Origin of the sequence: Paenibacillus puerhi, assembly GCF_009846885.1 — a bacterium.
Taxonomy (GTDB): Bacteria; Bacillota; Bacilli; order Paenibacillales; family NBRC-103111; genus Paenibacillus_G; species Paenibacillus_G puerhi.
Genome location: NZ_WUWM01000039.1, coordinates 1 through 52,949, shown reverse-complemented (window position 1 = coordinate 52,949; position 52,949 = coordinate 1). Strand labels below are relative to the sequence as shown.

The window sequence follows — 52,949 nt, the reverse complement described above, 5'->3', positions numbered from 1 at the left end:
AGTTGCTTGATGAGCACCTTCCATGGAGTCCAGCAGTTAGGCAACATTGTACATAACGCAAAGCCTATGGATTCTCATGAACCATGGGCTTTTCTTTTTCAATACACCTGGTTATTAGACGCTTACATCATGACTCGGTCGACGCGGGATAACCAGTCAATTGCATTTGCCATGACGCCGGGAATGGTTGAATTATACTCCGGAGTGACCCATAACACCGCGTCGGCAGCAGCGACTTTGCTTTTAAAATGGATAACCGGCTGCGGCGGAACAGACTCGATATCCTGATCGTAAAAAGGGAGATCCCGAATGTTCAACATATCCAACTGGAAAAGATGCTGATAACGGTTCTGAATATAACGGGCTAACTTCAAGTTGTACGAATCTTTACGAATGCTCCCGACAATTGCAGCTACTTTCATTTTCATCACCTCAATGATTATTTTTCGAATGGAATTAAACAGGTTCAACCGATCCACCTCATCCATTCTATTCTTGCTATTCTTCCTAAGGAGGACATAGACTAGTGTACATGGGCCTAACGAGGCTAGGGAGAGATCTGGATATCGTAGGATTGGGAATCCTACGTTCATGAATGGATAGGAGGCATGGTGATCATGGCGAACAGATTGGACCGTTATGAGGAATTAGCTCGTTTTTTGCGTTCACGCCGTGAACGAATGACCCCAAGGCAAGCAGGATTGCCGGAATCCGGACGCAGACGCACACCCGGACTTCGTCGTAGCGAGGTGGCTCTGCTGGCAGATATAGGATTGGATTGGTACACCTACTTGGAACAAGGGCGTCATATCAACGTATCCGCCGAGGTTCTTGATCGAATAGCAGAAGTGCTTCGGTTAGATGAATCGGAACGCAGGCATCTATACCATCTTGCCCGTAAGCAATTTCCCTTGATCGATACGAAGCAACCCTCTAAGGTAACTCCGGAACTTCAACGTTTTTTGGATAGCCAAAATTTGTCCCCTTCAAATGTCATGGATGCGCGCATGAACATCATTGCCTGGAATGAAGCCTACTGCGCATTGAATGGGGACCTCGCGGTGATGTCGGATAGGGAACGAAATTTTGTCTGGATGACGTTTACTTCTCCCCGTTTCCGCTATGTTAAGGGAGACCAATGGGAATTGCATGCGCGACGGATCGCCGCTCATTTCCATGCCGGGTATGCGCGTCACGGCGACGACCCTTGGTGGTCCGAGCAGTTCGAGGCGCTGTCCCAGGCTAGCGGGGAGTTTCGGGAATTTTGGGACTCCCATGAGGTTCTCGATGCCATTGATGCTCCCAAGACACTGCATTGTCCGAATCTCGGGATATTGAATTTTGACCTTGTGTCGTTTCAGTATTCGAACGATTCGAATTTGACCATTTCCATCCATGTTCCCCAACGAGACGGCACAGAGGAGAAGATGCAGCGGCTGTTGATCGATTATCGGAGCCGGCATTCAGAGCCGCTTGAATCTTCTCAAAGAGTTTAGTATGGAGGCAATCAGAACTTTTTTAGACATGAATCAAGGCACCCAAGCGGGTGCCTTTTGAATTCGCTCTATAAGTGATACGGAGAACCGTATCATAAGTGACGGCAAGTTTTTGGGATAAGATTAGAGGGCAGTTGCTGCGTCAAGCAACCGCCTTATTATATTTTTATGGTAATATTGAAGTTATCGCAGCGTCAAGTGCTAGAGTATACTTAGAGCTCAGGCAGATCTGTCGCAATAATTGGTATACAAGAGGATTTACAAACTGATAACGAATACGCCAACCAAGACTGTTCCCGTGGGGCAGTCTTATATTTATTAGGATTGAGGAGTTCTAATTCCAATTGGCAGGGTAACGTATCACCTGTTATAATGGGTGTTACTTAAAGGATATTCAACGAAGAGCAGGGATGGTATGATATCTAATCAGCATGACATGGGCAGTGTGAAATGGAAGCGGAAAATCCTCCGCATTTATCGCATATTCATCTTGTTCTACCTGTTGGGGGAAGCTGCTTCGTTCGTGGCAGACTGGGGGTCGGGCCTGAATTACGTCATCACGTATCTATACGATAGTACCTTACTCCCTGTTTCCACCATGCTGATTACGCTGTTTGTGTTGGAATTGTTATGCCGTTATACCAATAGGAATTTGGATTATATCTTTATTTGGGCCGCGGTGATCTTGTCCGGCTCGCTTATCATTACCAATCGGCACATTCCTGTCATGCAGGCGATTATCTTGGTGCCTATCGTGTTATCGGTTCTTTACTTTAATAAGGTAAAAATCCTCGTCACCACAGTGATCTGTTTGGCTTTCATCCTCATTTTCTATAGCTTTGCCAGTCCGGAAGTTGCGGCAGGATTCGGACCGGCGCCTTTCTCGTTGATCGTAATCTGTACAATCATTCTGGCCTGCTGCGCCGCAGGGTTGATCGTCATTAACCGGGGGATGGAGCTATTGGAGGACCTTCGAGAGAAAGTGGTCAGTGAGATCAAGCTCCGGGAAGAGAAGACGTGGATTGAAGAAATGTCTAAGGCGGATGCCTTAACCGGACTTGCGAATCATAAATCGTTTCACGATCATCTCGACCTCATACTCGATTCAGAGGAGCACATTCCTGAGCTTGAGCTGCACCTGGCCCTTGCGGATATTGATAATTTCAAGGCGATCAACGATACGTACGGACATTGGGCCGGCGATATTGTACTGAAGCAAACAGCGGCCATATTAAAGGAAACGCTGCAGCCCTGCTCGTTGATCTCCAGGTACGGCGGCGAGGAGTTCGGTATCCTGTTCCTAGGGATGACCGATGAAGAAGCAAGGGATAGGCTGGAGGCAGCTCGCATGGCTGTAGCCTCCATTCGTCTATCGGAGATCCACTTTCAAGCGGTCACGATCAGCATCGGGCTGTATCGAAAGCGCGAAACGGACTCGAAGGAAACCCTGTTTAAGCGAGCCGATACGGCGTTATATGAAGCGAAACGTACCGGTAGAAATAAGATGTGCGTGAGTGATGAAACAGTAGCCTAGAAAGCTAAAAAGCCGGAAATCCTTTGTGTATCAAGGGTTTTCGGCTTTTGTCATGAGTGGTGCTCAATTTGGTTGTGTTGAATGTTCCCGAAGCCATGTAACGGCGAAATCGAGAACTGCGTCTTCTCTGTCAAGAAGGGCTTTTGCGAACCCTGTACAGAGGGGACTTTTGCCTAGAAACAGCAAAAGCCCCTCCGACTCGTTATCGGATGGGGGCTAACCCTAAAAAATGCTTTTGGGTGTTTTCGTCAAAGTTCAGTTCGATCGTTACGATCTTTCGGTTCTCAACGCAGATTTTCTTGATGATGAGGTGTAGCAAGGACTTGATCTGCTCGGTAGGAGCACTGCCAAGAATTTGGTCCAACTGGCCCAGGGTGGCCCGAACGTAGTCGTAGTCGATTATCTGGCTGCTATCGTTTCCGAGTTCCGATTCGATCCCGGACTTTCTGGCGAGAAGCCGCTCCCTTTCCGCCTTCAGCTCGTACAAGCGGTTCACCAATGTTTCGGGGGCGATAAGGTGGATTCGATCGAGGGGAAGCGGCAAAAGCATCTCAGCCAGTTCGAGGGTTATCTGGGAACTTTAGTTATTTCAACATTTTTATTACTTAAAATAGCCTGATGTTTGGCAGTTGGCGGTTCTTCCCAAATCATCAGGACATGGTCGGTGTCAAATAGGGTGCTTTTGGAAAATGCTTGCGGATGTCCTAAAAACTCAAATTTACAAAATGTAATCATCCGTTTAATACAGGGTTAACATTGAATTATTATGATAAAGGCAAGCAATGAGCCCTAACTGCTGGCAGGTATGAAGGAATGAAAGGAAAATATTCCCCAATGTCTTTACTTTACAGGATTGGGAACAACCCCATTATTGCCGCGGTACGTAAACCGGAGGATGTAGAGGCAGCACTAGATAGCCGGGTGGAAAACATTTTCTTCATGGGGGGCAAAGTTAAAGAAATTATTCATGCCGTCCGCCTGACGAAGGAGAGGAAAAAAGGCGCTTTTGTCCACCTCGATCTGATTCGCGGACTATCCAGCACCGACAAGGAAAGTGTTGATTTCGTCTCGGATTACATTGGCGCTGATGGGATCGTTACACCGAAAAGCCATTTGATCAAGGAGGCGAAACGGGTTGGTCTTTACGGGATTCTTCACCTTTTCGTGCTCGATTCATTGGCACTTAAGAATGGCCTGAAGGTGGCTGAAAATGTCCAGCCGGATGCCATCGAGCTTATGCCGGGCGTAATCACGAAGACGATTCATTCGTTATCCGAAATGATAACCGATATTCCAATTGTCGCCAGCGGACTGATACAAACGAAGGAGGAAGCCGCCGAAAGCTTGCATGCCGGCGCAACCAGCCTGTCTGTCAGCGAAGCAGCGCTCTGGAATCTTACATTTCAAGATTTTCAATCCTAGCGGTTGAATTTTTTGAAATTCCATTTTCATAGTTTAGAGTGAGGAATAAGAGAAAGCTCTGGACAATGAACAATCGGGACTTTTAGGTCCTTTGTTTATTGTCGGCGGTTTTCTCTTTTTATTATTTATAACTACTTGGAGGTATATTATGGCGCACTCTACTCAACCAAAAAGCGATAACTATGTACTTATCATCAGCATCGACGGCATGGCCCATTACTATCTGCAGGACCAGCATGTCCATATGCCCAACGTTCGGCGACTCATCCGAGAAGGCGTCTCTGCTGCCGGCATGGAAAGCGTCTTTCCGACGGCGACATGGGCGATCCATTCCAGCATGGTCACCGGAACGTATCCGCGTAAGCATGGCGTTCTTGGGAATTGGGTGATTGATCGTCCGAACCGCCGGGTTGGTGAGCATTTCGGAGACCGCATGTGGAGCAAAACGGAAGTGCTGCGGAGAGAAACATGGTACGATGCCGCGAAGCGCATGGGCTTGACGACCGCCTCCATCTGTTGGCCGGTCACAAGGGGAGCGGAAACGATCGATTTCAATATCCCTGAATTTTATGAGCAGGATCTGTTCGATACCTGCTGCACATCCTCACTCTGGGAAGAACTCAAAGCGACCGGCCTGCCGATGGAATGCTATGGAGCTTGGAGCAAGGATCATGCCCGCGGGCCCATGCAGGATTGGCTGACGACTAAGGTCGCCAAATACCTAATTGATCGGTACAGCCCTAACCTCCTGCAGCTTCACTACCTGCTGCCGGACAGCTTCCAGCATGACTACGGCGCTCGCTCCAAGGAGGCTTATTGGTCGCTGGAGTATGTGGATGAACGAATAGGGGAGCTATTGAAGGCGCTTGAGGAGAAGGGCATTTTACACAAAACGAATGTGTTTGTTGTATCCGACCACGGCTTCGTCAACACGACCAAGACGTTCTATCCGAACGTGCTGTTTAAGCAGAAGGGATGGCTAAACAGCGAGAATTTGAAGGAAAGCCGGGTGATGGCTGTGTCCAACGGAGGCTCGGGATACGTATACGTTCTCGAAGATGACCCCGAGGAAAAGGTGCGGATGATAGGCGAAGTCCGCCGCGTGCTTGCCGATAGCGAAGGCGTCGGGCGTCTGTTCGAGAAAGAAGAACACCCGGCTCTTGGTCTGCCGGCAGAAGGTGAGTTGGAGCATTTATGTCCGGACATTGTCTTCGAGGCTGAAATGGACTGCTTTGTTTATTTCGACCATAGCGGGGATGAAGTGATCGGACATTTAGCCAAATTTAAAGGAATGCACGGCTATCTGCCACAGCGCGAAGAATTGAAGGCCGTGTTTGTGGCGGCGGGCCCTTCGATCCGGTCCGGTCTGACCCTGCCGGAAATCCGCATCGTTGATCTAGCGCCGACTATCGTACGACTTCTCGGCACGGAACTTGAAGATACGGACGGCAGTGCCTTGGACGAAATATTGAAGGAGGAGATAAGGCTTGGAAACCTCGATCCCATTAAGTGTTAAACGGAGCAGAGCTCCAGCCCGGTCCCGCAGCAGGCTGCTGAAGATGCTCATTCCGCTAGCCTTCCTGCTGCCTGCGCTTGCCTTGTATGCTGTATTTTTCATTTACCCGTTTATCTTCGCCTTCAGTCTCAGCTTTCAAAAGTGGAACCTGATCAGCCCGAAGAAGGCATTTGTCGGACTGGCCAATTACAGACACCTGCTGCAGGATGAAGTATTTTGGATCTCACTGAAAAATTCCGGGCTGTATGTGCTGATGACCGTACCTTTTGCCATCGGAATCGGTTTACTGCTTGCGATATTGGTTGAAAGCCTATGGAGAGGCAAAAGACTGTACCGGCTCATCTTTTTCCTACCGGTCGTCTCCTCCATCGGTATCATCAGTATTGTATGGAGCTTGATGTACAATCCTCAGGTTGGAGCGCTAAACGTATTACTTCGTACCTTCGGCATTCAAGGGCCTAACTGGATGAACAACCCGGCAACTGCCCTGTGGGCACTGGCTATTGTGGGGATTTGGAAGGGCTTCGGTTACAATATGGTGCTCTACATATCGGGACTGAAGTCCATCGACCGCGGTCTTTACGAAGCTGCTGCCATGGACGGCGGCGGACGCTGGCAGCAGCTAAGGCATGTGACGCTGCCGATGCTTTCCCCTGTAACCTTTTTTATCCTCGTCATGAGTATTATTTCGTCGTTCCAGGTTTTTGCAACCATTCAAATTATGACACGAGGCGGACCTAACAATTCAACTAACGTGTTGGTGTATCAGATTTACCAGGAAGCCTTCCAGTTTTTCAATATTGGGGTGGCCACGGCTTCTTCGACCATTTTACTGCTGATAGTCGGTTTACTGACGGTCATCCAGCTTCGCATGTCGCAAAAAATGGTTCATTACCAATAAACAAGCACTTTGGAGATAGGGGAGTTTCCATTGTACCGTACTTTACGATTTGTTGAAGAAGGAACGAAGCATATTGTTCTGATTGCCGTCGCTTTAACCTGTCTCATTCCGATCCTTTGGATGCTGGCTACCTCATTTAAAGAGCCGCAGGAGGTATTTGCCGGTCATCTATTCTGGGCCGATCATTTCAATTTGGAAGGTTATCTGCGGGTTTTCCGGGATATTCCCTTTTTGCTCTGGGCTTGGAACAGTACGCTTACCGCAGGACTGCAAACACTCGGACAGCTAATTGTCGGTGTGGCCGCCGCCTTTGCGTTCGCCCATTACCGTTTCCCGGGCCGGGACGCCTTATTCTTCTTCGTTCTGATGACTATGATGATTCCACACCAAGTCACTATGGTACCTACGTATATGATCGTTAACAAGCTCGATTGGCTGAATACCTTTTCCGGCGTAATCGTGCCTCACTTGGCCAGCGGATATGCGATTTTTCTGCTCCGCCAAGGCTTCATGACAGTTCCTCGCGAGCTTGGGGAAGCGGCCGTCATTGATGGCTGCAGTCCTTTCGGCACGATGTGGCATGTATATCTTCGTTTGTCCAGCACGGTCATAAGCGCCCTAGCTGTAATTCTCTTCGTCGGAAACTGGAACGATTATCACTGGCCGCTGCTCGTGCTTTCCGATAAGAGCATGCAGACGCTGCCGGTTGCATTCGTGCAATTTCGCGAAGAAGAGGCCCTCGAATGGATGCCGACGATGGCAGTCGCAACCCTATCCATGCTGCCGATTCTGCTTTTGTACCTTGCGGCGCAGAAAAACTTTATCGAGGGCTTTATGAACAGCGGTTTGAAAGGCTAGCTTACATCATTTTTCCAAAATAGGGAGGAAGTATGATTATGAAAAAACAATGGGGTATTAGAATGCTGGCAGCCGTTATGTCGATGTCGGTTATCCTTTCTGCCTGTGGTAAAACGGAATCAGTCGGATCCGCAGATGGAAAAGGTGCTGCAAAAGCATCGAACGAAGTAATAGAAATCGAATTTATGCATATGCATGCCGGTGGCACGATCGATAAGCTGGTTGAGGAATATCATAATACTCAAAATAAAGTTAGGGTTAAGCCGGTATTTGTGCAGGGCTCTTATGAAGGAATTATCGAAAAAATCCAGACACAGGCGGCGGCTAAGCAATTTCCGGACGTATTTACTAACGGATTTGTATACACCCGTTTCGCTATCGATACGCTTCCGATCGTTCCGGTTCAACAGTTTGTAGACAAGGAAAAGACAGATTTATCCGATTTCTTCCCAACCATGCTAAATCTGGGCAAAGGCGATGACGGCAAACAGTATGCCCTGCCTTTCGCCGTGAGCACACCTATTCTTTATTACAATGCCGACCACTATAAAGAAGTCGGATTGGATCCGTCAAATCCGCCGAAAACATGGCAGGAGGTCCGCGATGCAGCGAAAAAATTAACTGTAAATGGACGAAGCGGTATTTTCTTCGACTACCAGATTACTGGTAACTGGTTGTATCAAGCGATGACGGAAACAGCAGGCGGCCAAATGATGTCCAAGGATTTGAAAACGGTCGGCTTCAATAACGAAGCAGGACGTAAGGCGATGCAATACTGGGTCGATTTGGTGAATGCGGACAAGTCGATGCCAAATATGGACAGCAAGCAGGCTGCACAAAGCTTCCAATCGGGCAACATTTCCATGTATGTAACCACCACGGCAAGCCTTTCCGGTTTCCGCAAACAGTCGACATTCGACCTGCGTACGGCTGCTTTTCCTACCCTGGATGGAAAACGCGTTGTGCCTGCAGGCGGGAACAATCTTGTTATTATGGCCAAGGATCCGAAGAAGCAAGAAGCTGCTTGGGATTTCGTGAAGTTCGCAACCTCAGCGAAGGCTACCTCTAATATCGCTCAAAGCATCGGGTATATGGTCACCCGCAAAAGCGCTCTCGAGGATCCTCAACTGATGGGCAATTTCCTTAAGGAAAACCTTACGGCAAAGGTAACCTATGATCAAGTCGGCAACATGGTGCCATGGTATAACTTCCCGGGGGCAGCCGGTTCGAAGGTATATAAGATCGTGCAAGATAACATACAAGCGGCGCTGTTACTGCAAAAACCGGTGGACCAAGCTGTAAAAGACGCAGCGGACCAGGCTAATGCCTTGCTGAAGTAGAAGCGGAGGTTTATGTTTTGGAGCATCAAGAATTTTTTCCTCACACAAAGGTTTACTTTTTTGATCTGGACGGATGCGTTTATCATGGAAACCGGTTATCTCCCGGTATAATCCCGCTTCTTGAGCAGCTGCAGCAAAGGGGAATCCGCTATGCATTTCTCACGAACAATTCTCGGCAGAGCGGCGAAGAAATAGGAGAAAAACTCGCGGCTATGGGTCTAATTGTGCCGGAGGGTACCATTCTTCCGGTAACGGATTTCGCCGGTACCTTCATTCGAAATAAATTCGGAACCGTTACGGTGAAAACAATCGGCAGCGAAAGTCTCGAACGCAGCATCGGGGAAGCAGGTCACCGGACGGTAGCTTGGAACCACCCGGCTCCTGATGTCGTTATCGTCGGCCGGGATACGGAGTTTCATTATGGTAAGCTGCAACAAATTACGGCAGATATTCGCGCAGGGTCGTATCTGATTGCCACCAATCCGGATATTTATCATCCGGGGGCATCCGGGGAACCGATTCCCGAAACAGGAGCACTCTTGGCTGCCATCGAGGCCATGACAGGGACCTCAGGGGAATGTATCGGAAAGCCGGAGCCCTATATATTTCTTCATGGAATGAAGCTGTTCGGCGCAATTCCCGAAAACTGTGTGATGGTCGGGGATAATCCGGAAACGGATATATTGGGAAGTAAACGTGCGGGATTAAAATCCGTATGGATTACTAACAGGACATCTGCTGATCCTATCGTCTGGCCGGGGGGAGAAAAGCAAGAGCATTCACGCCCAGATGTCGTTGTAAATAGCATAGAGGAGCTTTACCGTCTCTTTACCGCAGGAACATTAGTAAAATTGGATTGAATTTTTTATCCTATGGGTACGGTGTTGTTTAGGATTTTGCATGATCGACGTGACTATCTTCGTGAATTGTTCGATTCATTACAATAATGTTCTCTAGCCTGTGTAGGAACACAGGCAATTTTTTTCGCTGATAACGCCGTTACGGGGAACCGTACCATAAGTAAGCACAAACTCATCGTTAAGGGAAGCGTCAAAGAACAATACAATATCCTTGACGCTTCTTTTTGCTGGATGGTTGCCAGTATTCACAGTTCTTTTACTGATGATCGATTGTAATAAGTCTTTCTGTTTCTCTGGTTCAATCTTCATTATGATCTTAGAGAAGCCATTCAGAACATAATATACCCGCTCGAAAGACACCTCTTTTATTGTCGGTATGTTTAGTTCTTGCTCAATCTCTGATCTACGAGACCTGCCCTAGGGTTATTGGGTTTGCCAGCGAGCCTTGTGAGTGGCTTCTAGACCATCTAGTGATGGGGGGAGTTTATATCTAAGTGGTTACTGTTCTCTACGGTAGAAAATGATGCGATAAGGAATACATGTATACCAACATATGGTATAGTAATTTATGACTGAAAAGTTAAAAAGATGGAGGGGAATTAGGTTTGTTTCCTGTAGCATATACACTCTTGTTAAAAGAAGCGATATTAGCACATATTAAAGAAAATTATGAAATTGATGAACCAGTTAGTTTTGAGTATTTCCTTAGAGGAATGAATGACACTTATGTCTTAGTAACTGAACAAGCAAAGTATATCTTCAGAGTTTATCGTGCTGATAGGAGAAATAATTCAGAAATTGCATTTGAATTAGATTTATTGAATTATCTCAGTATGAAAGGTGTATGCGTTTCAATACCTATCAGAAAAAAAGATGGAACTTTTATTAACGAATTTTTTGTCCCTGAGGGTGTAAAGTGTGGCGTTATGTTTAGTTTTGCTGAAGGAAATGAAAAACCTATTCATGCTATAGAAGATAGTTATCTGTTTGGAAAAGCAGTAGGACAAATTCACAATGTTACCGACAATTTTAATAGTGAACACATAAGAGGTAATTTGGATTTAGAGCATCTGATTGAGAATCCGCTTAACACAATTAGGTTACATATGGAACATCGTCAAGCTGATTATGATTTTCTTTATGAAATTGCTATGGGACTAAAGGAACAGTTATCAAAACATCTGGAAGAAGGGTTAGATTGGGGAGTATGTCATGGAGATTTACATGGCAATACAAATGTAGCCTTTACGGACGATGGGAAACTGACACATTATGATTTCGATATATGTGGATATGGGTGGAGAGCCTACGATATTGCAGAGTTCAGATTAGCGAGAGAAATTCATAGTAGGCACGATAAAGATGAAGTCGATAAGCTTTGGGAAGCATTTCTAAATGGATATAGGGACATAAGATATATCAGTGAAAACGATCTTAAAGTCGTCCCTATATTCGTTGCACTTAGACAACTTTGGCTCTTTGGTTTATGTTTTAGTGAATCAGAACTTATAGGAAAAGCTGACTTTGATAATGGATTTATTGATAGTAAAATGGATTATTTCAGGAATTTAGACCTATCATTTTCTCATAACGTTTAACACAAAACCACCCCATTGTTGTCAGGAGTGGTTTTGTCTTTATATATTGATGTATATTTTATGGTCAAACTTTACTTTGGACTTAGATACATTACGGGGAACCATACCACAAGTGACAGCGAAAAATAGGTCTAGGATTGAGGGTAACATGTGGAATAGTGGATGTTTGGAGCCTCTGAGACTGTTGGTCTCAGGGGCTTATTAATTCTTTGTGACTAGAAATTTTCCTGATATTTTCCATGGGTGTGGAGGGTCGCTAAAATGAAGCTGATAAGGCTCGACCGTTCTTTTCGTCGCAGTGTCATTTTTATCTATATAATCAAATGAAACTAATCTACTCTTTAATATGGCTTCTAGACATGTCTTCAAGGTTTGACGAATCTCAGACCGACCCTCCCAATCATAAAAAGACAGTTGAATTGAGCCTTTCGGAGCCAACGGGCTAACCATGGCTTCTATTTTTCTGATCGTCACTTCAACTTCTTCGCTAATTAAAATTTCTTCCAAACCACTGAGCGCAGTCAATATATTCTCCAAGTCGGAGCTGCTTAAAAGACGTTTATCAACCTTGTATTCATCCATAATGCCATAGCCGCCATTAATTCCGATGATAGAATAGATCGGGATGTTCGATAAACTCAGTGTTTCCATATCACGAAGAATCGTTCTTTTGGAAACGTTAAATAATTGTGCGAATTCTTTTGTTGAAACGATATCTTTTTTCAGCAATATCATGATGATCGATATTAATCTCCCAACCTTTTCCATCGGTCCCCTCTTTTTTCTACTTCAGTATGAAACGGTGACATGCGGCTGTCACCTCTTATGAATTATACTACATTTATAACAAGAAGGAGGTTATGTTTTATGTCAGCTATTGCATATTTAAACTTTGATGGAAATACAGAACAAGTGATTGAATTTTATTCGGAGGCTTTAAACGCGACTGAAGTAAAAAAAGTGAGATTTGGGGATATCCCGCAAGATCCAAACTACCCAATGCCAGATAATGAGTTAAATATGATCATGGAGTCTTCCATCGAATTCGCAGGCGGGAAAATTATGATGTCTGACATTTTGCCTTCAATGAAGGCGGTGACAGGCGAGCTGGTGAAAGGGAATAATATTCTGATCAGTCTAGTCATCGATGATAAGCAAAAACTGGAACAATACTTTAATGGTTTGTCCCTTGGCGGGCATGTCACCATGCCGTTATCGAATTATCCTTGGTCTTCGTGCTTTGGAACGCTAATTGATAAATTCGGTGTTAATTGGAAGTTTAATAGCGACGCAGATCAATTTCTTGATAGCGTAATATCGAACAAACAGTAACTTATTCTAAAAAATGGTCTTCCAACCGAAGGCCATTTTTTTATATACCGATGGAGGTACGATTTATGAAAAATAGCTATTCTTCGCTTATCTTTTTTATGGCTTTAGGTATATTTGGCATCATAACAACTGAAATGGGCATGATCGGAGTTCTTCCTCAAATCACTCAAAAATTTCATATAACAACCTCGGAGGCCGGCTACCTAGTGAGTGCATTTGCTTTAATCGTCGCCATTTCAGGCCCATTCCTAACCATACTCGCTTCCGGCATGAATCGAAAAACAATCTTACTTTCCTCTATCCTGATGTTTGCCATTTCTAATTTGGTGTATGCTTATACTACCAGCTTCGAAGTTATGCTGGCTTTCCGGATTGTTCCTGCTTTTTTTCATCCTGTCTTTTTTTCGATTGCGCTTGCGACCGCAGCTTGCCTTGTTTCTCCCGAAAAGAGCGGCAAAGCGATCACCCAGGTAATGGCCGGAGTAAGCGTTGGATTCGCTTTTGGCGTGCCGATCACATCCTATCTCTCCACAAAAATTTCGCTGGAAGCTGCTTTCCTGTTTGGAGCTATTGTGAGCGTCATTGCCTTTATAGGCATACTGGTCTTGCTTCCTTCAATGCCTGTTAAGGAAAGGATGTCTTTCGGCAAGCAGCTCGGCATATTGCGCAAACCTCAATTGTGGTTAACGATCTTGATCGTGGTGATGATTTTTACAGCGATGAGTTCGGTTTATAGTTACTTTGCCGAATATCTCGGAGAAGTCACCCATATGAACGGTACCTGGATCAGCATGATGTTGATGATCTTTGGGATCACTATGATTGCAGGGAACTTCTTGTTCGGGTTCTTTCTGAACAAAAGCATGACCAAAACGGTTATCCTGTTTCCTCTCGTGTATGCGGTCATTTACTTATTTACTTATTATTGGGGTTCTCATTTTTGGCCGATGGCGGTCATCGTATTTGTGTGGGGTGCTGTGCATTCCGGGGGGCTTATTCTAAGTCAAGCCTTGTTGATGACTGATGCGAAAGAAGCTCCCGAATTCGGTAACAGTTTATTTGTTTCCTTTTCTAATGTTGGCATTACGGTAGGGACATGGATCGGCGGCTTGTTTATTTCTCAATTGGGCGCGCATCAGCTCGTCTGGAGTGGTATCATACTTTTGTTGCTTGCTTTCTTACTAATCATGATAAAAATAGTAATTTTCAAATCAAATGTTGAAAAAGTAAGCATGAAAGAACGGATATCATAAATATGGAAAGGAAATTCTTTTAAATATGAAAATGGATAATTTAATTTCTGTAAAATCGAGAGAAGAGTTGAGGTTCTGGCTACAGGAAAATAGTAAGACTGAAAAATCTTGTTGGATCTTGGTCAGTATGGCGCCCCAATCGGATACACTCTTATATTTAGACGCGGTCGAGGAAGCTTTGTGCTTTGGATGGATCGATGGAGTCAAGAAGAAGATATCTGAAACGGAGCTGGCTCAGAGACTGTCCCCCCGAAGCAAAAAAAGCTCATGGACTGAATTGAATAAAGAACGTGTCCGCCGTCTCGAAAAGATGGCGTTGATGACAGACGAAGGAAGAAACGTTCTTCCTGATATGAATTGTGATTCTTTCAGAATAGACGGAGTTATAGAGGAAAGGCTAAATGAGGAAAGGAAAGTATACGAAAATTTCATGGCATTTCCAGATCTTTATAAAAGAGTTCGGATCGACACGATACAAAGCAATAAGCATCAGCCAGAATTATTTAAGAGCAGATTAGACAAATTCATAACCAACACGAGAGAAGACAAAATGTACGGTCAATGGAATGATAATGGACGTCTACTAGATTATTAAGATGCCCTGTTAGCGTTATTATCTAGGTAGGTCTACGAGTAACCGCAGGCCTCGTGGGGCGAGCAGCGGATATCCGAATCAAAAAATCGCCTCTGAGCAGGCCCCCGAAATAATAGTAGACGGGCCCGGGATTCTACCGTTACAAAGAAGCATCGTTGTTGGACGATGGCTAAGAGGACGTTTTTGTAAACGTCAATCAGGGTGGTAACGCGGGTAACTCCGTCCCTTATGGGATGGGTTTTTTTTGCGTTCTAATAATTAAATAATTGGAGGCTATCCTGAATTATTTAATAGAAATAGAAACAATTGGGTAAAATATTAGAGTTTATGGGTAAATATTAGAGTGAACTCTAATTACAGGAGGACTTGGATATGTCTACAATTAAAGAAATTTCGGAGCAAACTGGTATTTCGGCTTACACGCTTCGGTATTACGAGCGGGAAGGTTTATTGCCGTACGTGAAGCGCGATCAAAGCGGAAATAGGTTGTATGACGAAGAAAGTCTAGAATGGTTGAGTTTTACTATGGGCCTGCGGGCGACGGGCATGCCGCTGGCCCAGATCAAGCGATATGTGGATTTGTACCAAGAAGGCGAGAACACGCTTAAGTTACGAAAACAAATGATGCTCAAGCATAAGGAAAAAGTGGAGAGGGATCTCTCGGAAACCGTTAAATGTTTGGAGCGAATCAATTACAAGTTGGCATTATACGATATGCAGGAAAAAGGATTGACTAAGATGCTGCCCTAGATCGGCCGTATGCAGCACTTCTCTCTAAGTGATGCGCGCCTCCGGATGGAGGGCGTATTTTTTTTATTTTCTCAGGCTTGACTTAGAGTTAACTTCATTTGATAACCTTGAATCAAGCCAACGATGACTGGCTAAAACCGGACAAAGGGGAAATGCACATGGATAAAGTAGCAATTATCACAGGCGCTAGCAGCGGAATGGGAGCGGCTACTGCCAGACTTCTCGCCCAACACGGTATTAAAGTCATGCTCGCCGCTCGTCGGGAAAATCGTTTGCAGCAACTGCAGGAAGAAATTCGTGATGCCGGAGGCGAAGCCAGCTATAAAGTGACTGATGTCACTTCTCGTGCCGACGTGGAAGCATTGGCAGATGAAACCATTAAAACCTACGGACAAATCGACATTATGATCAATAACGCGGGGATTATGCCACTTTCATTCTTTAAGAATTTAAAGGTTGATGAATGGGATCGAATGATAGACGTAAACATTAAAGGCGTCCTCTATGGGATGGCAGCTGTCTACAAGCATATGGAAGAACGCAATGAGGGACACATTATTAATTTCTCGTCCATTGCGGGGCATATCATTTTCCCTACAAGCTCCATTTATAGTGCAACCAAACATGCTGTACGGATTTTAACGGAAGGTATGCGAACCGAACTGAGAGCCAAGCAAAATATTCGCACAACTCTTATCTCCCCCGGCGCCGTGGAAACCGAGTTGTATGATACTATTACTGACAACTCGATTTACCCGGAATTGGAGAAATTGGGCAGCCAGGAATGGAACCAACTTGACCCTAACGACATTGCGAGAACCATACTGTTTGCAATCCAGCAGCCGGCTAACGTGACGATAAACGAACTTATTGTTCGTCCCACATCGCAAAGCTTGTAAGATCAGATCATTCAGTAGTTGGCACAAAAAACCATGTCCCAAGGCGTGGATTTTCCAATTCATTTAAGTATCGCCCAGATTCGCTTCTGGCTCGATGTACTGATAAATTTTTAATTTGGGACTGGGAATTCTCCGTCACGGGAAAAGTAAGGATTCCTAACGGGAAACGATAGTTTAACAAAGCGAAAGGGCCATCCTGCAAAGGATGGCCCTAAAACTTGCCATTACAGACAGCGGGGTGAACCGTACCATAAGTGACGGCGAAAAATTATTCCTAGGCCAAGTTCCTCTCTTTAGCGGCCCGTCAGGCAAGCTGGGCTGTAGGTCGGACGACCAGCTCGTTCACGTCAACGTCTGCCGGCTGCTCTATCGCATAAGCAATGGCACGGGCTATAGCGGAAGCCGGGAGGGCGTCGCGCCGGTACGTCTTCATCATTTCCTTAGCCTCGACGTCTGAAATGCTCTCAGCAAGTTCGGACTCCGTCACACCGGGAGAAACAAGCGTTACCCGGATATTGCTACCAACCTCCTGCCGTAAACCTTCCGTGATAGCTCGAACGGCGTACTTGGTCGCACAATATACCGCTGCCGTCGGCGTGACCGCGTAGGCACCGATGGAAGCCACGTTAATCATGTGACCGGATTGCTGCTCTTTCATAATAGGGAGACCGGCAGCAATGCCGTGCAGAACCCCGCGAATATTGACGTCGATCATTCGGTTCCATTCGTCGATTTTCAAGGCTTCCAAAGGAGAGAGAGGCATCACACCGGCGTTGTTCACTACCACATCAACACGGCCAAACCGGCTCTGCGCCAAGCGGATGATCGCCTGCATCTGATCGATATTCGTAACGTCCAACTTTTGATAAGCGACGGAACCTCCTTCGGCTTCAATGAGGGATGCCAGAACTTCCAGTCTTTCCACGCGTCTGGCCCCAATGACGACATGGGCCCCCCGGCTGGCGAGAAACTTCGCCGTTGCTTCACCGATCCCGCTGCTTGCTCCTGTAATCACAACTACTTTTCCATTGATTTCGGACATTGCACATTTCTCCTTTTAAATTGGTTAATTACAATTTATTCCATTAAATTAATCCATGATGAGATTACTATTTTCAGCTATTTAACACGGTAGAGAACCATGCCGGCATGATAGAGCACCGAATCACGGAAATCACCGTCCGCTGTAAAGCCTGTATCATCCACATATTCGATATGGTCGCCTACGATGGTATATCGGCCCTGATAAGCGCTCTTCCGGTTTCCTCGCGCTTCGTCATACCGGCCGTTCAGCAGCAGTTCATGCCGAATATAACCATCTTTTGTCACCCACATTCCTACATAGGGATGGGGGTTTACGTTTGGAGTACTCATTTAGGATCTTCTCCTTCCATTTACGAGTCGAGGATTATGTCTGCCTAGTCATTGGTTTCACAGTTACGAACTTCGTATTATGCAACGCATTTGTTACATTTCCATTATCGTACCAGCGGAAAGCTAGGCGGTAGCAGCATCACACGAAAAGATTGCCTAATCCTCCAGGAAAAGATAAAATTAAGTAGTTCGTGAGGATAAAGGGGGACGAAGAGTATGGATGAATGGTTCGAGAAACAAAGGAGAGAACTGCTGCGAATCATCGATAAATTCACCCCGGAAGACGGGACGCATGACACGCAAGTTCCCGGTTTACGATTGATTCGTGCTTCCCGGTTATCCGAGCCGGTTTACTCTGTCTATGAACCCTCCCTTTGCATCGTGGCGCAGGGTTCCAAGGTGGTTATGTTAGGGCAAGAGGTGTACCAGTATGATCCAAGCAGCTATTTAACCGCTTCGATACATTTGCCGATTACTGGACAAGTGATGGAAGCTTCGAGAGAAACGCCATATTTAAGCCTCCAGATCCTATTCGATATGAACCAGATTCTTGATATCATTCAGGTATTTGGAGAGACTATACGATCAAAAGGTGAGGCCAGCCGGGGGTTGAAGGTGAGCAGGATGAACGATACACTCTTGGATGCGGTGCTTCGGCTTGTAAAAATGGTCGAAACGCCGCAGGATATCCCGGTACTTGCGCCTTATGTCATTCGGGAGATCATTTACCGGGTGCTTCAGAACGAAAACAACGCGTCTTTGAAGCAATTTGCTGTCATCGGAAGCCATGCGCAGCGAATCGCGGGGGTCATTAAGAAGCTTAGTCGCGACTTTGCCCAGCCCCTGCGCGTAGACGAATTGGCAGCAGAGGCCCATATGAGCACCTCGTCTTTGTACGATTACTTTAAGGAAGTCACGGGGATGAGCCCGATCCAGTTTCAAAAGCATATCCGATTACAAGAGGCGCGTCGCCTGCTCTTCTCCGAATCGATTGATGCGGCGGAAGCCGCGTTTCAGGTCGGATACGAGAGCCCATCCTATTTTAACCGGGAATATGCGCGGATGTTTGGGCTGCCGCCAGTCCGGGACGTTCGCCGTTTACGCAGCTCTCTTGTTGACGAAATGACGATTTCCGAGGAGATTAATGAAGGGTAGCCGGATCATCATGTTGACATATATCATAAATAACGGCAAGCTTTTTGTGGAATTGCTTACGTGGCACGAACTTGTATCGGAGCAGTTGTCGAACACGTGAACGCTTCGGCATACAGTTGTCCGAGGAAGTACTTGGGCGTATCGAGATATTTTTAGCATAGGATTGGCATACAGTAGATGAAAGCCGGACCGATAACCGGTCCGGCTTTCTCTGTCTAATGGGGAATGCAAATTCCTACTAGCGCCAAAAGGTAATTGGTTCACTATGCAAGCGCACAGATTCATGGCCCTCGTCTTTCACTTTTCCGATTGAGAAGATCATGACCGGTACATACCTTTCGTCGTCCAGTTCAAATGTGCAACAACCTTATCACGTTCAAAGCCTGCCAGAGGATTGGTGTCATCAAGCTAACTATAATCCCAAATTGTTTTCCGCCGCACTCTCAACCAGGGAGTAGGCATATTCATCATCGGAGCCTGTCGGCTTCTCGGACCACTCGAAGCTATAAGTAGAGAAGCGGGATCAGGCGGACAAAGACCTAACCACGATGCTTCACGGAAGCTTGTTGCCTATCAAGCGCCTCACCTTCGCCCGCATGACCTATCCGCACCAATTGGGTTAATGCTCTGCTGGGGCAGGTGCATTGGGCGATTAGATTAATCGGGGGAACAGTGTCATAAGTGACGGCGAAATTTTTCATGTGATACAGAGAGTACTGATGGAAATGTCGTAAGTCCATTACTGTGTAGGCTTATTACCTCTCGGTAGGGGATAATTTCAGTTTATCGTCTTGAGTTTTCCTTGTTCTCTGTCCCTGCACAGTGGCTAGAACTACACCGGAAATGATGAGAACAGATCCTGCCACTTGCGTTAAGGAAATCGGGGTGCCGAGCGTGATATAGCCTAAAATCATGGCGACAAACGGTTGTAAATTCAGAAACAGGGAAGCTTTAGCCGCCCCTACCTTGCGGATCTGCGCATTCCAGATAACCGCGCATAAGCCCTGAATAAGCAGCGCCGATCCGACCAAGAGAACCCACCACCAGAATTGAGGTTGTACCTGTACGCGAGGCTCACTCCAGACCGCCACCGGGTATACCGAGATGCAGCCTAGCACGGTGGTATACACCGTTGCGACAAACGCATCCATACGTTCCGTCAGCTTTTTCATGAGGATCATAGATCCCGACAATGCCAGCATACAGATAAACATGATCCAGACGCCTTCGGTAATGGCTGTGCCCATGCTTCCGCCAGTTCCAACCACGAAAAAGACACCGGCGAGGGCGACAATTGAGCCTGCAGCCATGCGTATCGTTAACGGCTCTTTCAAAAATAAGCGGGCAAACAGCGCCGTAAAAATTGGAGCTAACGATAAGATGAGCGAAGCCGTGGTTGCGTCCGTTGTCCGGAGACCCGTAAAGAAAGAAACTTGGTGAAGCAGCATCCCGATTAGAACGAAGGGGACCAAATAAACGGAGTCGCGGAACGTAATCTTCGTTAAGCCACGGGTTACAACCAAATAAATAAGCAGGAACGCCGATGAAACCATAAGCCGGTATGCTGACAGATGCAAGGCAGGAAATGCTTCCAGCAGCAGCGAGCCTAAGACGAAGTTGCTCCCGTAAAGGACTGCGCAGAACAAGAGAAGCAAATAAGTTCGCAAGCAGATGCGCCTTCTTTCACAGAAATAGGGATAATGGAGCGGATTTAAATGCGTTTGACTGCGATAAGCTCTATTTCAATCTTGGCGTCTCTTGGAAGTTTAGACACTTCTACGGTTGTTCTGGCAGGGTGGTGATCGCTGAAAACGTATAGACGGCATTTCCTAAAGCGATGGCCTGCGAATAAGGGCCGATAGCTGCGGGTGCTTTTGTTGTTGTAATAGCGGTATGGCTCATCGTATTTAATTCCTCTCCGTCTCTTTTGATAAATGGGTGAAGAAAAAGGCCCGAGGCGACAATGCCCGGGCCTCTCATTAGGCAAGCAATATAATCTTAAAGATCCGCTCGTGCAGTGGCAGCTTTACTTCGCCGGCGCGTATGCTTCATCCAAGAAACCGCGGATGGCTTGAAAAGCCTGAAGTCTGTTTTTCTCCAGTAATACCATGTGCGTCCCTTCACCGATTTCCACCCAGCGGCGATAAGCGGCCCCTGTCAGGGAAGTGAAGAAATTCTGGGCCAATTCAAGAGGGACATCGATATCCCACTCGGCATGGACAAGAAGGACAGGAACCGTGATATCCTTAGGATCATAGAAAGCTTTGCCAGCCGTCCAGTATTCGCGGATATCCAGAATAGGGCCGTTGGTCGCCCGGATATGCTCAGGATGATCGGTTAAGCTCCCCGGATCCGAAGCAAGAGTGGCTTTGACCCATTGTTCAAACCAACCGTCCGGAATCAGATCACCGCGTTTATGTTCTGGCGCCGCGCTGAGCCAGCGTTCCTTCGTGCTGCCGACAGCAACAAGGCGATATGAACCGAGTGGGCCTCCGGTATCGATCGGAACCGGTTTGGAGCTTAGCCATTGCGGTGCAACAAGCGTAAGCTTGTTTACTTTCTCGTTGTTTTGGCTGGTATAAGCTCCCGCAACCGTTCCCCCCCAAGACATTCCCAGTATGTTGACCTTCGTTAAATTCCGGCGTTTCAGAACGTAGTCCACGGCTGTACCCAAATCCCGCACCCCTGTCTCCGTGCGGACAAGCGGCGGATTAAGGTCGGCAGGCTGCTCCATCTCAGGCGGTCTTGTCGAGCCGCCGTAGCCGCGAACGTCCACGGCGTATACGTCATAGCCATGGCCGGCAAGGTAGTCCAGAAAAGTGAAGCCGTCCAGCTCCACATCGTACAGACTGCCAATTGAATAGGTAGCGCCATGAACCATCACGATTGTTTTTTCGTTTGAGAAGGTATTCATGGAAGCGGGACGTTTATTTCGTACATAAAGCTCGATTCCGGGCGTATCGCTCGGGATACGCAGGTCTTCGGTCACGATATGGTTATCTTTAAGAATATCACGGGTTGTCATAAGCTCAGCGCCTTTCGTATTGGATTTTGTTGTCAGGTTGTATTAAATAAAGTTCAACTTATACTTGCCCTCGCTGCGAGTCACGTACCCCGCCGCGCTTCCGGGGAAATGCGTACTGAAATAAATGACTGGGCGATCCGCTATGAGCTCCAGCACCCTAAGCCGTGTAATACGCGCTTGATCGGTAAATTCGCAGTACATAGAATTCCATTCCGGATTATAGACCTGAAACGGATGGTGCATCACATCGGCGCCGAATAAAGCTTCTTCCCCACCAGATTTGAGACGGATGGACATTTGGCCGATGCTGTGGCCGGGTGTCGGAATGAATGTGAATATATCAAGAAATTCTCCGCCCTCAGGGCCAATGGTCTGCGTTAAGCCGGCTTCAACAACAGGCAATACGCTTTCTTCGTAAACGTTAAAATTTGCTTCGTTTGCTTTGTTGTGACTGACCTCGCTGGAGTAATATTGCTGTTCTGCGAGGGGAAATACGTATTTGGCATTGGGGAAGGTCGGTACCCATTTTCCGTCCACAAGCTTTGTATTCCAGCCGACATGGTCCACATGCAGATGCGTCAGTAGAACGTAGTCCACTTCCTCCGGTGTAACCCCTGCCTCCTTCAGCCGCTGAAGATAGGGGAGCTGGAGATTGGCGAGATCGGGATTTAAAGGCAGGTTTTTATCGTTTCCTGTAGCCGTATCGATAAGGATCGTATGCTTCGGAGTTTTCACCACCCACGTTCCAATGCTGACGATAAGCTGAGAATTGCCATCGATCAGGCCGGCCGGAAGAGAGTTCCGATTCTCCTCCAGGAACAGGGGGTTCCACGATCCCGGGAAATATACTTCTGGCGGAATACCGTCCAGCATCATCTCCGTGACACGCGTCACGGTAACATCACCGACTCGATAGACCTTGGGAATTTTAGCAGTCATTCTTTTAACTCCTTTCGTCCATCTAACTTAACTCTTTGATCCGGATAACAAGGAGGCCATTGAATCAATGTGATTCGTTTCTCATTGTCCATGAGAATTTCGCTGCAAATGAAAATGATTCTGTTGAAACGAACGATCGCCAAGAAACCCGGGTAAGATTCGTTCACCAATCTTGATTAAATGGTAGCCCAATAATGGCGTTAAATCAACGTTTTTACACCGTAATTTCGCTCTAGTGAAAGGGCTTGATATTGCTCATGTTTACGCCTATTATAAATATATAAATTTCGCCGATAGCGAAATCATATCGAAATTTAGGAGGTTTGCACATGAATTCGATCGGCGAAGCCATTCGAAGCACGCGAAAAAAACAGAAATTAACGCTCAAGAAGGTAGCTCAAGCAGCCTCTGTATCCTTATCTTTTCTCAGTGAAATTGAACGCGATAAGGCGAATCCGTCCATCAGTGTTCTGAAGCGCGTAGCAAATGCATTAAACGTGAATTTTACCGATTTGTTCGGCGAGGAGAAACGAAGCATTGTCGTTAGAAAAAACGAACGCAAACCTTTGGTACATTCCGAAGGTTCCCGTATTACCTGGTACGCGCTCAGTCAAGGAAGCAACAACCGAATGGGACCGATATGGGGAGTGTTGGAAGAAGGAGCGGCTTATGGCGACATCGGCGTCGGCCATAGCGATGGCGAGGAATTTCTATTTGTCCACTCCGGGCGTTTGGAGTTTATGCTGGGCAATGAACGTTACACGCTCGAAGAAGGGGACAGCATCTATTATGATGCCAGAATCCCCCATAGTTATAAGAATATCTGGGATGGCGAAACGCTGCTAATAGCGGTTGCTACCCCGCCTACTTTTTGACGGAACGGAATTGGAGGTACATCCGTACGAACCGCTGTTGACCATTTATGAAGAACAGCGGAAAGGAACTCCTTTAGCATTTTTCGCCGATAGCCCCGTTAAGCTGAGCCGTATCATAAATGACGCAAATTTTTTGCCTCGTCTGCTCACGGGAAAATTTGTCTAGGGCGCCCTGCATTAGCCATGGACTTACGCATATAGCATTGCTATAATGATGAAATGAATACACATGACAAAATATTGGCAGCCGCCCTTAAGGTTCTCGAAGAGGAGGGCGGGGCTCAGTTCTCGACGCGAGCCGTTTGTGCGATAGCACAGGTTTCGGCTCCGACGCTTTACCACCATTTCGGCAATGCCGATGGACTGCTGAGTGCAGCCGTAGTGGAAGCGTTCCGACAGTTTCTCGAAAGCAAGAATGCCGCGGTTGTGTCCACCATTCCAGAGACGGCCCTTAGGCAAGGATGGGATGACTATGTCAGCTTCGCGGCAACCCGTCCTCGGCTCTATGCGGCGATGATGGGGCGGTTGCTCGAAGGCGCTCAGATCGAGGCGGCTGAACAGGCGTACAAAAAACTCGTGCAAAATATTCAGGAGATTGCCGCCGAAGGTCAACTGGCTTTGTCAGTTGAAGCAGCGGCGGATTTGGCCTGGGCCTCCGCCAATGCCGCCTCTTTGCTGCATGTGACAGCCCAAATTCGCAAAGCGCCTCCGCCCCGGCAATCTGTCGTTGATCTCATTCGCGAAGGCACCATACAGACCATTCTGGTCCGTGGACAGAAAGACTTTCTTGAATGATGGTTTCGGTGACAGAGCGCTCGGAATGCCGACAAAGCCCCACTTTTGGGGCTTTGTTTTTTTTGTTCTAATGTAGCACCGTTATAGACATTCTCGTATAGCGGTGCTATAATGTGCATATAGCGGTGCTATATAATATAATTCTGATCAAACTAAGGGGTGTTACTATGTCATCCAAATCTCAGGAACTGGTCGTCGTCACGGGTGCATCCAGCGGCATCGGTCGGGCTACCGCAAAGCGGCTCGCTGCCGACGGTTTTCATGTTCTGGCGGGGGTTCGGCGTCAGGAAGATGCCAGTGAAATCAACGGTAAAAATATCGAGGCAGTGATCGTTGATATCACGAATGTCGACACATTGAAGGCGTTGGCTGAACGGGTGGAGCACGATCGGCTTGGTCGTCCTTTACGTGCGGTGGTCAACAATGCCGGCATTGCCGTCAATGCACCTATCGAGATGGTTCCGCTCGATGAATTGCGCCATCAGATCGAAGTCGGCGTGATCGGGCAGGTCGCGGTTATTCAGGCGCTTACCCCGGCTTTACTGACAAGCGGCGGACGCGTGGTCAATATTGGCTCGCTCGGCGGCAAGGTCTCCATGCCCGGTTTCGGGATTTATTCAGCAGCAAAGTTTGCTATGGAGGCGATCAATGACAGTCTACGCAGGGAAATGGTCCCGTTCGGCCTCAAGGTCATAATGATCACTCCAGGTGGTGTCAGCACGGGCATGTCGGAGAAAGGTATCACGACAATGGAGCGACTAGCCAGGTTGATGACGCCGGATCAGCACCGGCGTCATGATCGTCTTTTTGCCGCCGTGAAGGCTCAGGCTGAAACGTGGGCAAGGAGCGGTGCCCGACCCGAGAAAGCGGCAGCAGTGATTTCACGCGCAATCCGCGAACGCAGACCGAGCACCCGCTACATGGTCGGTCGCGATTCGGCACTGCTGACCCGACTGGTCCGCTTCCTCCCGGACAGATTGCTCGACCGGATGCTCCGCAGCCATATGAAGCTGCAGTAACGGGCATTCACACAAATGTTATCGAGCTAAGGACAAACAATTACTCATATAAGAAATCGCGGCAACCGACTAAGAGATCCGCGCATGCGAACGACGAGCTTCGCGTCGAACACGATGTCCGCCTCCCAAGTCGTGTCCGTTCCGGAGCTGAGATGGAGCACAACGGAGAAATACGTACATGGCTACCATGCAAGATCTGCTGGGGCAAACGGCATGGAGAAATAAGCAAGAAATCTAACGATAAATAAAGGGATGGTGGAATCATGGAGGAAAAGCTTCATCCGGAGCTTAAAGAGATGTTCTCGTTCGTGCCGGAAACGATTTATACAGAAGAGAATATAGGTGCCGCAAGAAACGAGATGAACGAGATATATGCGGGTATGGCTGCGTCTTTGCCCGTTAACGATTCGGTTGTAGCGGGATATCGTACGGCTCTAAAGCGCGCTATGCACAAATGACAATGAAGAGATATGAAAATCAGATCCCGACCGATATGAGCATGGGGCCGAAGAAGATATTCAGCCTATTAAGGGATACTCTGTTCCTAAGATCGAAACTAAAGCCCCAGGCTAACGTTGACGTGGTGGCTTTTCGGTTATCTAGCGAGCCTGTCGCTTCGGATGTTGCGCGCGTAACTTGGTTTGGCCATTCGGCGTTTCTGCTGGAAATAGAGGGCAAAAGACTCCTGTTCGATCCGATGCTCGGCGCTCGGGTACCGTGGGCCGGCGCGAGAAGATACAGCAAAACTCTGCCTATTCGAGCAGAGGATTTTCCCGAGCTGGATGCGATTATATTATCCCATGACCACTACGATCACTTGGACGTATCTTCTATTCGCAAGCTAAAGGACAAAGCCCGTCGATTCATCGTGCCATCGGGAGTAGGCCGGCATTTGGTCAAATGCGGGGTCGCTCCGGATAAAATTTCCGAGCACCGATGGTATGAAGAGCCGGCGATCGACGGTATCACCTTGGCCTGCCTGCCGGCTAGGCATTTCTCGGGCAGAGGATTATTTAACCGTAATTGTACCCTGTGGTGCTCCTGGGCGATTGTCGGACGTGAGACGAGGGTTTACTTTAGTGGAGACAGCGGTTATGGTCCGCACTTTAAGGAAATCGGCGAGACGTACGGGCCGTTTAACTTGACGATGCTAGAATGCGGGCAATACGACGAGCGGTGGTTGATTCATATGAAGCCGGAAGAAACCGTGCAAGCGCATCTTGATCTTCGAGGAGGGCTCTTGATCCGTTCATTGGGGAGCGTTCACGCTTGCTTTTCACTCATGGACTGATCCTATAGAACGGGTCACGAAAGCGGCATCGGAACGGAAGGTCGACATCGCGACACCAAGAATCGGAGAAACCGTTGCAATTGCTAATAAGGAAATTCGGAGAAGCGCTTGGTGGAGAACATAGAAATAGTTAATAGTAGTTCCAACATCGGATTTACGGCATTTCCGCTAGCCTTATTGCGATCAGATGATGCAAGTAATGATTAATTATCCGTTAGCTGTTGCGAGGCTTGATTAGGCCGAGAAATGAAGTCGGCAAATGAGCATTCATTTTTTTTGATTATGACTTCTATAGATTTAGATCTGTTGAAATGAAAAGAAGAGATACAGGTGGTAAATTCATGGAAAATTTATATTCTGGCCATTCTCAGCTTTTTGGTCGGAACTTCGGAATTCGTAATTGGCGGTATTTTGGATATGCTCGCAAAAGATGTTGGAGTGTCGGTAGCGGCGGCTGGACAGCTGATTACGGTCTGCTCGCTTGCTTATGCCATCGGCACCCCGATTCTTATTACACTCACGGCAAGAATGGATCGAAGAAAGCTTATGCTGTGGGCTCTGGGATTATTTTCGTAGGGAACTTGTTCACTGTCACATCTACAGGCTACAGCATGCTGTCATATTCAGATGATTGCTTTGGGCGGCACTTCGGTGTTGGGCTATTTATGGGTTCTGCAAGCACGATCAAATGGACAGGTCCATCCGTTATGCTAGCGTATGCCATTGTAGGGATTTTTATATTTTTCATCATGCGTGCCATGGGGGAAATGCAGTATATAGAACCGAGCACGGGGTCATTTGCAATCTTTGGCTATAAATACATTCATCCATTGGCAGGTTATGCGACGGCTTGGAGCAACTGGTTCCAGTGGGTCGTGGTCGGGATGTCGGAACCGTTAAGCCTTATCATAAATAACGGCAAAAACTTTGTTTACTTTGTAGCGGAAGCGGGCGGCTAATACGAGAGCGGCAAGGGAATCCGTACAAAAAATTCATAGTACGGTCCGGTTCGCTGAAGCCAGATATCTCCTTCATGCAACTGCACGATGCTCTGGGCAATCGAAAGGCCAAGACCCGACCCGTGCGGCATCCGGTGATCGTTCCTCGATTCGTCGGCTTTATAGAATCGGTCGAACAGCCTTTTCTCCTGCTCAGGCGTAATGGCTAAGCCCGTGTTGGCGATAGACAGTACGGCCCACGAGCGCTCTGCATGCAGTACGATATCAATGCTGCCCGGTTTTACGCTGAATTTGAGCGCATTGGTTAACAAGTTATCAATGGTCCGGACGATTTTGTCTGCGTCGATAAATACCTCCACTTTCTGGTCGGGCAGCGTAATGTTCACTCTGACCTGATGCTGCTCAGCGAGCGGAAAGAATTCCATAATGATCTGATTCAGCATCCCGACCAGATCGACCCGGCTTTTGTCCAAAGCCACCTGATTGCTTGTCAGCCGTGTGTACTCGAATAAATCGTCAATTAATTTTTTAAGCTGGTTGGATTTGTTCAGCGCATTGTTAACGTAAGGCTTCAGCACGCCACTTGTCTCCGGATGTTCGATCAGGACGGTTAAATAGCCGATAATACTCGTCAGAGGAGTCCTCAAATCATGAGATATATTCGTTATAAGCTCGCTCTTGGTTTGTTCGGCCAGCCGCTCTTTGGCGATCATCTTCTCAAGCTGTCCCGCCATCTCGTTGATGCTTGCGGTGAGCGTCCCGAGTTCATCCTTGCTTTTGACCGGAAGTCGTATGGATAGCTTGCCCTCGGCAATTTGCTGGACTCCTCTGCTCATGGTCCGAATTTCTTTCATTTTGCTGTAGGTGAACAAATAAAACAGCAGTAGGAATAACAGTAGAAACACAAGAGAGCTGTACAGACGAGGATTCTCATATACATAACCTTGTTCTGCGAAGAGCGGCCCCGACACGACAAGAAACAGCTTCCGATCCTGATATTGGATAGGTGTAATCGCCGTAAACATATTGCCGGGCTCAGGCTGATTCTCCGTCTCCCTCTGCTCATAGATAATTTGGTATAAATCGATCTTATCCTCTGTAACCGATGGGGAATGATAGACGATAGTCCCTTGCATATCGGAAAGCAGAATGCGCAGCCGGCTTGCCTCGCTCTCGCGCTTCAGCAGCGGATCGATCCCCTCCGGACCGGAGAGCTTGGGCATCTGCCGCTCAATTTCGATCAACTGCTGTTTAACGTTCTGTTTGCTTGTTTCAAAGCTGGTGAAATAAACCTTACGCGATTCCCGAGTCACATAGTCGAAGAGCAGGCTCAAAACCGTCGTGAGCACGAGGGTCGCTCCGAAAGCCAGTACTAGCTTTACCCGCAGACTTTTGATCCAATCCGGTTTTTTGAGTTTAATCAATTTTATAACCTACTCCCCAGACGGTTTTAATATATTTGGGCTCCCGGGGATTGTCCTTGAGTTTTTCGCGAAGATTCCGGATATGCACCATTACCGTCTTGTCGGATTGCATCACGGGGTCCTTCCAGATCGTTTCGTAAATTTTGTCCACGCTGAATACCTGCCCCCGGTGAGTCGCGAGCAGCTCCAGAATATCGAACTCCAGCGGAGTAAGTGATATATCCTTGCCTTTGACCGTTACCTGGTGGCGGGGGATATTCAGGACCAAATCTCCAATACTAAGCTCTAGCGGCTGTTGCTTATCCTGCGTCTCGCTCATCCGGACTCGCCGCAGCTGCGATTTGACCCGGGCGACAAGCTCCAAAGGATTAAACGGCTTGGATAAATAATCGTCCGCTCCGCTCGTTAAGCCTAATATTTTGTCCATGTCTTCATTTTTGGCGGAGAGCATAATAATAGGGATATTCCGGGTTTGCCGAATTTGAATGCAGGCCTGGATCCCGTCGAGCGTGGGCATCATCACATCCAAAATGACCAGATCGAACTCCTTCTTCCGAAGCAGATCCAAGCCCGCGGCCCCATCTTCGGCTTCCATGACCTCGAATCCTTCATTTTTGAGAAAAATCTGGACAATGTCGCGGATTTCCGGCTCATCGTCAATGATTAGTACGGAGGCCTCTTTCTCGTTTTTCATTCGGAACACACCTTCTTCTTTTACGAATCGCTTGGATAATGGCGGCACTGATTATGAAAATAACGGCTGCAGCCAGGCCATAATAACCGTATTTATACACATTATTTCCTATCCGCTCGATATTGCCTCCCAAAAAATAACCTATAATAAAATAAATCGTTGTCCACATCAGTCCAGTCGAGTAGGAAATCATCGCATATTTATGGAACGGCATTTTATTGACTCCCACCAAGTAAGGCAGAACATGACGAACCACCGGCAAAAAGTAGCTGATCACTAGCGCGCACGACCCGTATTTCTCGAGCAACCGGTCGGATTTTTGAATGTAGGGCTCGATCTTTTTCTTCTCGCGCAAACGATCGACGACGAGCGGTCCCATCACCCTGCCTAAAATATAGCCTAAAGATAACCCGGATACTACTCCCAGGTAGGTCATAACATAAGCCGGAACCGTCTGCAGCAAATGTAGCGAACCGACCATTCCCCCGGTCATGACAACCACTTCATCCGGTATCGGCATCCCGACTATGCCCAGCCACAACGAGAAAAAGAGCGCGAAATAACCGAATTGATGAATGGCATCGAGTATGGAATCAATGCTCATGATGTCTCCTCCATTTTAATAATGGACAAAAGGAAATACAAGGAATTTTCAAGCCCATGGCATTTATTTGCATATATAGACGAAGGCCGGAGGGATGTTCCACAGAACAAGTGAGATGCTTACCTCGTCGAACGCAGCCTGCAGCATGGTTTTCATCTGCAGCGAATATTGGAATGTAATGAACAATCCGTCTTCACTTAACGTCTCGCGAACTTGCCGGATGATCTTCTCCCGATCCGCATGCGAAAAGTTGGCGAAAGGCAGCCCTGAGACGATACAATCCGCTTGGGCTACCCCGATGCTGCTCAAGCTGTCTTTAAGCTCCAGCGCATTGGGGAATATATGGAATCCACCGAACTCTCGCTTAAGTAATTCTCTCATCTCCTCTTCCTTCTCAAAGACGGCGACTTGGCAATCAGGACGAACCAGGACATAAATCGCTTGGGTGAATACCCCTGTTCCCGCTCCCAGCTCGACTAACGTGTGCACATGATTCCAGGGTACAGGCTCCAGCATTTTTTGCGTCAAGCTGTTCGAGCTCGGGACAATACTCCCGACGTCGTGGGGATTTTGGATAAATTTATTAAGGAAAAGCCATCTATCGGTGATCTTGGATTTTATAAACGTGTTAGCCAGCATCGCTCAATTCAGCTCCTTAATGTACTTTATCGATTACTTGCATTATCTTATCGAAAAGTTATTAGCATTTACGTCCGAAAACAGTAAAGATTTTCTTAAGATCTGTTGAAAAAAAAAGATATGTCCGTACTTCAAGGACATGTCTTCGGTATGCGGACGGACCGTGGAATCTGACCGCGCATAGATTAGGGCTTTGTTTAATGAACGTGCTGTGCAAAGGCACACTTAGGCGCATTTTTCACCGTTAGCCCCGTTAAGCTGAACCCTACCACAAGTAAGGCGAAATTTTTAGTATTATTCAGGTTCGTTATGATTTCGGATCTTGACGGAAGGATAGGAGATGTCCTTTGCGGCGGGCAAAGAACAGCATAGGGATGGCGATCAACAGACTGATGATTACGGGAATTATCGAAGCTTCAAGGCCAAACTCGCCTCCAGTGAGAAGGGCGGGGCCCGTAACTTCGACCGTGAAAAGACCGGAGGAGGGATGGCCTGAAACGGGAATGCCCAGGAGTCCCTCTATGGCATTCCAAAAAAAATGGAGGCTTATGATAAACCAAACATTTCGCCGCCAAAGGAAGGCTGCACCCAGCAATACACCGGCTTCGATGGTAATAGAGAAAGCTCCCCAAACTGTAGCTCCAGGGTTTCCTAGGTGAGCGATCCCGAAGAATAGGGAGGTGAGGGCCAGTGCAAGCAAGCTTCCGCCCCTTTTTTCAATGGCTTGAAAGGCAAGTCCCCGAAAGATCAATTCTTCTACGAAGGCAGCGACGAGCTGTGTGGTGATGATAGCCCAGACGACAGAGCTGGCGTTTTCGGGTGACCACTTGAATGAATATCCGCCAAATAAGACGATGAGGGCTGTTGAAACGAGGATAAAGATAAGGCCGACCACAGCGCCGAAAATAACTTCCGATACCGCACGCCGTTGGAACAGAAGCTCGGGAACCGGACGCCGCGCCATAAATTTCATCACAAGCCAGTAGATCACGATGGCAACGGCGCTTTCGACAAGGGTCAGTATGATGGAACCTGGTGCTTTTAAATCTTTGGATAACAAGCTGAATGTCACGTTGGCTAGGATGATCCCAAGCGCTCCCACCAACATCCAGACGAGGGGGAATTGGAAGAACGAAACCAACGGGGATGTATTCTTCCTTCCCAGCGCTTTATTGTCGGGTGTAGTCATCCTTCTCATGATCAGCGATCGCTCCTCTTCCCCTGAGGGGATATCGATTTATATTCCGATATTGCAGGTTACACAGCATACAATACTTTAAAAAAGTCATAGTCAGTAGTACCGTTTCGTCATATCCTGGTCATATGACGTTGGCAAAATAAAAGCCGACATCCGTTAAGGTGTCGGCTTTGAGCAGATCTATGGCGAGATCTTATTCCTTCTTTAGTGTGTGTTCTTTAAGGATCTATAATCCCTGTTTCCCTTGCCTTATAGGCAGCTTCTCTTCTTCCTTTTACATTTAATTTCGAATAAACATTCGAGATGTAATTTTTAACCGTAACTTCACTAAGATATAATGCCTTAGCGATATCCTGATTGCGCAGACCTAACGCCAGCTTGTGAAGAACTTGAACTTCGCGGGTGCTAAGTCCGAATTCATTGTTTTTCTCAAGCCATTCGGGTTCCAGGGACCTTGGTTCCATAGTCGATGAAATGTCGCTTTTCAGCATGCTTTTAATCATTTTGTCTGCCATTTCCGGCGAAATAAGTGTGCCTCCTGTGTGAACCACCCGTATGCCGGCGATGAGGTGTTTGGGATGGATGGCTTTGAGCAGGAAGCCTTCAGCTCCATGGCTTAGCGCTGCCAGAACATACTCGACTTCTTTGTACGAAGTTAGAATAATAATTTTCGCTGCAGGAAATCGAGGCTTGATCTTCTCTGTAGCAGCAACGCCATCCATAATAGGCATATTTATATCCATGAGGATGATATCCGGATGGGTTTTTTCACAATAGCTGATCGCCTCTTCACCATTCTTAGCCAATCCGACAACCTCGAGATCGTCCTCCATCTCTAGGACTATATTTAGACTTTCAAGGATCAATTCCTGATCGTCAACGATGAGTACCTTAATTTTCGGCATCCAACGTACCTCCTTTCAGTGGCACTTCGCATCTGACTTCAACGCCAGTGACCGCCATGGCAGAGATTGAAAAAGTACCTCCCAGCCTCTCAATCCGGTTCTTCATTGTTGTCAGGCCGAACCCATGCTCTATCTTGCCCAAGGGCCTTCCATTATTTTGGATGGTAACCCGCAAAGTCGATGGATGAAAGTGGATGCCCAACTCGATTTCCGTCGCTTTTCCATGCTTTAGTGCATTCGTAAAAGACTCTTGTATCACCCGAAGTATCGATTGCTGCACATCGAAACGAAGGACCCGATCTGTTCCGTTCAGCGTGAGACGAATAACCGTTCCGGTATATTCCCGAAAGTTGTTCACGAGTCTCTCGACGTGGTCCACTAGGCTTACATTCTCTTCCTCCCCCATCTTGTGCACAATGTCCCTCATTTCATCCAAGTTTTGTTCCGTCAGTCCTCTTATACGAATCAATTTATCTTTTGCCAGATTTGGGTCTTTGTCTAGAAGTGCAATAGCGGCATCGAGACTCATAATAAGGGAAATAAAAGAGTGTCCTAACGTGTCATGCATCTCCTTGGACATACGACTTCGTTCCTCCAGCAGCGTCATCCTTTCGATCTCGGCAGCATATTGGGTTAATAATTTATTTTGTTCATCAATTTCTTTGGCTAATTTATTTTTCTCATGATAGGCTTTGGCAATGAAGTTGACCCAAATCCCGATAAAGGAGAAAAGAAAGTTATCTGAGCTTGAACCGAGCGCCAGCTCCCATGTCACTTTTCCAAATAACATGCTGGTAAAGGGCATTAATAATAGGACCGGGATAGTCCAGGCTGTCTTTCTGGTCAATAAGTAACCGATGGTAAGACTCGGAATAAGATAATCGACACTGCCCAAATGATCCGCCTGCATGAACGATTTCATATAATAAGATCCGCCTAGCAATAGTTCAAGAGAGATGAACCATTCCTTGTTCATCCTTCGCTGCGGAAACCAGAATAGAACTGGAATAATAAGCACCGCCAAGAGCCAGACGATGTTCACGAATAATCGAGCCGAATATTCATTCTCCATTAAAATATGAAATAATATCAAAATATAATTATAGGACCTGAGTCCAAATATCCCCCAGTCCATGATATAAAAAACTTTTTTCATAGGTATCCTTCCTTACTAAGCCTATAAATGATTTTCCTTAATTATACACGAAATACGGAACCTGGACTTGGGTTTGACACATCGGAAGCGAGCAAAGGGAGCCATAGGACGAGAGGAGATAAATTTCATGTCTAAGCTAGTTTATTTACGCGAAGGCCTTACAACAACTGTCATTTGTCCATGCCGGCGTGTAATTCAGAGGATCCACCACTTACCTGCTCCAATAGCTTCTATGAATGTTCAACGATTGACGAATTGATCGCTGGTGCGCCGGAAATGCCTTTACGTACGAGAATCTAGCGCTAATACAACAGGTCTCCTGCGGTGATGAGTATTTGGCAATCAAAGACTACATTGTTTTGAAATTGATGCAAAAATGGGCCCCGACTCTGGAGAGTTGGGGCTCATTTGCTTATGGTTAACGACAGCAAGATCCTGTTGAACGATAGGAAAAATAAAGCTACAGGTGCCCCGGAAACCCACCATCTCCCTCACTGCGCTGAACATAACGTCGGCATTCCCCCCCTCATGCAAGGTTCATTTCACTAAATCACCATTGCTTTTGCAAATTCATCAATTCGCCGCGACGAATTCAACATCCAATTCTTGATTTTGCCCATATCCCATTCCCCGAGGTTTCTTGTACCGTGAATTCAGGGAGCAGCATTCCCAAATTCGCTTGCAGATCAAGGGGAGGTACTACAAATGAAAAAAATGATCGTCATTCCCGTAGCTCTATCGATGCTAGGAAGCATGGTCGCTTGCTCGTCAAGTCCGGACGCGAAGCAGCCTAATGAAGGAACGCCAGCGGCCAGCACGAGCAAGCCTACTACGTATCCTATCTCAACCAACAAAACGCTCACGTACTGGGGCGAGCTGAACGGCAACCTGACGGGGGTGAAATCAGCTCACACCGACGTTCCATTCTTCCAGGAGTGGCAGAAGAAAACCGGTGTGCCGCTGAAATTCATCGCGCCTCCGACGGGTCAAGCGAAGGAAGCGCTCAACGTGATGCTCGCTTCCGGGGACCTGCCGGACATGATCGAATTCAACTTTTTGAACGATTTTCCCGGCGGACCGGAGAAAGCGATCAAGGACGGGTATATCCTGAAGCTGAACGACCTGATTGATAAACATGCGCCGAATCTGAAGAAGTACCTGAAGGAGCATCCGGACGTCGACAAGATGGTGAAGACGGACAACGGCAGCTATTACGCCTTCCCGTTCATACGGGGCGATGAATACTTGCAGGTGTTCCAAGGACCGATCATCCGCAAGGATTGGCTGGATGAGTTAGGTCTGCCGGTGCCGGAGACCATTGATGATTGGACGGTGACATTGAAAGCGTTCAAGGATAAGAAGGGTGCCGCTGCACCTTTATCTTTTATCAGTAAGCCACGCTTCTTCAACGAGTCCTATAACGGAGCCTTCCTGGGAGCATTCGGCGTGAACCGCGGCTTCTATCTCGAGAACAATGAGATCAAGTTCGGTCCGGCGGAGAAGGGCTTTAAGGACTATCTAATCCTGTTCCGCCAGTGGTATCAGGACGGCCTTCTGGACAAGAACATCGCTACAGTCGACACGAAAGCGCTCGACGGCGGATTCGCCTCCGGCGCTACAGGGGCAAGTATCGGTAATGCGGGCGGGGGCATCGGGAAGTGGCAGCCGCTGGTTGCAGCGAAAGACCCGAAAGCCGTATTGGTTGCCGCTCCCTACCCGGTGAAGAACAAAGGTGAGACGCCGAAGTTCGGACAGAAATCGAGTGCTTTCGATGCGGGCGGCATGGTAGCTGTCACTACAAGTGCCAAGGATGCAGAACTTGCGGTGAAGCTACTCGATTACGGTTATAGCGAGGCTGGCCACATGTTCTTCAACTTCGGCATCGAAGGCGTTAGCTATCAGCTCGAGAACGGGTACCCGAAGTATACGGATTTGCTGATGAAAAATCCGGATAAGCTAGCTCCAGCTCAGATGATTTCCCAATATGCCCGCGGCAGCTACAATGGTCCGTTCGTTCAGGATAAACGCTACGTCGAGCAATTCTTCGCTCTGCAGACGCAGCGGGATGCCGTGAATGTCTGGAGGAAAACAGATGCATCGAAATACAATCTCCCTCAGCTCACGCCGACGCCGGAGGAAAGCTCCGAAATGGCCAAAATCATGAACGACATTAACACGCTGATCGATGAAATGACGCTGAAGATCCTCCTGGGCAGCGAGCCGGTCGAGCAGTTCGATTCTTATGTCGCCAAAATGAAATCGCTCCGTCTTGATCGCGCGATCGAAATTCAGAAGGCCGCTTTGGACCGCTATAACAAGCGCTAGTTTTACATGAAGGGGAGGGCGCTCGCGCCCTCTCGCAAATCTCGGGAATGAGGTGGGGAGAAGTATGGCTAAGTCAGCAGAGCTGCCAATGCAGGAATCCGTCCGCGCGAAAACGAGTCTGCACCGGTACGTGCGTGATTTTAAGCTGAATAAATATTTGTACCTGATGATGCTGCCTGTTATCGCGTATTACATTATCTTTCACTATGCGCCTATGTACGGCGCGCTGATTGCCTTTAAAGACTATACGCCGATGAAGGGGATTATAGGCAGCGAATGGGTGGGGCTGCAGCACTTCCGGGATTTCTTCGCGAGTTATTATTTTTGGCGTATTCTGAAAAATACGATTATTATCAGCCTGTATTCGCTGCTCTTTGAATTTCCCGCGCCGATCCTGCTGGCGCTTATGATCAATGAGGTGCGTAACCAGCTATTTAAGCGGTTCGCGCAGACCGTTACGTACATGCCGTATTTCATTTCGATGGTTGTCATTTGCGGCATCATTACGGATTTTACGAATGCCGACGGCATGGTGAACAGGCTCTTTACAGCCTTCGGCTACGACGGGCAGGCGATGCTGCAGAAGCCGGAGCTGTTCCGCTCGATCTATATCCTGTCGGAAATCTGGCAGCGGATCGGCTGGGAGTCCATTATCTACATTGCCGCCCTCATGGGCATTGATCAGGAGCAATACGAAGCCGCGAGAATGGATGGCGCAAGCCGGTGGAAGCAGCTTCTGCACATTACGCTTCCAGGGATTATGCCGACCATCACCATCATGTTCATCCTGCGAATGGGCAATCTGCTGAATGTAGGCTTCGAGAAGATCATACTGCTCTACAATCCGATTACCTATGAGACGGCGGATGTAATCTCCTCGTTCGTCTACCGTAAGGGTCTGCTGGAGTTCGGCTGGAGCTACAGTTCGGCTGTGGGATTATTTAATTCAGTCATCAATCTGATGCTGCTGATTACGGCGAACTACGTTAGCCGCAAAGTCAACGAAAGCAGCTTATGGTGAGGTGGGAGCAATGAAACAAGAGCTGACGTTAGGAGACCGCTTGTTCGATTACTTTATTTATGCCGTCCTGCTAGCACTCGTGCTCGCAACCGTATATCCGCTGCTGTATGTTGTGCTCGCTTCCATGAGCGACGCCGGACAGCTGGTCGCGCACAAGGGCATTTTGTGGAAGCCGCTTGGTTTCAGCATGGAAGCCTATACTAGCGTGATGGGTAACCCGGGCATTCTGACCGGTTATCGCAACACGTTATTCATTCTTGTTGCAGGAGTTTCCGTGAACCTGCTGATGACAGCGCTTGGCGCTTATGTGCTTTCTCGCAAGCATGTACTCTGGAATAAAACCTTCATGCTGATCATTGTCATTACGATGTTCTTCCATGGCGGCCTGATTCCGACGTACCTTGTGGTGAAAAATATCGGGCTGCTCGATTCGCTGTGGGCGTTGATCATTCCGTTCGCCGTCAGCTCCTTTAACCTGATCATCATGCGCACCGCCTTCATGGGCATTCCGGACAGTCTGGAGGAGTCCGCCAAGATCGACGGCGCCAATCATTTCGTCATCCTGTTCCGCATCATCATTCCGCTTTCCATGCCTGTCATTGCTGTCATGGTTCTCTACTATGCCGTGGACAAATGGAACGCGTGGTTTTATGCCTCCGTATTCATCAAGTCACGGGATTTGTTCCCACTGCAGCTGATCCTGCGCGAAATCTTGATCGCGAATTCCACCGACAGTATGTCGGCGGGTGCCGATGCGGGAGATCGATTCCAAATCGCAGAAACGATCAAATACGCCACGATTGTTGTAGCTACTCTGCCGGTCCTCGGCATCTATCCATTTGTGCAGAAATATTTTGTCAAAGGCGTCATGGTCGGCTCTCTCAAGGGCTAGTCAACAGCATATTGCATTTTTTGTCCATCGCATTTGATATATTCACCATTCCTCTCGAGGTCCTTAGGTTGGTATAATGGAAAAGTGGAGTGAGGTCTAAATTACACCTGCTCCTTACTTTCCGGGGAGGACATCGCATGAAAGCAAGGCAACTGCCCATCAGGAATTTATGGCAAAAGCGGAAGAGCATCGTCTTCGCTTGGCTTATTTCATACAGTGCGGTATTAATAGTTCCGGTCATCATGAGCATCATCGTCTACATGCAGTCCAGCCATGCTTTGAAGAGCGAGATCCACCGGGCTAACGATTCGCTTCTGAAGCAGGTGCGGTACACCATCGATACGCAGATTGATCTGATGAAGCGTCTGAATATGGAAATCACCTGGAATGCAAAGCTGCAATCCCTGATGTATTCGTCGAAGACGGCCAACGACGCGCAATTGCTTGCTTATCAAATCGTGAAGGATTTCCGGATGAACCAGACCTCCTACGCTTCGATTGATGAGTTCTACGTAACATGGGATGAAGGGGATGCGGTGCTTCGTCCAGGGAATGTGAGAGATCGGAAGACAGCATTCTATACGCTTCATGATACGGGAGATCTGCGGTACGAGCAGTGGATCGATGCCTTGCAGCGCTCGCCCCACAATGAATTTACGCTGCTTCCCCATGTGAATGCTGGTAAGCGAACCTCCTCCATTGCTTATATCACAAGGCTGCCGCAGGGGCTGAACGGCAAAGCTACAGGAAGCGTTGTCGTGATGACGGATCTGGAACGCGTACATAAGGCGCTTGAAGCGTTCTACTTGTTTCAAGGTAGCCAGTTTCTGCTCCTGAACGGGGCAGGCGAGGTATTGATGTCCAATCTGCCTGCGAATGAGATGCAGCTGTTACTTCCCGAGATCCAAGGAGGCGATGAAGTCGTCTACAAGACTTCCAGTGAAGGAAACGCCGAGCTGTTCTACATTCAATCCGCGGTGTCCGACCTGAAATATGTACTTGTTATCCCAAGCAGCCTCTATTGGGAGAAGGCCGAATATGTACGAGCTTTTGCTTTTATCAGCGTCTTAATCAGCTTGATCGGCGCTGGCATGCTGACCCGGTTTTTCCTTCGGCGTCATTACACGCCGATCCAGCAGCTGATGCGCACGTTATTCGATCAGGGTACGCCGCAGGATGAGAGAATGATGGGCAACGAATTGCACTTCATTCAGCATGCCGTATCGAATACCCGCCATGAGAAGGACAAGATGGCGCAGCAACTGAAGCATCACCATCACGTCCTGCGTACGAACATGCTCGGTCGGCTTCTAAAGGGAAGGCTGGATACGTTGATTTCTTATGAGGATGCCTTCGCTACGTTCGGTATCGAGCTTGCCTCGAATAAGTTTGCCGTCATTCTGATGGCGATCGAGAATCAAGGCACCATGTATGCCAGCGTGCCTGGGATGGACTTGAATGAACGGCGCAGGCTGGTGCAATTCATAATTGCCAACGTGGTGGAAGAGCTCGCCAGCCAGCGTGGACACACAGGTTACGCGGTCGAGCTCGACGATATGACAGCTTGTCTCATTAATCTCGAAGATGGGGACATGATCGAACGAAAGGAAGATCTGCGATGGATCGGCGCTGAAGCACAGCAATTTCTGACAAGATTCCGTATGGAGCTTACCATAGCAATAGGCGGTGTTCACGAGACGCTAAGCGGTGTGCCCCAAGCGTATCAGGAAGCAATGGATGCGATGGAATACAAGCTGGTTGTAGGCAAGCAAGAGTTGATTATATATGAAGATATACGAAGAGATAAAGAAAATGAAAATGAAGCCCGAGCAGGCTATTATTATCCGCTGCATGTGGAGCAGCAGCTTATGAATGTGATCAAGGCGGGCAATGTAGCGCAGGCCGCTTCGATCATGACTGAAGTGATGGAAAGGAATACTGCGAGGCCTTATGTTTCCTTGACCTGGGTCCGCTGTTTGATGTTCAATTTGACGGCAACGATGATAAAGGCGATTCATGAGCTGGGCGACAGCCACAATAGCATACTGGGTGACCACACTCGATGGGTGGACAAAATCATTGCCTGCGATACGCTCGCCGAAATGCAGGCCGAACTGCAAGCGCTGCTCCGCGAGGTGTGTGCCTTCGCGGCAGCGAAATTGGAGGACAGCCAATCCAAAGAACGTAATGCTGCCTTACACCGACTGCTGGACCGAATCAGGCAGCACGTCGAGGAGAATTACAGCGATCCCGAGCTGAATGTCAACAATATCGGAGAGCATTTTGAGCTGAGGGGGAGCTATCTTTCCAAGCTGTTCAAGGAGCAGACAGGGGAGGGATTGCTGGAGTACGTCGCCAAGCACCGGATCGAACAAGCGAAGCGGTTGATGCGCGATAAAGCGACCTCTGTCGCTGAGATCGCTGCGATGGTCGGTTACCATGAAGCGGCTACCTTTATTCGGGTGTTCAAGAAATACGAGGGCATTACGCCGGGCCGATATAAGGAGACGCAAGGCGCTGCATCTTCGTAGCAGCGCTAACCGAGGAGGGGTACAGTATGAAGAGCACACACAGATCCATCATCCGTCTACTACCTATTCTGCTGCTGTGCAATCTGGCTTCGGGATGCAAGGAGCCACAGCGGTTGCCGGAACCAGCCGAGAAGCCCGCTATGACCTATTGGTCCGAGCTGAATGCCAATGCTGGCAGCGTCGTGCCCAGCTTCCAGGAGGTTCCCTTCTTCCAGGAGTGGCAGAAGAGAACTGGCGTCCACCTCCGCTTCATTCAACCCCCGGCGAATCAGGCCCAGGAAGCGCTCCATGTGCTGCTGGCTTCCGGGGAGCTGCCCGACATGATTGAATACGAATGGAACCGGTTCCCTGGGGGGCCGGAAAAGGCCATACAGGACGGTTACATATTACGGCTAAATGACTTGATCGATAAGCACGCGCCGAACCTGAAGAAATATTTGCAGGAGCACCCGGAGGTGGACCGGCAGCTCAAGACGGCCGACGGCAGCTACTACGTATTTCCGTTCATTCGCGGAGACGATCTGCTGCGCACTTATCAGGGGCCGCTCGTTCGCAAGGATTGGCTGGATGAGCTGGGCATACCGATCCCCGTGACGATGGATGACTGGTATACCGTCTTAAAGGCCTTCAAGGAAAAGAAGGGCGTTCAGGCGCCGCTCACCTTCCTGGGCGTGCCCAATCCCTTGTTTGGCATCGAAAGCGGAGCCTTCACGGGAGCATTCGGCGTAAAGAAGGGCTTTTATATGGATGAGGGTGTGGTAAAGTACGGTCCGCTCGAGGCAGGCTACAAACAATTTCTGCTGACCTTCCGCAAGTGGTATGCCGAAGGTCTGATTGACCGCAATTTTGCCACTGTGGACACGACGACGCTGGATGCCAACATCCTGACGGGACGGAGCGGGGCGACACTGTGGAATGTAGGTGCAGGCATTGGGAAATGGCAGCCGCTGCTTCAAGCGGGCAATAGCAAGGCCTGGCTTGAACCTACACCGTACCCCGTGCTCAAGCAAGGGGTACGCCCGAGGTTCGGCCAGCGGAGCCACGCTTATGAAGGTACGGGCGGCGTGGCCATCTCCCGTAAAAGCCGTCACGCTGAGGAAGCGGCCAATCTGCTGGACTACGGGTACAGCCCCGAGGGACACATGCTATTTAATTTCGGTGTAGAAGGTGTAAGCTATCAACTTGTTGACGGCCATCCGAAATACACAGACCTCATTCTGCGCAATCCCGACAAGCTGGCGCCATCGCAAGCACTGGCGATGTTTACCCGCGCCAGCTATTTCGGACCGTTCGTACAGGATGTTCGCTATATGGAGCAGTATTACACCTTGCCGCAGCAGCAGAAGGCCTTGCGACTCTGGTCAGATACTGACGCGGATGTAACGATAGTTCCGCAAGTGTCAATGTCGAAGATGGACAGCGCTGAATTTGCTTCTATCATGAATGAGGTTGCGACGCTAGTAGACGAGGCTTCCCTCAAGATGATCCTGGGCATCGATTCGCCAGACGCCTTTGACGAGCATGTGCACCAGATGAAGGATCTGAAGATTGGGCGAGCCATTCAACTATTGCAGCTGGCGGTGGATCGCAACCAGGTATCGAGATAAGCATTGGGGGCATCGGAGAATGAATCCGTGTTATTAGTTGACAGAAGTTAAGCAGATGGTCACTCTTTAAAAAGCTAATCTACAACCATAGTGAAGCTCATCAGATCACTGAAGTCTCTTTTTGCTGTTCGTTTCTTGATCCAGCCTTGGAAAGGTAGCCAATATGGCAAACAGAACAAATAAATATGGTGTACCGAATGGTATGTAGCTTTCGGCGGTACGAAGTTTTGGTTCCATACCAAGATGAAATACAAAGTGCTATTGCTACAATGAACCTGCTCGCACGAGCAGGTTTTCTTATGCAATGACAAAAAGTTCATCCGATTATATGTCGGTGACGAAAATAAAAAGCCACCGTCATTGGCGGTTCCGAAAGCACCGTCAATTAAAGTGACTGATGACAGTAAGCAACAATCCTCTTAAACTGCGCCGTGTTTTACACTATGATGCATTGATCGCGAGCCGTATCACAAGTAGGGCGAAATTTATGGGTATAAAAAGGAACCTCTTCGAAAAAGTCGGAGAGGTTCCTTGCTAAAATAGAAAGCCGGTTGGTTATCTGACATATATTCTGCTAAGTGATGCTGACGTCCGCTCCAGTCCAGTTGCAGCGGCTTATTGCATAGGGTTGCCTTGCGCTGCATTCGAGACAGTCTCCCAGGCTTCCCAGGTAGCTAGACGGTCAGCATAGATGCCGCGTGCCATAGGCAAGACTTCCGAGCCGAGCGCAAATCGTAGTGGGGGTTCCGCTGCGTCCACGATCTTGAGAACGGCTTCTGCAGTCGCTTGAGGGTTGCCGCGTTTTTCGTTTGATAGACGCGTGAACACCTGCTTCCGTACATCGGCATAGACGTCCATTTCCGGTACTCGCTTACCTGAAGCGCCAAACTCGGTCGCATAAGCACCGGGTTCGAGCAGCGTCACCTTAATCCCAAAGTCCTTGACCTCTTGCGCCAGGCTTTCGTGGAGTCCTTCGACCGCCCATTTGGAGGAGCAATAGAAGCCGATGAGCGGCCTTGCCTCGATCCCCAGGGCGCTTGAAACGCTGAGCAAATGCCCGCTGCCCTGCTTCCTCAGCAATGGCAAGGCGGCTTGGATGACTCGAAGATAACCAAAGTAGTTCGCGTCAAACAGAGCGCGAACATCGGCTTCGCTTGCCTCCTCGACCATTCCGACCAAGGTGTAACCGGCATTATTGAGGACAACGTCCAGCTTGCCGAAATGGGAATGAGCCTGCTGAACGACCTGGCGAACCTGCTCAGCATCCGTTACGTCGAGCGCCATGGGAAGAACGAGGTCTCCGAAACGTTCCTTCAAATCGGAAATGTCCTCCAATTTGCGGGCGGTAGCCGCAACCTCATCTCCACGCGCGAGCACGGCCTCTGCCCATATGCGTCCTAAACCGCGAGAGGCTCCCGTAATGAACCAGACTTTTTTGTCCATGGTATACTCCTCCTTTAAATTCCCTGTTATGTATGGGATACTTAAATTAAAGCATCCAAATACGGAACTGTAAAGTTCCGGAACTATAAAGTTCCGAAAAAGGGGGTTAAATTTTATGAATAAGATTACAAATGAAGAGTCAGTCGGATCCACATTAGCTGACAAAGTAGCGGAAAAACCAGCGAAAACATTAGGCCGTAAACGAGATCACACGCGGGATGCCAAAATCCTGGAAGCGACAATCGACATCCTCGCCGAAGCCGGTTTTGATGGAATGAAAATGGACATGGTCGCAGCTAGAGCGAAGGCCGGAAAGGCGACAATGTATCGCCGCTGGTCCTCCAAGGCAGAGTTAGTCCGAGATGCCTTGACCTGGATGAATCGAAATCATCTTGAGCTTGACCTCTTGCCCGATACGGGAACCTTGCGCAATGATCTGCTCGCGCTATTGAAGCCGCAATCGATCGAAGAAGGTGAACGCAAACTTCGAGTACTCGCAGGCCTGGGCTCCTTTTTTTCGCAGAATCGGGAATCGGTTAACGGAGGGATTTTCGAACCGTGGGCTGTAGTGAATCGTGAGCTCATGCACCGGGCCGTCCGCCGCGGTGAAATCTCCACCCACGCGGACATTGAGATGGCTTGCCAGGTTATTACTTCAATGGCATCTTATCGCGGACTCGTACAGCGCAAAACATTCGACAAGCATTTCTACACTTCGCTAATCGACGTTATCCTACTCCCTGCCCTCAAAAATCCGTTAACGTCTCCAAATGAAATGGAGTAAGGAAGGCGACCTTTTGCTTGTGGAAAGAAAATCCTCGCACGGATTGGTCATGATGGAAGGGTCATCCTAAAAGGATGACCCTAAAACTTGCCGTTACAGACAGCGCAGTGAACCGTATCATAAATAAATGCTTAAAATTAAATTCGAATAAATAGATAAAAGCGTCTAGAATAAGACTTTTTTAAGTTTTCAGTCTTGAAAATTAAAAAAGAATTGAATTATAGTCCTCATCTTGCCAAACCTACCAAAAGTATTTTGTTGTGTTATTTTCCTAAAAAGTTACCCCACTTCAGAATAATAATTCATTATTATTATCTCCATTTAATCTGCCCGTCTGCTACTGATAGTTTAGAAAACACTGGCAAGAGGCTGTTATTCAAGGAATTCTTCTTTGAATAACAGCTTCTTTTAGCTTTTTTAAAATGACAGTATAAAAGCCTTTGAAAAACAGAAACCTAATGGAAAAGGTTCGCTAAAAAGAGGAGTAATATGATGAAGAAAAAGGAAAAAGCGGATAACAAAACATCCTTGGTTTGGAAAATGGCTATTGGATCTGCTGTTTCTTGGGAAGTGGCAAAACTAGTGGGCTCTAACCACCCATATTTAGCACCTCTATCTCTTATATTATGTTTGCAACCTACCATAGATCAGTCGATTCGATTTTCTTTTCATCGTATTGTGGGAACTGCAATTGGGGTCATTTTAACAGCCTATATTGTTAGTCATTTATATATGAATGGTTGGATATTGGGTCTATTAATGTTAGGTGGGACCTACATTGCAAAGTGGTTAAGATTAGATAAAACGGTTTTACATCAGGTAGCTCTCACAATTTTATTAATATTTACGTTTGAAAGAAACTCTAAAGATTATGCACTGGATCGAATAATCGATACGATTATTGGAGTAATCATCGCTATCCTAATTCATATGTTACTTTTTCCGCCAGACTTTACAAAAAAGGCGGCGGAATCTTTTAAAAAATTAGCTCATCAGCTTTCTGAAACACTTTTAGAACTTTCCAAATGGGTTCAATTAGAGTGGGGACAAGGAAAAGGGAACATAGTGGAGTATAAAGTGAACAATCTCCTACAGGAGTTAAATATGACAAAAGAAATATTACAAACGGCCTCCAAGAGCTTAAAATTCAATCCAATAAGTAAGAAGCATAAAATCATTCTTTCAAGATATCAAATGGAGATGCAAAAGATGAATGCTGGATATGAGTATATATCAAATATAGTGAAAACGTTAAAAGAATGGGAAAAAGAAGGGACTTTATCTTCCAGTGACAAAATGGAGTTGGGCAATGATTTAAAAGTTTTAAGTGAATTTTTTGAGGACTTAAAAGGAATACAACAGGGTAACACAAACAATTGGAAATATAAGGAACAGAAAATGTTATTGGAATCTCTCCAATCAAAAATGCCGTTGTACCCAACGCCTAGTCATAAGGTCTATAAAGACTCTTTTTATTTAGAAACAACTAAATTGCTAAAAAATTTATAAATATTTTTTAGAAAAGGAGAATATGGATATACAGATGTAGATAGTTAGGTAAAAGTGGAGGAATAAAATGGATGATATGCACCGAATTTTGGATATAGTCACCAATTCTAAAAATGTAAAGGTACTTGCTACCATAATTAAAGTAGAGGGGTCCGCTTATAAGAAAGAAGGGGCGTCCATGTTAATTTTAGGGGACAAAACAACAGTTGGAATGTTGTCTGCGGGTTGTCTGGAAGAAGATCTTGTTGAAAGGGCAGAGCAAGTTTGGGCTACAGGAGAGCCGTTGATTGTTCACTTTGATATGAGTCAGGAGGACGATTTATCATGGGGACAGGGAGTTGGCTGTAATGGGGTTTTGACGGTTTTACTCGAGCCTGTAAACGGGGAATTAGAAAAAAATCTTAGGACAGTAAAGAAATATTTAGATTTAAAAAAGTCTGTTACTCGAATTAAACGATTCACTAAAAGGTTAGAGTCAAGGGAAGATATGTACATAGTTGAAGATGGCGCAGTGTTTGGAACTGGGGATTTTATGGATCAAGGCTTTATTAAAAAACTGAGAAATAAGAATCCCCTTTATGAAACGGATAACGGTATCAAGAGGGATGAACATACACCTGATTTATTTTTTATCCATCAGATGGTACCAAAACCTTGTTTATATGTCTTTGGAGCGGGTGAAGATGCTAAGCCATTAGTTTCATTGGCAGCTAGTATAGGCTTTCAAGTGACGGTGATTGACTGGCGTCCTGCTTTATGTCATAACGGAAATTTTCCTAAAGCCAACCATTTGGTTGTAGGAGTGTTGGAAGAAGTAATGGAGGATCTAAGCATTACGCAAAGGGATTTTATAGTCATTATGACACACAGCTTTCAAAAAGATCAGATTATTTTACAAAAATTAAAAAATGTAGATGTATTTTATAAAGGTCTATTAGGTCCTAGAAGGCGAACGGAACGACTATTAGGTGGGGCTAAGATTCCAGATGATATTCATTCCCCCATTGGACTTCCCATTGGGGCACAAGGCCCTGAGGAAATTGCTATAAGTATTGTTGGCGAGATGATTAAAAAAATGCGAAAACAAAGGTCTACGTCATGAAAACAGTAGCCATCTACCTGGCAGCTGGTTCAAGCAGACGTATGGGGATGGATAAACGAAGTTTATGCCTTAATGGAGTCTCCTTAGGAAGTATTGCTCTTAAAAATGCCTTGTTATCTAAATTAGATCATATTCTCGTTATAACTAGAAAAGGAGATTCACTACATTGGCTTTCAGCTTTTTTCTTTTTAGATCCTATGTCAAATAAGTGGAGTCAGGTAGAATGTGAGCAAGCGAGTAAGGGTCAAGGCCACTCCATACAATGTGGTTTAAAAAGAGCGATAGAGTATGAAGCTGATGCCGTTATCATTCTCCTTGCAGATCAGCCATTTGTCACCACAAATATAATCAATACGTTAATTGATTCCTATCAAAGAGAGCTTCACTATTCATTTATAGCTGCTAAAAATCGACATCTACCTATGCCCCCTATCTTATTCTCAAATCAATGTTTTCCAGTATTACTTCAGTTAAAGGGAGATCAAGGCGCTCGGTATGTAATACGTGAAAGTATTATAAATAAGGGAAAAATGATCGACTTTCAAGACCCTTTGCTATTTTATGACGTAGATACAGTTGAAGATTATACTTTACTGCTCAATAATTCGGGGAGTGAATGAGTTGAGGTATATCGGGAAAAGTGTTATTCGAAAAGATGCCTTTGAAAAAGTTACAGGTAAGGCGAAATATACAAATGATTTTCAAGAAGCAGGTATATTACACGCAAAAATGTTGATTAGTCCATATGCTCATGCCAATATTACCTCTATTGACTTTTCAGAAGCTTGGAAGATTCCTGGAGTGAAAGCGATATTGGGTGACGAACCTTTTCCACTTGTAGGTGAAGAAATTAAAGACAGGTCGCCGATTGCTTATAAAAGAGTTAGATACCATGGTGAGCCAGTTGCTGTTGTTGTTGCGGAAAATCCAATCATAGCTAAAAAGGCAGTGGGTGCCATCAAAGTGACCTATGAACCACTCCCCGTCGTAAATTCCCCCCGTGAAGCTTTTCAAAAGAATGCTCCCCTTGTCCATGAAAACTTAGACCGCTATGAGAAGAAGGAAGGTGTATACCCAGTTCCGAAAACGAATATCGCAAGCCTAAATAAAATTAGAAAAGGAAATATTGAAGAAGGGTTTAGGGAAAGTGATGTGGTAGCAGAGTTCCAAATTTCCTTTAATCCTTCTGATCACGCTGCTATGGAAACAAGATGCTCAATTGCTGAAATTCGAGCGGATGGGGAGATTGTCATTACAACATCCTCTCAAGCTCCTTTTACCATTAAAAAATTAATGGAGTGGTATTTTGGCATTGAACCTGGAAAAGTTATCGTCAAAACACCTTTAGTAGGAGGGGCATTCGGGGGAAAAGCAGCAGTTCAGTTGGAGGTTATTGCCTATTTGGCATCAAAAGCAGTTGGAGGCCAGCCCGTAAAATTATTTAATTCGAGAGAAGAGGATATGATCACATCGCCTGTTCATATCGGGTTGGATGCCATTGTAAAATTAGGAGCAACAAAGGATGGAATCTTAAAGGCGGCAGAAATTCAGTTTTTATTTGATGGTGGAGCATACTCTGATAAAGGAGTTGACATCAGTCGAGCTGGAGCGGTTGATTGTACGGGTCCTTACGCAATCGACCATATATGGTGTGATTCATATTGTATGTATACGAATCATCCTTATGCCAGTGCATTTAGAGGCTATAGTCATGCTGAAGTTTTGTTTGCCTTTGAGCGAACGATGGATGTTTTGGCAGAAAAGCTAAACATGGATCCATTAGAACTTCGCTATAAAAATGCTATTCGTCCTGGGGATACTACACCTACTCAAGTGCTTCTCAATTCAAGCACGGTTGGAAATGTACCAAAATGCATTGAAAGATTGAAGGAATTAATGAATTGGTCTGAGGGACAGAGAATTGAAATCGATGATCGGAAGATACGGGCAAAGGGAATTAGCTGTATTTGGAAAACTTCAACATTTGATACAAACGCAACATCTGGAGTTATTTTAACCTTTAATCCTGATGGAAGCATTAATTTGATGTCAGGGGTAGTGGAAATTGGAACAGGGACAAAAACAGTGTTAGCTCAAATCTTAGCGGAACGAATGAAAATGGATATAAGTAAAATTCATGTAAAAATGCTTGTAGATACACAAACAACACCTGAGCATTGGAAAACTGTTGGAAGTAGAGGAACTTTAATGGGAGGAAGAGCTGTACTAGATGCAGCAGATGAAGCGATTCGAAAGCTTAAGGAAGTGGCATCATGTGTTTTAAGAGTTCCTGTCGAGGAATTAGAAGTAGCTGATGGAAAGGTTTACTTTTTAGATAATCCTTATGTAAATGTTGAAATAAAAGACATTGCTTATGGATATACGTTTCCAAATGGAAATACTATTGGCGGCCAAATTATTGCGAGTGGCAACTACACATTAACCCGGATGACTTATTTAGACCGAGAAACAGGAAGAGGAAAGCCAGGACCCGAGTGGGCTGTAGGTGCTCAGGGAATTGAAATAGAGTTAGATAAACGGGATTATACGTATCGAATTACAAAAGCCTATTCTGTTTTGGATATAGGAACTGTATTGAATGAAAAAGCTGCGAGGGGTCAAGTGATGGGAGCGATGAGTATGGGGATTGCATTTGGAGGAAGAGAAACTTTTGTATTTGATCCATATGGAAGAATATTAAATCCTCAACTTAGAACATACAGACCCCTTCACTATGGAGAGCAGCCTGAATATATCATTGAATTTATCGAAACTCCACATATTATCGCGCCTTATGGGGCACGTGGCGGTGGGGAACATGGACTGTTGGGGATGCCAGCAGCATTAGGAAATTGTCTTTCTGTTGCTTCAGGTGTCCAATTGAATCATCTTCCACTTATTCCTGAACTATTATGGAGGACGCAAGAGGGGTGGAAAGATGATACCGTTTGATTTTGAATATTTTAAACCGAAGACAATTCAAGAAACAACCAATTTATTTCGCTTTCTTGTGGCCAAAAAGAAAACACCCTTGTATTATTCTGGCGGCACAGAAATTATAACGTTAGGAAGGTTGAATCTCTTATATACGGATGCAGTTATAGATATTAACGCACTTCCAGAATTTCATACCATCCGTTTTTATAAAAATTATCTAGTGATCGGAGCAGGTGTGACATTAACGAAAGTAGAAGAAGAAAATCCATTTCCGTTATTAAGTAAAACAGTAAGAGAAATTGCGGATCGGACGGCTCGAAATAAAATTAGCCTGGGTGGAAATATTTGTGGGAACATATATTACCGTGAGGCAGTCTTGCCGTTATTAATTTCCGATAGTTTGGTAGGGATTGCCGGGAGAGAAGGGCTTCTTTACCATCCGATAAATAAAGTATTTAACAGGGAAATACAGTTACAAAAAGGGGATTTTTTATTTAATATTCTTATAGATCGAACGTATGTAGAATTGCCATTTGTAAGTATGAAAAGAAGACAACAGTGGAATGTTGGATACCCATTGGTGACCGTTTGTGCACTAAAAAAAGATGAAGAGGTTAGAATGGCCTTTAGTGGCGTATGTCCATTTCCTTTTCGTTCTGTTGAAATGGAGGATGTGTTTAACGATAAAAGGTACTCAATAGAAGATAGAGTACGCAGGTCTTTACAGTATTTACCTAAACCAATTCTTGATGATGTAGAAGGCTCAAGTGAATATCGAATATTTGTCTTACAACATACAATCTTAGATACCTTACATGAATTAGAAGGAGGTCCAAATGTCTAATCCTATTACATTAAAAATAAATGGTAAGGAAAGACAGATTACTGTCAGACCAGCCGATACTTTGTTAAATACCCTTCGTCTTCGTCTTGGTTTAACTGGTTCGAAGCCAGGTTGCTTAAATGGTGATTGTGGCGCCTGTACGGTATTAATGGATGGGGAACCGATGAAATCTTGTTTAATGCTTGCAGTAGAAGGAGAAGGAAAGGAAATTACTACAATTGAAGGACTTATAAATACGCCAATTCAAAAGGCTTTTATTGAAAAATTTGCGTTTCAATGTGGTTATTGTACACCAGGTTTTCTAATGAATTGTCATGCTTTAGTTAATACTGAGCCGAATGCTAGTGATGAAACGATAAAAGATTGGCTGGAGTCCAACATTTGCAGATGTACGGGTTATAGGGAAATTGAAGAAGCAGTTAAATCTGTTTTAAATACAGTGGAGAGGACTCATTAGCCCATTTATCTTTCGCTTGTATCACTATTAAGGAGAACAACGCTTGCGCTTAGAAATCGATGATTTAAGCATTGAAGAGGAACAGGAATAGCGAGCGTTGTCAAGGTGGATAGAAAAGCTAGATGCTCCATCAAGCCAAAACAAAGGAGAACGTCCAATACGGTGTTTTCCAAAGCAACTAAAGGAAGATTTCGTCGGCTACGTCGTCGCCCAGGTCGCCGGTGCTGTCGCCGGCTCGGCGCTGCTATACGCGATCATCGACTCGACGGGCAAGGCGGTGACAAGCCTCGGTCAGAACGGTTTCGGCGCAGGCTACGGCATCGGCATTACGGCGTTGATGGCCTTTGTGGTGGAGATTGTTTTGACGTTCGTTTTCGTTTACGCCATTCTCGGCGTGACCTCGGAGTCCGGCAACGGTAGAGTCGCCGGGCTGGTCATCGGCTTGACGCTCGCGTTTGTACATATTCTCGGCATCGGCTTGACGGGGACTTCGGTCAATCCGGCGAGAAGTTTCGGACCGGCGGTCCTGCTCGGGGGAGAAGCATGGTCAGAGCTGTGGGTTTTCGTCAGAAAGAGGACAAGCCTCAGATGAAAAAGGCAACGACGCCAGCGCCGGTCATCCAGCATTCGATGGCCTCCGCTTCCTCTGTGGCATGGGTCATGTACCAGAAGTTTGTAAACAGCATGCCCCTGTACCGTCAGGAGAAGGAATGGAAGGGCATCGGCCTTGATCTGAGTCGGGCCACGATGGCGAACTGGATGATCGCGGCCACGAGAGACTGGCTGAAATCACTGGTGAATCGACTGCATGAGCGACTTGTACAAGAGCGATATCTGCATGCGGATGAGACGCCCTTACAGGTGATGAATGAGAAGGGTCGGAAGAACACGACCCCCTCCTACATGTGGATCTACAGCAGCGGACAGCATAGTGTGCATCCCATACGGATCTTTGAGTACCAACGTAAGCGTCAAACAGCCCACACCTTGGCAAGAGGATGTGGGCTTGTCTATGATGAGATTATGATTTAAATACGCGTACGGTCAGCGGCAGCGACGGTGACCAAGGCAGCAAGCGGTCCAGGGCTTCA

Annotated in this window: 48 protein-coding genes and 7 pseudogenes; 38 read left to right on the top strand and 17 right to left on the bottom strand. The window is 46.8% G+C overall.

Going from position 1 to position 52,949, the window contains the following annotated elements; all coding sequences use genetic code 11:
• Positions 1–125: 125 nt before the first annotated feature.
• Positions 126–422, bottom strand: a pseudogene (locus tag GSF01_RS25940) (NADPH-dependent FMN reductase); the annotation flags it as partial.
• A 195-nt stretch (positions 423–617) separates the two neighbouring features.
• On the opposite strand from GSF01_RS25940, the gene GSF01_RS25935 reads away from it, so the two are divergent.
• The 10 genes from GSF01_RS25935 (at position 618) to GSF01_RS25890 (ending at position 11,525) form a co-directional block, all read left to right on the top strand.
• Positions 618–1,496 carry a helix-turn-helix transcriptional regulator gene (locus GSF01_RS25935; RefSeq protein WP_159888165.1) on the top strand — a complete coding sequence of 293 codons (879 nt, stop codon included), beginning with the start codon at positions 618–620 and terminating at the stop codon, positions 1,494–1,496.
• 415 nt (positions 1,497–1,911) lie between these two features.
• Entirely contained in the window at positions 1,912–3,030 is a 1,119-nt protein-coding gene (locus GSF01_RS25930; protein WP_159888164.1) for a GGDEF domain-containing protein, read from the top strand.
• A 355-nt stretch (positions 3,031–3,385) separates the two neighbouring features.
• A complete protein-coding gene (locus GSF01_RS25925; protein ID WP_159888163.1) occupies positions 3,386–3,649 on the top strand; it encodes a hypothetical protein in 264 nt (87 codons plus the stop codon).
• Between the two features lie 194 nt (positions 3,650–3,843).
• On the top strand, positions 3,844–4,452 hold the full coding sequence (locus GSF01_RS25920) for a glycerol-3-phosphate responsive antiterminator (RefSeq protein ID WP_235941743.1): 609 nt from the start codon (positions 3,844–3,846) through the stop codon (positions 4,450–4,452).
• Positions 4,453–4,600: 148 nt separating this feature from the next.
• Positions 4,601–5,968, top strand: a complete 1,368-nt coding sequence (locus GSF01_RS25915; RefSeq protein ID WP_159888162.1) for an alkaline phosphatase family protein — start codon at positions 4,601–4,603, stop codon at positions 5,966–5,968.
• Positions 5,940–6,869, top strand: a complete 930-nt coding sequence (locus GSF01_RS25910) for a carbohydrate ABC transporter permease (protein ID WP_235941742.1) — start codon at positions 5,940–5,942, stop codon at positions 6,867–6,869. The genes GSF01_RS25915 and GSF01_RS25910 overlap by 29 nt, the downstream gene beginning before the upstream one ends.
• A 30-nt stretch (positions 6,870–6,899) precedes the next feature.
• Positions 6,900–7,727: a carbohydrate ABC transporter permease gene (locus GSF01_RS25905; protein ID WP_235941741.1), complete on the top strand. Its 828-nt coding sequence runs from the start codon at positions 6,900–6,902 to the stop codon at positions 7,725–7,727.
• 38 nt (positions 7,728–7,765) lie between these two features.
• Complete coding sequence (locus GSF01_RS25900; protein ID WP_235941739.1) at positions 7,766–9,067, top strand: ABC transporter substrate-binding protein; 1,302 nt, start codon at positions 7,766–7,768, stop codon at positions 9,065–9,067.
• Between the two features lie 17 nt (positions 9,068–9,084).
• Positions 9,085–9,927, top strand: coding sequence for an HAD-IIA family hydrolase (locus GSF01_RS25895; RefSeq protein ID WP_159888160.1), 843 nt, complete (start codon positions 9,085–9,087; stop codon positions 9,925–9,927).
• 605 nt (positions 9,928–10,532) lie between these two features.
• Complete coding sequence (locus tag GSF01_RS25890) at positions 10,533–11,525, top strand: phosphotransferase (RefSeq protein WP_159888159.1); 993 nt, start codon at positions 10,533–10,535, stop codon at positions 11,523–11,525.
• 225 nt (positions 11,526–11,750) lie between these two features.
• Here GSF01_RS25890 and GSF01_RS25885 read toward each other — a convergent pair.
• A pseudogene (locus tag GSF01_RS25885) lies at positions 11,751–12,293 on the bottom strand (helix-turn-helix transcriptional regulator); the annotation flags it as partial.
• A gap of 99 nt (positions 12,294–12,392) precedes the next feature.
• Between GSF01_RS25885 and GSF01_RS25880 the strand changes: the two are divergent.
• From GSF01_RS25880 to GSF01_RS25860, 5 genes are all read left to right on the top strand, one after another.
• Positions 12,393–12,857: a VOC family protein gene (locus GSF01_RS25880; protein ID WP_159888158.1), complete on the top strand. Its 465-nt coding sequence runs from the start codon at positions 12,393–12,395 to the stop codon at positions 12,855–12,857.
• A gap of 65 nt (positions 12,858–12,922) precedes the next feature.
• Positions 12,923–14,110, top strand: coding sequence for an MFS transporter (locus GSF01_RS25875; protein WP_159888157.1), 1,188 nt, complete (start codon positions 12,923–12,925; stop codon positions 14,108–14,110).
• 25 nt (positions 14,111–14,135) lie between these two features.
• Entirely contained in the window at positions 14,136–14,705 is a 570-nt protein-coding gene (locus GSF01_RS25870) for a YdeI/OmpD-associated family protein (protein WP_159888156.1), read from the top strand.
• Positions 14,706–15,077: 372 nt separating this feature from the next.
• Positions 15,078–15,455, top strand: a complete 378-nt coding sequence (locus tag GSF01_RS25865; protein ID WP_159888155.1) for a MerR family transcriptional regulator — start codon at positions 15,078–15,080, stop codon at positions 15,453–15,455.
• A gap of 158 nt (positions 15,456–15,613) precedes the next feature.
• A complete protein-coding gene (locus GSF01_RS25860; RefSeq protein WP_159888154.1) occupies positions 15,614–16,354 on the top strand; it encodes an SDR family oxidoreductase in 741 nt (246 codons plus the stop codon).
• Between the two features lie 304 nt (positions 16,355–16,658).
• Here GSF01_RS25860 and GSF01_RS25855 read toward each other — a convergent pair whose 3' ends face one another.
• Together GSF01_RS25855 and GSF01_RS25850 are read right to left on the bottom strand one after the other, a co-directional pair.
• Positions 16,659–17,396 carry an SDR family oxidoreductase gene (locus GSF01_RS25855; RefSeq protein ID WP_159888153.1) on the bottom strand — a complete coding sequence of 246 codons (738 nt, stop codon included), beginning with the start codon at positions 17,394–17,396 and terminating at the stop codon, positions 16,659–16,661.
• A gap of 77 nt (positions 17,397–17,473) precedes the next feature.
• The gene (locus GSF01_RS25850; RefSeq protein WP_159888152.1) at positions 17,474–17,728 is read right to left on the bottom strand and encodes an Atu4866 domain-containing protein; all 255 of its coding nucleotides are present in this window, start codon (positions 17,726–17,728) and stop codon (positions 17,474–17,476) included.
• 216 nt (positions 17,729–17,944) lie between these two features.
• Between GSF01_RS25850 and GSF01_RS25845 the strand changes: the two genes are divergently transcribed.
• Positions 17,945–18,883 (top strand): AraC family transcriptional regulator, encoded by a 939-nt coding sequence (locus tag GSF01_RS25845; protein WP_159888151.1) that lies wholly within the window; start codon positions 17,945–17,947, stop codon positions 18,881–18,883.
• A gap of 755 nt (positions 18,884–19,638) precedes the next feature.
• Here the strand turns inward: GSF01_RS25845 and GSF01_RS25840 are convergent.
• The 5 genes and pseudogenes from GSF01_RS25840 to GSF01_RS25825 all read right to left on the bottom strand — a co-directional run bounded on the left by GSF01_RS25840 (position 19,639) and on the right by GSF01_RS25825 (position 22,847).
• Positions 19,639–20,550: a DMT family transporter gene (locus GSF01_RS25840; protein ID WP_159888150.1), complete on the bottom strand. Its 912-nt coding sequence runs from the start codon at positions 20,548–20,550 to the stop codon at positions 19,639–19,641.
• A 44-nt stretch (positions 20,551–20,594) separates the two neighbouring features.
• Positions 20,595–20,693: pseudogene (locus GSF01_RS30490) on the bottom strand (RidA family protein); the annotation flags it as partial.
• Positions 20,660–20,785 carry a hypothetical protein gene (locus GSF01_RS30485; RefSeq protein WP_456238675.1) on the bottom strand — a complete coding sequence of 42 codons (126 nt, stop codon included), beginning with the start codon at positions 20,783–20,785 and terminating at the stop codon, positions 20,660–20,662. The pseudogene GSF01_RS30490 and the gene GSF01_RS30485, both read right to left, overlap by 34 nt.
• Before the next feature lie 124 nt (positions 20,786–20,909).
• Complete coding sequence (locus tag GSF01_RS25830; RefSeq protein ID WP_159888149.1) at positions 20,910–21,908, bottom strand: alpha/beta hydrolase; 999 nt, start codon at positions 21,906–21,908, stop codon at positions 20,910–20,912.
• 42 nt (positions 21,909–21,950) lie between these two features.
• Positions 21,951–22,847: an MBL fold metallo-hydrolase gene (locus GSF01_RS25825; protein WP_159888148.1), complete on the bottom strand. Its 897-nt coding sequence runs from the start codon at positions 22,845–22,847 to the stop codon at positions 21,951–21,953.
• A gap of 329 nt (positions 22,848–23,176) precedes the next feature.
• On the opposite strand from GSF01_RS25825, the gene GSF01_RS25820 reads away from it, so the two are divergent.
• The 8 genes and pseudogenes from GSF01_RS25820 to GSF01_RS25785 all read left to right on the top strand — a co-directional run.
• On the top strand, positions 23,177–23,722 hold the full coding sequence (locus tag GSF01_RS25820; protein ID WP_019639452.1) for a helix-turn-helix domain-containing protein: 546 nt from the start codon (positions 23,177–23,179) through the stop codon (positions 23,720–23,722).
• Between the two features lie 219 nt (positions 23,723–23,941).
• Positions 23,942–24,517 (top strand): TetR/AcrR family transcriptional regulator, encoded by a 576-nt coding sequence (locus tag GSF01_RS25815; protein ID WP_159888147.1) that lies wholly within the window; start codon positions 23,942–23,944, stop codon positions 24,515–24,517.
• Positions 24,518–24,684: 167 nt separating this feature from the next.
• Positions 24,685–25,536 (top strand): SDR family NAD(P)-dependent oxidoreductase, encoded by an 852-nt coding sequence (locus GSF01_RS25810; protein ID WP_159888146.1) that lies wholly within the window; start codon positions 24,685–24,687, stop codon positions 25,534–25,536.
• Positions 25,537–25,620: 84 nt separating this feature from the next.
• Positions 25,621–25,761: a hypothetical protein gene (locus tag GSF01_RS25805; protein WP_159888145.1), complete on the top strand. Its 141-nt coding sequence runs from the start codon at positions 25,621–25,623 to the stop codon at positions 25,759–25,761.
• 38 nt (positions 25,762–25,799) lie between these two features.
• Complete coding sequence (locus GSF01_RS25800; protein ID WP_159888144.1) at positions 25,800–25,994, top strand: hypothetical protein; 195 nt, start codon at positions 25,800–25,802, stop codon at positions 25,992–25,994.
• A 2-nt stretch (positions 25,995–25,996) separates the two neighbouring features.
• Positions 25,997–26,951: pseudogene (locus tag GSF01_RS25795) on the top strand (MBL fold metallo-hydrolase).
• 206 nt (positions 26,952–27,157) lie between these two features.
• Positions 27,158–27,447, top strand: a pseudogene (locus tag GSF01_RS25790) (MFS transporter); the annotation flags it as partial.
• A gap of 7 nt (positions 27,448–27,454) precedes the next feature.
• Positions 27,455–27,732, top strand: a pseudogene (locus GSF01_RS25785) (amino acid permease); the annotation flags it as partial.
• Positions 27,733–27,782: 50 nt separating this feature from the next.
• On the opposite strand, the gene GSF01_RS25780 reads toward GSF01_RS25785, so the two are convergent.
• From GSF01_RS25780 to GSF01_RS25750, 7 genes are all read right to left on the bottom strand, one after another.
• Positions 27,783–29,210, bottom strand: a complete 1,428-nt coding sequence (locus GSF01_RS25780) for a HAMP domain-containing sensor histidine kinase (protein ID WP_159888143.1) — start codon at positions 29,208–29,210, stop codon at positions 27,783–27,785.
• A complete protein-coding gene (locus GSF01_RS25775; RefSeq protein ID WP_159888142.1) occupies positions 29,203–29,904 on the bottom strand; it encodes a response regulator transcription factor in 702 nt (233 codons plus the stop codon). Before GSF01_RS25775 ends, GSF01_RS25780 begins: the two co-directional genes overlap by 8 nt.
• On the bottom strand, positions 29,867–30,508 hold the full coding sequence (locus tag GSF01_RS25770) for a DedA family protein (protein WP_159888141.1): 642 nt from the start codon (positions 30,506–30,508) through the stop codon (positions 29,867–29,869). The genes GSF01_RS25775 and GSF01_RS25770 overlap by 38 nt, the downstream gene beginning before the upstream one ends.
• 63 nt (positions 30,509–30,571) lie before the next feature.
• Positions 30,572–31,147 carry a class I SAM-dependent methyltransferase gene (locus GSF01_RS25765; RefSeq protein ID WP_159888140.1) on the bottom strand — a complete coding sequence of 192 codons (576 nt, stop codon included), beginning with the start codon at positions 31,145–31,147 and terminating at the stop codon, positions 30,572–30,574.
• A 307-nt stretch (positions 31,148–31,454) separates the two neighbouring features.
• On the bottom strand, positions 31,455–32,345 hold the full coding sequence (locus GSF01_RS25760) for a CPBP family intramembrane glutamic endopeptidase (RefSeq protein WP_159888139.1): 891 nt from the start codon (positions 32,343–32,345) through the stop codon (positions 31,455–31,457).
• A 218-nt stretch (positions 32,346–32,563) separates the two neighbouring features.
• Positions 32,564–33,250 carry a response regulator transcription factor gene (locus GSF01_RS25755; protein ID WP_159888138.1) on the bottom strand — a complete coding sequence of 229 codons (687 nt, stop codon included), beginning with the start codon at positions 33,248–33,250 and terminating at the stop codon, positions 32,564–32,566.
• Positions 33,237–34,406, bottom strand: a complete 1,170-nt coding sequence (locus tag GSF01_RS25750; RefSeq protein WP_159888137.1) for a sensor histidine kinase — start codon at positions 34,404–34,406, stop codon at positions 33,237–33,239. The genes GSF01_RS25755 and GSF01_RS25750 overlap by 14 nt, the downstream gene beginning before the upstream one ends.
• A gap of 705 nt (positions 34,407–35,111) precedes the next feature.
• Between GSF01_RS25750 and GSF01_RS25745 the strand changes: the two genes are divergently transcribed.
• From GSF01_RS25745 to GSF01_RS25725, 5 genes are all read left to right on the top strand, one after another.
• A complete protein-coding gene (locus tag GSF01_RS25745) occupies positions 35,112–36,731 on the top strand; it encodes an extracellular solute-binding protein (RefSeq protein WP_159888136.1) in 1,620 nt (539 codons plus the stop codon).
• A 64-nt stretch (positions 36,732–36,795) separates the two neighbouring features.
• A complete protein-coding gene (locus GSF01_RS25740; protein WP_407945799.1) occupies positions 36,796–37,752 on the top strand; it encodes an ABC transporter permease in 957 nt (318 codons plus the stop codon).
• A 10-nt stretch (positions 37,753–37,762) separates the two neighbouring features.
• Positions 37,763–38,644 carry a carbohydrate ABC transporter permease gene (locus tag GSF01_RS25735; RefSeq protein WP_159888135.1) on the top strand — a complete coding sequence of 294 codons (882 nt, stop codon included), beginning with the start codon at positions 37,763–37,765 and terminating at the stop codon, positions 38,642–38,644.
• 137 nt (positions 38,645–38,781) lie between these two features.
• Entirely contained in the window at positions 38,782–41,175 is a 2,394-nt protein-coding gene (locus GSF01_RS25730) for a helix-turn-helix domain-containing protein (protein WP_159888134.1), read from the top strand.
• A gap of 26 nt (positions 41,176–41,201) precedes the next feature.
• Positions 41,202–42,782, top strand: a complete 1,581-nt coding sequence (locus tag GSF01_RS25725) for an extracellular solute-binding protein (RefSeq protein WP_159888133.1) — start codon at positions 41,202–41,204, stop codon at positions 42,780–42,782.
• Positions 42,783–43,397: 615 nt separating this feature from the next.
• Here the strand turns inward: GSF01_RS25725 and GSF01_RS25720 are convergent.
• Positions 43,398–44,225: an SDR family NAD(P)-dependent oxidoreductase gene (locus GSF01_RS25720; RefSeq protein WP_159888132.1), complete on the bottom strand. Its 828-nt coding sequence runs from the start codon at positions 44,223–44,225 to the stop codon at positions 43,398–43,400.
• A gap of 115 nt (positions 44,226–44,340) precedes the next feature.
• Here GSF01_RS25720 and GSF01_RS25715 point away from each other — a divergent pair, with 115 nt between their 5' ends.
• From GSF01_RS25715 to GSF01_RS25675, 9 genes and pseudogenes are all read left to right on the top strand, one after another.
• On the top strand, positions 44,341–45,009 hold the full coding sequence (locus GSF01_RS25715; protein ID WP_159888131.1) for a TetR/AcrR family transcriptional regulator: 669 nt from the start codon (positions 44,341–44,343) through the stop codon (positions 45,007–45,009).
• A 492-nt stretch (positions 45,010–45,501) separates the two neighbouring features.
• Complete coding sequence (locus GSF01_RS25710) at positions 45,502–46,518, top strand: FUSC family protein (protein WP_159888166.1); 1,017 nt, start codon at positions 45,502–45,504, stop codon at positions 46,516–46,518.
• Positions 46,519–46,585: 67 nt separating this feature from the next.
• A complete protein-coding gene (locus GSF01_RS25705; protein ID WP_159888130.1) occupies positions 46,586–47,620 on the top strand; it encodes an XdhC family protein in 1,035 nt (344 codons plus the stop codon).
• A complete protein-coding gene (locus GSF01_RS25700; protein WP_159888129.1) occupies positions 47,617–48,240 on the top strand; it encodes an NTP transferase domain-containing protein in 624 nt (207 codons plus the stop codon). The genes GSF01_RS25705 and GSF01_RS25700 overlap by 4 nt, the downstream gene beginning before the upstream one ends.
• 1 nt (position 48,241) lies before the next feature.
• Positions 48,242–50,572, top strand: a complete 2,331-nt coding sequence (locus tag GSF01_RS25695; protein WP_159888128.1) for a xanthine dehydrogenase family protein molybdopterin-binding subunit — start codon at positions 48,242–48,244, stop codon at positions 50,570–50,572.
• Positions 50,559–51,401, top strand: a complete 843-nt coding sequence (locus tag GSF01_RS25690; RefSeq protein ID WP_159888127.1) for an FAD binding domain-containing protein — start codon at positions 50,559–50,561, stop codon at positions 51,399–51,401. The genes GSF01_RS25695 and GSF01_RS25690 overlap by 14 nt, the downstream gene beginning before the upstream one ends.
• Positions 51,394–51,858 (top strand): (2Fe-2S)-binding protein, encoded by a 465-nt coding sequence (locus GSF01_RS25685; RefSeq protein ID WP_159888126.1) that lies wholly within the window; start codon positions 51,394–51,396, stop codon positions 51,856–51,858. The genes GSF01_RS25690 and GSF01_RS25685 overlap by 8 nt, the downstream gene beginning before the upstream one ends.
• 97 nt (positions 51,859–51,955) lie before the next feature.
• On the top strand, positions 51,956–52,450 hold the full coding sequence (locus tag GSF01_RS25680) for an MIP/aquaporin family protein (RefSeq protein WP_159888125.1): 495 nt from the start codon (positions 51,956–51,958) through the stop codon (positions 52,448–52,450).
• A pseudogene (locus GSF01_RS25675) lies at positions 52,426–52,890 on the top strand (IS66 family transposase); the annotation flags it as partial. The gene GSF01_RS25680 and the pseudogene GSF01_RS25675, both read left to right, overlap by 25 nt.
• Between the last annotated feature and the right edge of the window lie 59 nt (positions 52,891–52,949).

Bases quoted from the DNA above. Each gene is read 5' to 3' on its own strand.
- GSF01_RS25935 (WP_159888165.1), top strand. From the start codon at position 618: ATGGCGAACAGATTGGACCGTTATGAGGAATTAGCTCGTTTTTTGCGT.
- GSF01_RS25930 (WP_159888164.1), top strand. From the start codon at position 1,912: ATGATATCTAATCAGCATGACATGGGCAGTGTGAAATGGAAGCGGAAA.
- GSF01_RS25920 (WP_235941743.1), top strand. From the start codon at position 3,844: ATGAAAGGAAAATATTCCCCAATGTCTTTACTTTACAGGATTGGGAAC.
- GSF01_RS25915 (WP_159888162.1), top strand. From the start codon at position 4,601: ATGGCGCACTCTACTCAACCAAAAAGCGATAACTATGTACTTATCATC.
- GSF01_RS25900 (WP_235941739.1), top strand. From the start codon at position 7,766: ATGAAAAAACAATGGGGTATTAGAATGCTGGCAGCCGTTATGTCGATG.
- GSF01_RS25880 (WP_159888158.1), top strand. From the start codon at position 12,393: ATGTCAGCTATTGCATATTTAAACTTTGATGGAAATACAGAACAAGTG.
- GSF01_RS25875 (WP_159888157.1), top strand. From the start codon at position 12,923: ATGAAAAATAGCTATTCTTCGCTTATCTTTTTTATGGCTTTAGGTATA.
- GSF01_RS25870 (WP_159888156.1), top strand. From the start codon at position 14,136: ATGAAAATGGATAATTTAATTTCTGTAAAATCGAGAGAAGAGTTGAGG.
- GSF01_RS25865 (WP_159888155.1), top strand. From the start codon at position 15,078: ATGTCTACAATTAAAGAAATTTCGGAGCAAACTGGTATTTCGGCTTAC.
- GSF01_RS25860 (WP_159888154.1), top strand. From the start codon at position 15,614: ATGGATAAAGTAGCAATTATCACAGGCGCTAGCAGCGGAATGGGAGCG.
- GSF01_RS25855 (WP_159888153.1), bottom strand. From the start codon at position 17,396: ATGTCCGAAATCAATGGAAAAGTAGTTGTGATTACAGGAGCAAGCAGC.
- GSF01_RS25850 (WP_159888152.1), bottom strand. From the start codon at position 17,728: ATGAGTACTCCAAACGTAAACCCCCATCCCTATGTAGGAATGTGGGTG.
- GSF01_RS25845 (WP_159888151.1), top strand. From the start codon at position 17,945: ATGGATGAATGGTTCGAGAAACAAAGGAGAGAACTGCTGCGAATCATC.
- GSF01_RS30485 (WP_456238675.1), bottom strand. From the start codon at position 20,785: ATGAGCCATACCGCTATTACAACAACAAAAGCACCCGCAGCTATCGGC.
- GSF01_RS25830 (WP_159888149.1), bottom strand. From the start codon at position 21,908: ATGACAACCCGTGATATTCTTAAAGATAACCATATCGTGACCGAAGAC.
- GSF01_RS25825 (WP_159888148.1), bottom strand. From the start codon at position 22,847: ATGACTGCTAAAATTCCCAAGGTCTATCGAGTCGGTGATGTTACCGTG.
- GSF01_RS25820 (WP_019639452.1), top strand. From the start codon at position 23,177: ATGAATTCGATCGGCGAAGCCATTCGAAGCACGCGAAAAAAACAGAAA.
- GSF01_RS25815 (WP_159888147.1), top strand. From the start codon at position 23,942: ATGAATACACATGACAAAATATTGGCAGCCGCCCTTAAGGTTCTCGAA.
- GSF01_RS25810 (WP_159888146.1), top strand. From the start codon at position 24,685: ATGTCATCCAAATCTCAGGAACTGGTCGTCGTCACGGGTGCATCCAGC.
- GSF01_RS25805 (WP_159888145.1), top strand. From the start codon at position 25,621: ATGCGAACGACGAGCTTCGCGTCGAACACGATGTCCGCCTCCCAAGTC.
- GSF01_RS25800 (WP_159888144.1), top strand. From the start codon at position 25,800: ATGGAGGAAAAGCTTCATCCGGAGCTTAAAGAGATGTTCTCGTTCGTG.
- GSF01_RS25775 (WP_159888142.1), bottom strand. From the start codon at position 29,904: ATGAAAAACGAGAAAGAGGCCTCCGTACTAATCATTGACGATGAGCCG.
- GSF01_RS25770 (WP_159888141.1), bottom strand. From the start codon at position 30,508: ATGAGCATTGATTCCATACTCGATGCCATTCATCAATTCGGTTATTTC.
- GSF01_RS25765 (WP_159888140.1), bottom strand. From the start codon at position 31,147: ATGCTGGCTAACACGTTTATAAAATCCAAGATCACCGATAGATGGCTT.
- GSF01_RS25760 (WP_159888139.1), bottom strand. From the start codon at position 32,345: ATGAGAAGGATGACTACACCCGACAATAAAGCGCTGGGAAGGAAGAAT.
- GSF01_RS25755 (WP_159888138.1), bottom strand. From the start codon at position 33,250: ATGCCGAAAATTAAGGTACTCATCGTTGACGATCAGGAATTGATCCTT.
- GSF01_RS25750 (WP_159888137.1), bottom strand. From the start codon at position 34,406: ATGAAAAAAGTTTTTTATATCATGGACTGGGGGATATTTGGACTCAGG.
- GSF01_RS25745 (WP_159888136.1), top strand. From the start codon at position 35,112: ATGAAAAAAATGATCGTCATTCCCGTAGCTCTATCGATGCTAGGAAGC.
- GSF01_RS25740 (WP_407945799.1), top strand. From the start codon at position 36,796: ATGGCTAAGTCAGCAGAGCTGCCAATGCAGGAATCCGTCCGCGCGAAA.
- GSF01_RS25735 (WP_159888135.1), top strand. From the start codon at position 37,763: ATGAAACAAGAGCTGACGTTAGGAGACCGCTTGTTCGATTACTTTATT.
- GSF01_RS25730 (WP_159888134.1), top strand. From the start codon at position 38,782: ATGAAAGCAAGGCAACTGCCCATCAGGAATTTATGGCAAAAGCGGAAG.
- GSF01_RS25725 (WP_159888133.1), top strand. From the start codon at position 41,202: ATGAAGAGCACACACAGATCCATCATCCGTCTACTACCTATTCTGCTG.
- GSF01_RS25720 (WP_159888132.1), bottom strand. From the start codon at position 44,225: ATGGACAAAAAAGTCTGGTTCATTACGGGAGCCTCTCGCGGTTTAGGA.
- GSF01_RS25715 (WP_159888131.1), top strand. From the start codon at position 44,341: ATGAATAAGATTACAAATGAAGAGTCAGTCGGATCCACATTAGCTGAC.
- GSF01_RS25710 (WP_159888166.1), top strand. From the start codon at position 45,502: ATGAAGAAAAAGGAAAAAGCGGATAACAAAACATCCTTGGTTTGGAAA.
- GSF01_RS25705 (WP_159888130.1), top strand. From the start codon at position 46,586: ATGGATGATATGCACCGAATTTTGGATATAGTCACCAATTCTAAAAAT.
- GSF01_RS25700 (WP_159888129.1), top strand. From the start codon at position 47,617: ATGAAAACAGTAGCCATCTACCTGGCAGCTGGTTCAAGCAGACGTATG.
- GSF01_RS25690 (WP_159888127.1), top strand. From the start codon at position 50,559: ATGATACCGTTTGATTTTGAATATTTTAAACCGAAGACAATTCAAGAA.
- GSF01_RS25685 (WP_159888126.1), top strand. From the start codon at position 51,394: ATGTCTAATCCTATTACATTAAAAATAAATGGTAAGGAAAGACAGATT.